Genomic DNA, 40,862 nt, shown 5'->3' with positions numbered 1-40,862 from the left:
CAAACAACAAAGTTTCCCAGCTCTATTAACAATCGCAGTCCGAATGTCGAGAGAAGCCTGAAAAGGAAGAGTCTCGACGAAAGAGGCTGTCAAATTTGCTACGCCACTTGCCTTGACTAGAAAGTCCAAGGGAATAGTTGACCAAATTCCAAACAGCATTAATTGTTCACTACTCCATGAATGCGCCTTGGCAAAAGCGGACAGCGTTCCGTGCGTATGTGCAGCGCCCCGAGGAATAATAGTGGGATAAAAGGTACGTACACCCGTTGTTGAAGCCATTAGTCGCCAACCGACACGAAATACGGAACGTGCTGGAATGATTTCGTCGTCGTACTTCCATGTCGTGTAGTCCCGGTCGTAGCGCTTTCTGTCGCCTTGGGGCTGGTAGCTGGTGCGCGGGATGAAATCGGCTGGCAGGGCCTCGAGGTCGATTTCGGTCCAGTCGAGGTTGTTCTTCATTGTGGGGTTGGGCTGCTTGGCGAACGGGTTGGCGACCGTGAAGTGGGGGCCTTGCAGAATGACGTCATCCCAGCTGTCGTTGACCTTCGAACCGACTTCGAAGTAGCCCTTCTTTCGGTCAGATGTCTCGTTCCAACCCGACGAATACTGAAGGCACAATTCACGGACCCGTGGCGCTTTGCTGAGCTTCTCCAAAACACGGGCACTTGCCTTATTCACCGGATACACCATCCGGGCATGCAAGGGAGACGTGCCGGGATCGTCGAGGATTTCTGCCCAAGTCTTCAACATGTCCATATCGACTGCAAGGATCCGCTCGGGGTGCGGGCGGGTGTCCCAGTTGCCGTCGGCATCCTTGAGGCCGGGCACCTCGGTGCCGCCCTCATGTCTAATCGATCGTTCAACGGTATCTGGATGATAGAGTGAGGCAGCCATTTGGAACGCTGGTACTTCTTGGCTGGCCCCATACACATGGACTCCGTAGGAAACGTGATGGTCAATTTCAAAGAGGACCAGTTCGTTGTTGAATTGCCAATGTCGACGGAGCCGTCGATATGTCGCGGCCCTAAGGTGCGTCGCCCGTTTCTCGGTGAAGTGTGACTCGGGATGAATCAGCGAAACGAAGCCACCCGGCGAGGAGTTGCTCCAGGTTCGTTCCATGAATGACCGGTAGAGGTCGGGCCGGAGACCAGCAACTATGGGATAGAGGTTCCTAGAGGTGAGGACCTTTCGCGTTGCGACGATGGAGCTGGCCATCGCCGACATGAACCAGGCCTGCTGCGGATCTCCCTTTGCGATCGCCTGTTTTTCCCGTTGAAGGGCTTGCGATTGCTTGTCGTTGAGCTGCCACCACGGATCAAATTCGGCATAGATGGCTTTCTCGTCCCAATCGGGCCTAACCCATGGCGGGTTGCCGACCTGCAGGTCGAAACCGCCGCGGCCGAAGACCGAAGCGAATTCTAGTTCCCAATGGAAGAACCCCTGTTCCGCGGCGATGTCTTCGCAGATGTTCAACCACGGATGCTCGGTCTTGAGTCCGTCGATGTCCTTCATCTCGGAGAGCGGACGGTCGAAGATCTCGAAGTCGTCCAGGTCATTCCAGCCAGCCGTCGACAGTACGCTCGTTTGGCCATGGGATTGCCCGTATTTGCGCGGCCCTTTTTTGGAATCGGCGATCGGCTTGCCGAGAATCCCTTCCGCTGCGTTCAGCCATTCTTCGAAGGACGGCGGCTCAGGGAATTCCTGTCCGTCGGGAACGACGGGCCAGAACCAGAGGGCGTTCCAGGCATCCATTACCCGCTTCAGGCGCTGGAACAGACCGTCCTGATCTCCCAGCTTCTTTTCGATCTCAGTCCTCGACACACCGCGTGACCCTTCGACGGTCTCGGGCTTGCCGAAGTAGTCGATGTCCCGCCGGGCTTCTGCCTCGGCAACCTGGAGGCGGCGCAGGGAAACCTGCCAGAGCGTCTCGACCCGACGCGAAAGGCGCATCAGGCGCTCAACGTCCTTGGCGGCAAGCTTTTTGATGATCTGTTTGCGCCAGTCCTTGAGCGACTTTTGCGCGTCGGCGGCGAGGTCCTTGACCTCCTTGGCCTGTGCCGCGGCGCCCCAGCCTTCGCCGGGTACCAGGAAGTGGTGGATTCGACCAAGGGTGGCGACATCATCGGTATCGCGTTCGAGGGCGTCGACGAGACCTGTCAGCGGGTTCGCCTGGGGTTCCTCCGCGAGGTATTTCTTCGCTAGTACCTGCTCGCGGGAGTAGGTGGCCCGGCGGGCGCCGATCAGGGAGTTGCCTCGTTTGAGCCTGAGTCCGAACCACGGGGCCTGCAGACCGCTGACCATGGTGTCCAACCAGAGGGAGACCTCGGCCAATTCGACAGCGGTGGCATTGAGGTCCACGCCGTGGACCCGGTGCAGGGCGATCTGGGCCTTGACCTTCTGAAGCTCGACCGGATATTCATCGGCCGGGATCTGGGTCTCGAGTTCGGTCTGTTTGCGCTTGAGGTACTCTTCGGCCAGCTGACGCACCGCCTCAATGGCGAAGGCCCCCGAGCCCAGCGCCGGCTCACAGACAGAAAGTTCCAGGATCCGATCCGCGGGGGTCTCATCGGTCAGCAGTTCCGCCAGCGCCTGGGAGACCACGAATCGGGTCAGTACCTCGGGGGTGTAGTAGGAGGCGGACTGTTGGCGCTCGCGTCCGGCGAGGCGGAACACGAAGGATCCGAGTTCGTGCAGGATGGGTTTCATTTCGCCGGTCAGCGCGTCGGCGGACCGGACGAAGTGCCGGGCCTCGATGTCCTGCGACTTCTCGACGGACACCACCCAGGAGCCCTTTTCGGCATTGCCGTCCTTGGCTACCTCATGCAGGTCCTCGGTGGCGATGAAGCCCGTGTAGGACATGAGGCCCTCATAAACGGCTCCGAGCTGGTTGATGCCCAGGTTGGCGTAGGAGACGAAGCCGCGGTCCTGGTTCTTCTTCTCGCCGGTCAACAGCAGGCGCAGCAGCACCTGCTGGAGGGCCTGATTGCCCAGCTGTGCGTCATTGATCAGGCCGGTGGCGGAGCGTTCAAACAGATCGGCCTTCAGCGGTTCGAAATCCAACCCCTGTTCGTCGTCCTGGGCGACACCAGCCGCCGGCGCATTCGTTGCTTGGGCTTGTTGAGTTGGGTGGTCACCGTTGACCAGTAGGAAAAGCTGGTTCAGCGATTCATACAGATGGGTTCCGTGCTGGGATTCGTGGCCGTTGAGTTCCACCAGGGCGAGTTCACGCAAACGTTCCAGTCCATAGCCGTCGTCGTACTCGGTGGCCCCGACCGGCAGGACCCCCATCTCCGGTGAGGCCTCGGCGTAGAGGAGGAACAGGATTCGGTAGAGGAAGCGCAAGGATTGCTTGGCCAGCACGTTGCCGTCAACGCCCTCGTTTGCCCTTCCGGCGGCGGTGCGCCGTTCCAGGACGTTGTTGGCAATGATTTCAATGGATTCACGGATGCCGTCGCGCAGGTCCTGGGACACGGAAACCGCGTGCTTGACGGAATCCTCCAGGATCCCGTCCCACCAGATGGTGCCGTCCTCCTGCGGTGCCAGCGAGGTCCGACCAAAGACGGCCAGGAAGCGGTCCACCTCTCCCCCGCGTTTATGGTCCTTACGGTCGGCGACGACGAGGGCATCCGCGGCCAGGTAGCGCCCTTCGGGCCAACGCTCGCGTTCGGTGAGCAGAACGAATCGTCCGGCGGTGACCGCGATGTACTTCGGGGCTGGTTCGCAGAGATACAGCTCGGAAATCAGCTTGGCGATTGGCCAATCAACCTGTTTGCCGTCCTGTTGCACCCCGCCCAGCACCCGTGCCGAGGAGATGACGTCGTCGATGGAGTCGGCCGGGGTGGCTTCGAGCCAGAGCAGGTCGTCCCCGAACTGGTTGTAGCCGCGTTCAACGACCAGGTCGCTACCACCGCGTTCGAAGGTCAGTGAGGCCAGCTCTCCTGGGAACCCGAGGACCGTGCGTAAGCGGGCGTAGACGGTGGCGGCGGCGCCCTGCCTTGCCTCGATGTCCGTGGCGGGTCCTGTCGACTCTCCCGTCCCGGTGTCTTCGCCCAGTTCGGCCAGGGCCACCTGCAGGTCGGCCCGGGCTGCCGAGAAGCGTTTCAGGACGGTGTCATGGCCCTCCTTGGCATCGGCATCCCACTCCTTGCGGAGCTTCAGGACATCGCCCTGGAAGGTTCCCTTGGTGGTGTCGGCAGTGAAATAGTGCTCGCTGATCCATTCTTCGGCCAGCGTGAAGGAGTCAAAGGCGGGCATCAGCGGCCTTCCGTTTCAGGGATGGTGGCGGCGGCCGTGGCCACCGGGGTGTCGCGCGGCACGATGGCCAGAAGAGGCCGGACCACCCGTTGGGCGGGGCGCATGGCCTCGGCGAGTTGGCGCTCCTCGGCGACGCGTTCGCGGCGTTGCCGGACATCGGCTCGTTGGGTCAGCGCATCGGATTCCTGGGACCAGGCGTCGGCGCGCTGCAGCCAGTCCTCCAACCGATCCTCGGCGTCGTTCTCCGCCGCGCCCATGGTCTGGTTCAGGTAGTGCTCCGCGGCGTTGACCGCACCGGGCAGGAGCTCCTGGATTCCGGCCAGGTCCACCGGGCCCGGGTTGGCGGATTTTGCGTTGAGCCCGATCTCTCGCAGGTATGCCCCCACGTCACCGACCGCCGTCGGTAGGGCGAAGTCAGGGGCCTCGACGTCGGGCATCTGCACGGCCATGAAAGCCCGGCTGACCAACTGCCCGCGTCGGTTCATCACGGTTCCCAGGACCAGGAAGGTGGGGTGGTCGACGTCGCCGCGCACCCCCAGCACCTCGTTGCGGGACATGGACGCCAGTGCCCGGTCGCTCGCCCAATCCAGCACGGGGTGCAGGGGACCCAGATAGTGCGCTGCCGGCCACATCATGTCGTCGGAGGAACGTGCGACGGTGAGCTGGTGCTCTCCCGCGGTGAGCGTCGTGGCCAATTTCAGGTTCTCAGTCACACGGCGTTCGGTGAGGTAGTCCTGCGGTAGGACCCCCATGCGTCGACGGAGATCCGCGGTGGGCTTCAGCTCGGCGATGCCGTGTTCGGGGTGGACTTTCCACTCCACCTTTTGTGCCGGATCGGTGAATGCCTCGGTCAGCGCCTCCTCCAGGAACGCCAGATCAGATGAGTAGAGATCCACCCGCTCCTCGAGTTCGACGACCACCTCTGCAGGACGTGACGCCGTAGATTCTGCGTGCTCTTCACTGCCCTGGACGTCGGCGGCAGGATCGTCGGGGGAATCCTCGTCGTTGAAGAGGGACTCGAATTCCGCCCACGGGTTGTCCAATACCGTGCCGGGTTCGGGTATCACGTCCTCGAGGTCGCGTTGCTTGATCAGGGCATCGCGGATGGCGTCTTCCTCTGCCTTGACCGAGCCGGCCCCCATGAGAGAGGCCACGTCGTTGAGGACCTGGTGGGCGGCGTGTTCCTTTTCCATGAGGCGGGCCAGCACGCTGATGTCACCGGAGAAGCGGGAATCATCGGGATCCAGAAGCAACGTGGTGATCTGGGGCGAATGCTTCTGCCCGTAACGGTCGATACGGCCGTTGCGCTGCTCGATGCGGATGAGACTCCACGGGATATCGAAGTGGATCAGGTGATGGCATTCTGCGTGCAGGTTCACCCCTTCCGAGGCAACATCTCCGGTGACCAGGACGCGCAGCTTCGAATTGCCGCGCTTGAACTGATCAACAACGTCTTGCTGTTCGACGTCGGTCAGGCCACCATGCAGGATCGCGATGTTCTCCGGCTTCAGGCCCAAGGATTCGGTGAGCTCTTCGCGCAGGTACTTCAGTGTCGCGACACGTTCGGCGAAGACCACGGCCCGCATGGGCTTGTTCTTGCCCACGCCGATGTCCTTCAGATGGGTCACCAGGGCGCCGAGTTTCGCCGAATCCGCCTCCAGGGCGACCAGCGTCAGCTCCCGGAGACGTTCCAAGGCGGCTGCTTCTCGGGCAGCGGGGGTTGCCGTGCCGTCAATGCCCTTACCAGCACCCCCGACCTTCTTGAGTCGTTCTTGTACCGAATCCAACAGGGCGGCCGGTGAGGAGAGGAAGGCCTTGGCCAACGTCCAGCCGAACAGTGCCGCCGTCGTCCCCGAATAGGGGCTCTTGCCCTCCGGGTAGAGCCACGTGCTCGCCAATTCGTCGGCGATGGCGTTCTCCGCGGGCGAGGCGGGCACGAGGCGATTATCCGGTTCGAGGCGTTCGGCCCAGTCGGCGCCGACTTCCCGGGCCACCTCGGGGCTATGCCGGTGGCGGCGGACGATCAGTTGGCGCACGGCCTGTTCATCGACTGTCCCGTCGGGGCGGACGACGGTGGGGTCCAGCAGGCGCAGCAGTTCGGCGAAGGATTCCTGCCGGCCATTATGCGGGGTGGCGCTGGCTAGGATCAGGGCGTCGGTTTTGGGGGCGAGGATGCGGGCGAGTTCGTTGTTCAGGGTCCCGGTGTTGGTGAGGTTATGGGATTCGTCGATGACCACGGCATCCCAACCGACCTTCTTCAAATGTTCGCGGTACCGCGGGGACTTCAGCGTGTCGATGGAGATGATGGCACGTTTGTAATAGGTGAACGGGTTGCGGGTGGCCGGCAGCTTCTGGCGGACTTTCTGGATGCCTGCCGAATCCAAACGGACGAATGGCAGGGCGAAGCGGCACCACATCTCGTGCTGCATCTGTTCCAAAACGTGGCGTGGTGTGACGATGAGGATGCGCTCGCCCCGTCCCCGGGCGACCAGCTCGGAGAGGATCATGCCGATTTCCAGCGTCTTGCCCAGGCCAACGGCGTCCGCGATCAGGATCCGGGGCCGGATGTTGTGCGGATCAAGGGCCGTGGCGACGGCTATCTGCTGGTACTTCAGTGTGGCCGCCAACATGCGGGTGGAAACACCCAGCCGATTACTGGTGGCCGGCACCGGGGTCTTGCGCAGGGTGGTTTCCAGGAAGAGACGTGCGCGGCGGTAGTGGGGAGTTCCATCGGCGGTGACCCTTGCTTGACGCGGATCGACCACCTCGATCGTGTCGAGGTCCGAGTAGAAGCTGGCGGTGGTGTCGCGGACCAGTTCGCTCAGGCCTTGGACCCTCACCAGGGTGCCTTGGGTGGTCGAGCTGGTCGAGGTGACCAGCCAATCCTCGTCCCGGACCCGGATCACCGAGCCGGGCGCGAGATTGATTTCCGCTGATTCCGCCGGACGCGCAGCGTCTGCCTCGGCATGGCCAACTACCACTGAACAAGCCCCCATGTTTCTTTGATGCGACCGGCAACCATGCCGGTCCTGGCCACTAGGAAAAGCTCCCCGATTGGCTCTTCCCACCCTAAGGGATGATCTCCGACATTTTGGGCAGATCGCGCCCGGTGGGTGCCGCTGCCATCCGCTGCGAAGAGCTGCTTCGTCGTCAGGATGCTGGCCTTTATGAACCTTTCGACCGAGGATGGCCTGAAGGTGTACAGACCATCCAAGGAGATGAACCAACATGAAAATGAAAGACCAAGCCGCGATCATTACCGGGGCCGCGAGCGGCATCGGGCGTGCTACGGCGCGACGGCTGGCTGAAGACGGCGCGAAGATGATCTTGGTCGACTACAACGAGAAAACGCTCCACGAGACGCTGGAACTGGTCAAGGGACAAGGTGCCGAAGCCCATGCCGTCGTCGTAGACGTCTCGGACTCCGGTTCCGTTCACGGCTACGTCCAGACGGCCATTGAGAGCTTCGGCCGAGTCGACCTGTTCCACAATAATGCCGGCATCTTGCAGGTCCCCGGCCCGCTCCACGAGTCCAGCATCGAAGACTTCGACCAGATCGTTGCGGTGAACCTGCGCGGGGCCTTCATGGGCATGAAATACGTCTTGGAGCAGATGATGCTCCAGGGCTCGGGGTCGATCGTGAACACGGCATCACATGCGGCCATCCGTGCCGAACCGACGATGGGGATGTATGCGGCGACCAAACACGCCCTGGCGGGGCTGACGGTGACGGCGGCCAGCGAATACGGCCCGCACGGGCTGCGCATCAACGCGGTGTGTCCCGGAGGAGTGAAGACCGCCATGACAGCAGGCATCCCCGAATCAGCGGATCTCTCGGGCTTCGGGCCCATGCAACGCATGGCCGAGCCGGAGGAAATAGCTGCCACGGTGGCTTTTTTACTCTCGGACGAGGCCTCCTACATCAACGGAGTCCTCCTGCCGGTTGACGGGGGGCTTGCCACCTAGGTCCGCGAGGCCTGGAAGAAACCCGCCCCGGCCGTTACTGGATACGCTGAAACCAAGAAGGCTTCCCCTCCCCGGGGAGCTGCGCGCTTCGGAGTGGATCCCGCGGCGTCTTGACGCGAGTCTGGCGGCACCATGAGCCGGGCGGGGCCAGTGGTTGGCTTGGTGGGAGCCGCCGTTTCCCACCGGCATTTTCCCGGCGTCCTGCGGGCAGAACACTATCGAGGTGGTGTCGCACAGGCGCTCGAGCAGCATGCCGCATCAGGCCCGGTGATGATGGCCTGACTTTTCGTGGATACCGCCATCATGCTCGTCTGGTTACCGCTGCGTGGCTTCCCTCACCCTGGTCACGAACTCGACTCCGATGGCCTTGTAGAACCGTCGCTGCCCTGCTCAACCGGAGCCGGATACGGCACCGGGGCCGCCGTGTCCACTTCGGGTTTGCTCCGCCACGGCCGCTGGCTGTGGAACTCCAGAAGCTGGGCGCCCAGACCAAAGAACACCATCGCCAGCCACACCGCGATGTTCAGCCACGGGATGTGCAACGCGATGATCAGGATCAGACCACCGACCAGCGACTTCACCACCGGGTGCCGATCGCCGCGGAAGAGGAGCCGCCCAATATAGAAGGCGCCATAGACGAACGTCGCAAGCGTGAGCGCGGTCCAGACGATGAAGCCAGCCAGTGCCAAGGGGGCACCGATGACCGTCACGAGAAGGGCTAGCAGTGCTGCAGGGACGGCGATGGATGCCAGGAAGCCGATGAGAAGCGCCTTCCAGGGTGACGGAACGAGGTGGTTGGTGACCCGCTGCAGCCACCGTGGGAAGAGCAGGCCGGAGAACAGGGTCACCAGGCTCAGGGCAATCAGGGCGTAGAGCAACCCGAGGGACCAGGCGAGGAACGAGGCGCCAGGTGAACGGTCCTCGGTTGTTGATTGCGGTGTTTGTATGCGTTTCACTTCGCCGTCGACGGCACCGTCAGCGATTTGCCCTTCGGTGTCACTGTAGTAGGTGGCGCTCCCGCCGACGGATCCGTCGATGCTGAGGCGCTCGACGCTGACCAGCAGGTCTCGGCCGACGTCGCCCTCGATGGTGAGATCGCTGGAGGCCCCCACCAGATCGTTGCCGAGCTTTCCACCGTCGGTGACGGTGATGCTGCCGGCGAAGACGGTTGCGCTGCGCGAGACGTCACCACTGATCTTGACGTTCTGTCCGGCAAGCCGCACGTTGCCGTCAATGGTGCCGGTGACGGTGATCGTCTGCGCCGCCGCGATCACGTCTCCGGTGATTTTGCCGCTGATGGTCACATCCTGCCCGGAAGCATACACATCCCCGTCGACCACACCTGAGACGTCGACCGATAGGTCGTTGTAGAACTGGGGGCCTTCGCTATCGCTCTGCGCCGAAGGATCGGGAGTCGGGGCGGCGACGGCGGCATTCGTCCCTGCGAAGAAGGCCAGCAAGCCAAGCAGTAGGACGGCCCCGATCGACCGATGGATGTATGACAGAACGCTCATTCCGGTACCCCCGGGCTTGGAAGACAGATCTCCAAAGTGAGGTCCATGAGAACGGCTCACGGTGGAAGCATGTCTCTCTAGTAAGGACGGCCCGTCGGGACGAACCTGGCCTGAGCTTATCAAGAGTAGTGATGGGAGGCAACGGTGGGCGCTGGTCTCTTCCCTCCGAGGAACGGCTCGTTGCGGACGGGCACACCCATGCATCATTGGCCCTCATCGTATTAATCCGCATCCACGGCAGTGCCACGTCATGTCGACAGGCACGGAGGAATCGAGGCATTCCCTGGAATGAGCGTTCAGGTTGGAGCAAGGTCTAGTTCTCTTTCGGATCCGGCTTACGGAGCCCGCGAACGAACTCGGCGCGACGCCTGGCTTCGCCGGTAGGCGCCGGCAGGAGATCCATCCGCCCGGTTGCTGGATGTCTACATCACACCCGGCGCGATTCATTTATCTTGGGGTGTTCAGAGAAGGTCAGGCATGACCTGGAATATCAGCCCGAAGTTGACGACGGCAATGAGTAGTGACGTCACTGCCAGGGTGTCTGCGAGAACCCATACCTTGGCACGATGCGTGGAGACACGGCAGCGTGTCATCGGTCCGCGGGCCCAGCTCTGGCACCGTTCTGGCGTTTCCGTCCACGCATTGCACCGGGCCATGAGACTGCCTGCGACGATCAAGGGAATCGCAACGCCGCAGACGGCGACGGTCAGGCCGTCCCGGGTGTTGTTTTCCACGAAAGAGAAGCTCATCAAGACCGCAAAAAATCCCAGCAGGGAAATTCCTTGCGTGGTCCAGATTTCCCTCCAGACTGCCCGCTGTTTGATCCTCCGCGCGGTATCCTCCCGTGCCGGCCGAGGGGCTTTGCTTCCCGTCGACACCGCACTGGGGGTGGCCTGTCCGAGCGTTTTCATCTGCGGGCAGGCTTCCATCGAGGAATGTTCTTCGATGTCGCAGCGTGGGTCGTACCGGCACATGAAAGGTCCTTTCAGGGCAGGCCAACTAGTGGTCAGAATCTCCGATGAACGATTCCACGGATCCGCGCTCCGTTGCGGGTCTGGGCTAGATGGCCGGCTGATACTTTCCGGATTCCCTTGGCAAGACCGAAGATCCCGACCCAAAAGGATTGAGGCCAGGAGAGGTGACCGCGACCCGGTCGAAGGAAAATTCATCTGTCGCGAGACGGCCATATGTGGCCCCACCGGCTCGCCCCGGGCTGGGCCGCGACTGGATATGCTTGAACTCATGAACGAATATCCTCCCCGGGGACCGCAGCTGCACGCAGCTGACCCGGCGGCCCCCACGACTCCTGCCTGGCCCCATCACGAGCCGGCGGAAAACCTGTTCCATCCGACCCGGCTGTCCCCGGTGGAACCGCCACGGCGCTATAGCCCTGGCTTGGTGATCGTGTTGGTGCTCAGCGGTCTCATCCTGCTCGGTGTTGCCCTCTGGTTGGGACTGGTCCTGGGCGCCGGAACCCTCTTCGTCGTGGGCTTGCTGGCCCTGTTTCCGCTCGGCGTCTGTCTGGCGGGCCTCGCCTGGGTGGACCGCTGGGATCCCGAGCCCAAGATGATTCTGATCAGCGCCTTCGTCTGGGGTGCCGGGGTCTCCGTGGTCGGGTCGCTGTTCTTCGGGGCTGCCTTCGAACGAGCCTTTGCCTCACTGGCCGCAGTGGCCGGGCCCGATCTATTCGGTGCGGTGGTGCAGGCCCCGGTGGTCGAGGAGACCATGAAGGGGCTGGGGGTGCTGTTGATCTTCTTCGTCGCTCGGAGGAACTTCGACGGCCCGGTCGACGGAATCGTCTACGGCGGGACGATTGCCGCCGGTTTCGCCTTCACCGAGAACATCCTCTACTTCTCCGACGCCTTTGCCGGGGCCGGGGCAGGAGCCATCCAGGTCTTCGTGCTGCGCGGCCTGTTCTCCCCCTTTGCCCACGTGCTGTTCACCGCGTGGACCGGATTCGCCTTGGGCCTGGCCGTCCAACGCGGGGCCCGACGGTACTGGCCCTTCTACTTCCTGGCCGGGTTGATCCCGGCGATGCTCGGGCACTTCCTCTGGAACGGCGGGGTGGGACTGATCTTCCACGACTTCTGGACCTTCTATGTGCTGCTGCAAGTCCCGTTGTTCATCTGCGCGATCGTTGCGGTGATCCTCCTGCGCCGGGCCGAACGCCGGCTGGTGGCCCAACGGCTGAACGATTATGCGCAGGCCGGCTGGTTCAGCCCGGAGGAGGTCGAAATGTTCGCCACCCGCAGGGGACGCCGCCAAGCCAATGGATGGGCTTCGGCCACCGGACGTCGGAAGGCCATGCGCGGTTTCACCCGGACGGCGATGCGTTTGGCAGCCACCCGGAACCGGATCATTGCCGGCTCCCACCGGCAGAAGGCACAACGCGACGAGGCCCGACTGCTGGCACTCATCCTCGACTACCGGCTGGCGCTGACCGGCAGCCCGCAGGCCCCGGGCGTCGCCTGAGGCGGCACAGACACCAACGGCGGGTGCCACCCCTTTCCCAGGGGTGGCACCCGCCGTCGTACACTGTTTTTTCCGGGAAGAGCCCGGCGCCGGCTAGGCCAGCAGCGTTGGCTTGAGTTGCTGGATGCGTCCGAGCAGGCCGTTGATGAATTCCGGGGAGTCATCGGTGGAGAAGACCTTCGCCGTGGCGACGGCTTCAGCCACCGCCACCGCGTCGGGAACGTCGTCGTTATAGAGCAGTTCCCAAGTCCCCAGCCGCAGCAGGGTGCGATCCACTGCCGGCATCCGTTCCAGTGTCCAGCCCTTGGCATAGGTGCTCAGGATCTCGTCGATCCTCTCCCCCTGGGCCATGACCCCTTCAATCAGCGTCAACGTGTATTCGTTGACCGTGATGTCGGTGGTCTCCCGACGCAGACGCATGGCCTCCAACGGGGAGACGGAACGCTGCTCGGCTTCGAACAGGACGTCCAGCGCCCTCCGCCGGGCTTTGGTGCGGGCACTCACTAGTTGACACGTCCCAGGTACTCGCCGGTGCGGGTGTCGACCTTGACCTTGGTGCCCTGCTCGAGGAAGAGCGGGACGTGGATCTCGTAGCCGGTTTCCACGGTGGCCGGCTTATTGCCGGCCGAGGAGCGGTCCCCTTGCAGGCCCGGCTCGGTGTAGGTGATCTCCAGGGTGACCGAAGGGGGCAGTTCCACGTACAGCACTGAGCCCTCATGCATGGCGATGGTGACCATCTGGGATTCGAGCATGAAGTTCGCTGCGTCCCCGACGACCTTGCCTTCGACGGTGAGCTGGTCGTAGTCGGAGGTGTCCATGAAGACGTAGTCGGCGCCGTCCTGGTACAGGTACTGGTAATCGCGGCGGTCCACGTTCGCGGTCTCGATCTTCAGACCGGCGTTGAAGGTCTTGTCAACGGTCTTGCCGGAGAGCACATTGCGCATCTTGGTGCGGACGAAGGCCCCACCCTTGCCGGGCTTCACATGCTGGAATTCGGTGATCGTCCACAGCTGGCCGTCGATCTTCAGCACGGTGCCGTTCTTGATGTCGTTAGTGGTAGCCACGAATACTCTCTCTGTTGATTCCCGCTCCGCGGTCAGTGCCCGCCCGGTCACGGGCAGGACTGCGGGTCGGGTCGCATTGTCAAAAAACCATAGCCATTCTAACGTACGGGCGAGGCCTTGGCCTGCGCGGCCGCCAGCGACCGCCGCGAGATCTCGATCCTGAACTCCTCGTCCCCGGCCTCCACGCGCAGGTCCAGCGCCAGCTTGAAGCGGGTCACCGCGGCATGGAAATCCCCCACCGTGTAGTAGAGGACCCCCAGCTGCTGCTGCAGTACCGACTCGTGCGGCAGGTCCTTATACTCCTCGATGAGGTTCCGCAGCCGGTTGATGGCCCGTTGCGGGTCGCCGTTGGCGCGGACGACATCGGCGTCGACCACGCGCATCGGGAAGTTCTGTGGCTCCACGAGCCGGGTCTCGGTGACCAGTTCCGCCGCGTCGGCGACATCACCGCGGGCGACGAGGATCATGACCTTCTCCACCGGGTTGGCCGTGGCGTAGGCCTGCCGTGCGGCCTCCTCGTCGACGACCTCGGCGAGCAGGGTTTCGGGGTCGATGGCCAGGCCCGGGATCCCGGTGCGGATCCAGTTCTCTGCGGTACTCATTGGGCGATTTCCTGGTAGGCGGCGAACAACAGGGACGTATCGGGGACCTCGAGCATCCCCGGTTTGGCCAGCCCGTCCAGGACCACGAAACGCAGCAGGTCCCCGCGGGCCTTCTTATCCCGGCGCATCCCGTCGAGCAGGGACTGCCAGCGGTCGCGGCGGTAGGACACCGGCAGGCCCAGGGACTCGAGGATGTTCCGGTGCCGGTCCGCCAGCTCGTCGCTGATCCGGCCCATCGAACGGGCCAGTTCGGCGGCGAAGACCAGGCCGATGGACACCGCTGCCCCGTGGCGCATCTGGTAGCGCTCGGCCAATTCGATGGAGTGGGCCAGGGTGTGTCCGTAGTTCAGGAACTCGCGCTGGCCTGCTTCGCGCAGGTCGCTGGACACGATCCGTGCCTTCACGGCGATGGTCCGTTCGATGATCTCGCGTAGCTGCTCGGTTCCGGCGGTGGAGGCGGCCTTCGGATCGGCCTCGATGATCTCCAGGATGCGCGGATCGGCGATGAAACCGCATTTAACCGCCTCGGCCAGTCCGGTGATCAGCTCGTTCGGCGGCAGGGTGGCCAGGGCATCCAGATCGACCAGGACCCCCGCCGGCGGGTGGAAGGAGCCCACGAGGTTCTTGCCCTCGGCCGTGTTGATGCCGGTCTTGCCACCGACCGCGGCGTCGACCATGCCCAACAGCGAGGTCGGGACGTGGATGACCTTGAGCCCGCGGAGCCAGGTGGCGGCGACGAATCCGGCCAGATCGCTCACCGCTCCACCACCGACCGAGACGATGGCATCGGAGCGGGTGTAGTCGTTCTGGCCCAGGACCTTCCAGCAGAAGGACGCGACCTCGATGTGCTTGCCCTCTTCGGCGTCCGGGATCTCTGCGGTCATCGCCGTGAGACCGGCGGCCTCCAGATCGGATTTGACGGTGTCACCGGTGGTGCGCAGGGCCCGCGGGTGGATGATCAGGACTTTGCGGACCCGCTCCCCCAGCAGACCCGGCAGTTCCCCGAGCAATTGCTCTCCCACGACGACGTCGTAGTTGTCCTCAGGGGCCGTACCCGTCACGCTGATGCGGGTCGAAGCGCTGCTCATGTGGTGATGCCTCCAGATGTTGATGCATGACGCCGGTAGGCGCCCTCGATGTCTTCTGCCAACCGCGCGACGGATCCCGTGCGCGCGTCGATGGTCAGGCTGGCGCAAGCACGATACAGGGACTCGCGCTCCGCAAGGATATCGGCCCAGCGCCGGATCGGGTCCCCGTCGAGCAGGGGCCGACCCGAATCGGCCTCGATCCGCGGGCGGACCGTGGCCAGATCGGTGTGCAGGTAGACCGTGAAGGAGCCGGCCAACAGGTCGCGGTTCCCCGGGTCCAGGACCACGCCGCCGCCGGTGGCGATCACGGACGGTTCCTCCCGTGAGGCCGCCCGGGCCAGGGTGGTGCTCTCCACGGTGCGGAAGGCCGCCTCTCCCCTCTTGGCGAAGAGTCCCGCGATGCTGCCATGCCCGGCGGTGATCTCCTCGTCGGTGTCCACGAAGCGGTATCCCAACCGGTCGGCCAGGGCCCGGCCCACGACCGATTTACCGCTGGCCATGGGCCCGATCAGGAAGATGTCCTGCACCATCAGTGGCGGACCGATCCCAGGGAATCGGGGATGGAATCCAGGTAGGAATCCAGGTTCCGGCGGGTTTCGGTCAACGAGTCGCCCCCGAACTTCTCCAACACCGCCTGGGCCAGTACCAGGGCGACCATGGCTTCGGCGACGACCCCGGCCGCCGGGACGGCACAGACATCGGAACGCTGGTGGTGGGCGGTGGTCTCCTCGCCGGTGGCCGTGTCGATGGTGCGCAGGGCCCGGGGCACGGTGGCGATGGGCTTCATGGCGGCCCTGACGCGCAGCGGATCCCCGATGCTCATGCCGCCTTCGATGCCTCCGGCGCGGTTGGAGGAGCGGCCGATGGTGCCGTCCTCCTCACGGACGATCTCGTCGTGGGCTGCCGAGCCGCGGCGGGCGGCGGTGAGGAAGCCATCTCCGACCTCGACCCCCTTGATGGCCTGGATGCCCATCAGGGCGGCGGCCAGGCGGCCGTCGAGGCGACGGTCCCAATGGACGTAGGAGCCCAGACCGGGAGGCAGGTTGTAGGCGATGACCTCCACGATGCCGCCGAGGGTCTCGCCGTCCTTATGGGCTCCATCGACCTCGGAAACCATGGCGTCTGAGGTATCCCGATCGAAGCAGCGCAACGGGTCGGCGTCCAGGGCGACGACGTCCTCGGGAAGGGGCAGGGCGGCGGTTTCGGGAACCGAGACGCTGCCCACGGCCACGGTGTGGCTGATCAGTTCGATGCCCAGTCCGGCCAGCAGGCGTGATGCTGCGGTTCCCAAGGCGACCCGGGCCGCGGTTTCGCGGGCGCTGGCGCGCTCGAGCACGGGGCGGGCGTCATCGAAGTCGTATTTCTGCATGCCGGTGAAGTCGGCATGTCCCGGACGTGGCCGGGTCAAGGGCGCATTACGCGCCAGGGAGGCCAATTCGGCGTCGTCCACCGGGTCGGCGTTCATCACCTTTTCCCATTTGGGCCATTCGGTGTTCGCGACCTCGATGGCCACCGGCCCACCCTGGGTGAGTCCATGGCGGACCCCACCGACGAAACTGACCTGGTCCTTCTCGAACTTCATCCGGGCGCCGCGCCCGTAGCCGAGCCGGCGCCGGGCCAGGGCATCCTGGACGTCGGTCGTGGTCAGGGGCACACCGGCAGGCAGGCCCTCCAGGATTCCTACGAGTGCGGGTCCGTGTGATTCGCCCGCCGTCAACCATCGCAACATGATCTCCATCCTGCCATGCCCATGGCTCAGTTCCGGGGGTGGGGCAGCCCCACTGCGTCACACATCACATTTGTGACTTGGCCCCAGTCGGCTTCGGTGACCCCGCTGAACATCTTCACCTGTTCAACCGCCTGGTGCAGGAGCATGGACAGTCCCCCGATCACGGTCCCGCCGGCGGCTTCCCAGGCCGAGGCCAGGGCACTGGGCCAGGGGTCGTACGCCACGTCAAGCAGCGCGGTCCCCGGGCGCAGGGTGGGCAGGTCCAGATCCTGGATCAGCCCGTCCGCGGCATGCGGGGGCAAGGTGGAGACCACCGCGTCGTAGCCTTCCAACCGCCGGGCCGCCGTCGCCACGTCAATGGCCTCGGCGGTACAACCCAGTGTCGTGGCCAGTTCGAGGACTCCTGCGGCCCGGGACCCGTCACGGACGACGTAGTCCACGCTCTGCGCGCCCATGCTCCGCAGGGCTTCGGTGGCCGCGCTCGCGGTGCCTCCCGCCCCGAGGACGGCCACGGCCCCCACCCGGTAGGCGCCGGCGTCGCCCAGGGCGCGGACGATCCCGTCGACGTCGGTGTTCTCCCCGCGCAGGTGGACCCGTCCCTCGGCCCGGCCGACCACGATGGTGTTCAGCACCCCCAGCCGCTGGACGCGTTCGGAGATGCTGTCCATCAAGGGCACCATGGCCTGTTTCAGGGGCATGGTCACCGAGGCACCCGTCCATCCGGGTTCCGTGCGCATCCTGGCGGTCAGTTCCCGGGCCTGCCCTGTGCCGGCCTCCACCCGTTGGTAGTCGATCGGGACCCGGAGTCGGGCGTAGGCGGCCTGGTGCAGGGACGGGGACTTCGAATGGGCGATCGGCTGTCCGAAGACCGCGGCCCGGGCTGGGTGGCTCACTTGCAGATGTCCTCGTTGTCGGAGCACCAGTCCCTGAACTCCTGCTGGTAGACCTTGTGCTGCTCATAGGTCTTGGCGAACTTCGTTTCACCGGTCTCGGTATTGACGGTCACCCAGTAGTAGTAGTCGTTCTTCTCGGGGTGGATGGCCGCGTCGATGGCCTTGTCGCCGGGCGAACCGATGGGCGTGGGGGGAAGGCCCCGGTGCTGGTACGAGTTGTACTTATTGCTCTTGTCCGCCTTCTCCTCCTTGCTCAGCTGCAGGGTGTAGCGGTCCAGGCCGTAGATGACGCTGGAGTCGACCTGCAGGAGCCCGTCGGTCTCCTTGTTGTCAGGCTTCAGCCGGTTGTCCAGTGCCCCGGAGACGATCTTGTAGTCCTTCGGGCTGGCCTCGGCCTGCAGGATGCTGGCGATCTTCAGGGCGCGGTACTGCTTGGTCGGATCCGTGACGCCCTGGCTGGTGAGCTCCTTGGTGGTGGCATCGACCATCTCCTGGAGCATGTCCTCGGCGGTGGCATCGAGCGGGAACCGGTATTCGCCCGGATGCAGGTACCCTTCGAGGTTCTTGACCGGCTTCTTGAGCCCGAACTTCTCGGGCTGGTCATTGAGGTCCTCGAGGTCACCGAGGGAAACACCGGTGTCCTCGGAGATCTTCTCGAACACCGCCTTGGTCCTGACGTTCTGCTTCACCGCCACATAGCTGACCTTGTCCGCGGCCTCGCCGATCAGGATGTCCGCGGCGTCCTGGGCTGCCATCTTGTATTTGAGCTGGTACTCCCCCGGATGGATTTCCTTGTTCTCGGCATCCGAGTCCTGGACGGCCTCGAGGAAGATCTTGCGGTCGGACACGATGTCCTTCTCGGTCAGGTGTCCGCCGATGACCGAGGGACCCCAGCCGGGTTCGACGGTGAAGGTCACTTCGCCTTCCCCGGGGCCCGGGTAGTCCTCGGTGGTCCACATGCCCAGGATGTTCTGGAGCAGCAGCACGGTGATGGCCAGGATGATGGCGAAGATGCCGATCACGATGGCCATGATCACGTTCCGACGCTTTCGGCGTCGCTTGCGGACCCCCGGGGTCGATTGGCTTCCGTTGAGCAGGGATTCGGTGGGGCTCTCCTCCTCGGCCTCCGGCTCGGGGTCGGCGAGCAGGAGATCCTCGGCCGCGGGCGCCTCGGAGGGGGCCTGGGCCGCGAGGGGTCCGGGGGTGTGTTCGGTGCCCACGTCGTCGGAATCAACCGGCGGGTGCGCCTGGAGCAACTCGGCCTGATGGTGATCACGCACCGGAAGGTCCTCGGGCGCCGGGTCCTCGACGGGTCCGCCGTCCTCCGTCACGGGGTCAGGAGTTCCGCCATCCCCGGTGTCGGCCGTCATTGCCGCGGGTGCGGTGGGTTCGGTATCCACGGGTTCGGGTTCGGTCGGGTCGGGATCGGCTGGTGCGGCGGCGTGCTGGGCCGCCGCCGGATGGGCCGGCTCCTCCCCGGGTGCGTGTTCATCCCAGGGGGCGGTCGGTGCCGCGCGGCGACGGCCCGAACGTAGACGACGGAACGGCGCGGGCGCCTCGGGCACCCCGGTGCCGTCGGCGCGCTCCTGAGGACCCCCGGGTTCGACGCCGGGGCCCTCGGATTGCTGCTCGTTCATCCTCTGATGTCCTTCACTGAAGATCGGTGCTGGCGGAACGCCCTCCGGAAATGACGGAGTCCCCCACATCGCGCTGTAGTGATTTTTGCATATCCAGCGCTTGTTGCAGAATATCCGCTGCGGCGACCTGGTCCACCACTTGACGGTGTTTCCTTCCGTCGAGCCCGGAATCATGCAGGGCCCGATGCGCCGAAACCGTGGTCAGACGCTCGTCGATCAGCCGCACAGACACCCCGGGAGCCTGCTCCTGGAGCCCTTCGGCCAGGAGCGAGGCGTAGTCGCGGGCCATCTGTGTCGAGCCTGTTTCATGACCGCGGAGGGACCGGGGCAACCCCACGAACACCTGGACTGCTGCGTGTTCGACCACGAGCTTCGCCAGGACGCGCAGATCGCTGTTCTTCTTCAGATCCCGTTTCAAGGTCTTCAGCGGTGTGGCCAGCACCCCGTCGGGGTCGCAGAGGGCCACCCCGACGCGTGCCATGCCCACGTCGACCCCAAATTTCACTCCGCGCGGAGGGCCCGGCGCGTCGGAGCCGCTCAGGATCGTTCCGCGATCTGGCGCAGGACCGCGGCCAGCGCATCGCCGGTCCGGGCGGGATCGGAGCCGCCGCCCTGGGCGACGTCGTCCTTCCCGCCGCCGCCGCCGCCGAGGATGCCGGCGGCTGTGCGCACCAGGGCCCCGGCCTTGACGCCGAGCCCGCGGGCGGCCTCATTGGTGGCCACCAGGACCAAAGGCCGTGAGTTGGCGACGCCGGTCAACGCCACGGCGGCCGGTTCGGAGCCCAACCGGTTGCGCAGGTCCAGGGCCAAGGCGCGCAGGTCATCCGCCGAGGCGACCGCCCCGGCATCGTGGGCCAGGACCCTCACCCCGGCCACCTCGCGGGCCTGGGAGAGCAGTGCGCCGGCCTGTGCGGAGCGCTGCTCGGCCCGCAACTTCTCGATTTCCTTCTCGGCGGCCTTCAACCGGGACAAGGTTGCATGGATGCGGTCGGTCAATTCCATCGACGGGACACGGAACAAATCGGTCAGTTCGTTGACCAGTGCCCGTTCCGCGGCTCCGTGGCGGAAGGCCTCCATCCCCACGAGTGCCTCGACCCGTCGGTTGCCCGAGCCCACCGACTGCTCCCCCAGCAGGGTCAGGCTGCCGATCTGGGAGGTGTTGGCCACATGGGTGCCACCACACAGTTCGCGCGACCAGGCCCCATCGATCTCCACGACGCGCACGGTGTTCCCGTACTTCTCGCCGAAAAGGCTCATGGCGCCCATGTCCTTGGCCTCATCCAAGCCCATGACGTTGGTCTGGACCTCGTAGCTGTTGCGGATGGCCAGGTTGGCGACTTCCTCGACCTCGGAGCGGGCGGCCTGCGACAAGGCCTCGGTCCAGCTGAAGTCGAAGCGCAGGTAGCCGGCCTTGTTGAACGAACCGGACTGGCTCGCCTCGGGACCGAGGATCTGGTGCAGGGCGGCATGGACCAGGTGGGTGGCCGAGTGGGCCTGTTCGCCGGACCGGCGGCGCTGTGCGTCGACTTCGGCGGTGACCAGGGCATCGGAGGGCAGTTCGCCTTCGCGTACGACGGCACGGTGCACCGACAGTCCGCGCACCGGGGACTGGACGTCCAGGACCTCCACGACGAAGCCGTCTCCGGTGATCAGTCCCACGTCGGCGGCCTGGCCGCCGGCTTCGGCATAGAACGGGGTCTCGTCCAGGACCAGTTCGATCTCCTGGCCCTGCTCGGCGTAGCGGACCAGTTCCCCGTCGCGGACGATGCCGCGCACCGAGGACCCGGTGGTCAATTCGTCGTAGCCGGTGAAGACGGTGTCCCCGGCGCCATGGAGTCCGCTGAAGACGGTCAGGTCCGCGTGTCCGGCCTTCTTGGCCTTCGCGTCCTTCTGCGCCCGCTGGCGCTGTTCGCTCATCAGGGCGCGGAAGGCCCCTTCGTCGACGGCCAGACCTGCTTCCGAGGCCATCTCCAAGGTCAGGTCGATGGGGAAGCCATAGGTGTCGTGCAGGGCGAAGGCCTCTTCCCCGGACAGGGAGGTCCCGGCGGCCTTGGACGCGGTGACTGCATGTTCCAGTCGCGCGGTGCCGCTGGCGATGGTGCGCAGGAAGGCCCGCTCCTCGGCATAGGCGATCCGTGAGATGCGGGCGAAGTCGGTTTCGACCTGCGGGTAGACGCCCTTCATGGTGTCCCGGGAGACCGGAAGCAGTTCGGGCAGGACCGGATCCTCGACCCCGAGCAGCCGCATGGCACGGACCGCACGGCGGATCAGGCGACGCAGGACGTAGCCGCGTCCTTCGTTGGAGGGGCTCACCCCGTCGCTGATGAGCATGAGCGAGGACCGGATGTGGTCCCCGACCACGCGCAGGCGCACGTCGTCGGTATGACGGGGGTCCTCCGGGTCCTCGGTGGAGGAGTATTCACGTCCGGCCAGCTCGGCGGCCCGATCCAGGACCGGACGGACCTGGTCGGTCTCATACATGTTCTCGACGCCCTGCAGGATCATGGCCAGACGTTCCAGACCCAGACCCGTGTCGATGTTCTTCTGCGGCAGTTCTCCGGCCACATCGAAATCGGTCTTCGAACGCACCGCGGAGAGCTGGTACTGCATGAACACCAGGTTCCAGATCTCCACGAACCGGGTTTCGTCCACCGCCGGGCCGCCGTCGAGCCCGTAGGCGGGGCCCCGGTCGTAGTAGATCTCGGAGCAGGGTCCACCGGGGCCGGGCTGGCCGGTGGTCCAGTAGTTGTCTTCCTTGCCGGTGCCCACGATGCGTTCGTCGGGAACGCCCATCTGGTCGCGCCAGATCGCGCGGGCTTCGTCGTCGCGCTCCTCGCCATCCTCGTAGACGGTGACCCAGAGGCGTTCGGGGTCCAGCCCGAAACAGCCGTCATCGACCGAACCGGTCAGCAGCTCCCAGGCGTAGGAGATGGCTTCGGCCTTGAAGTAGTCCCCGAAGGAGAAGTTCCCGCACATCTGGAAGAACGTGCCGTGGCGGGCGGTCTGGCCGACTTCTTCGATGTCCCCGGTGCGCAGGCATTTCTGGATGCTCACGGCACGCGGGTAGGGGGCCTCCTCCTGGGCGGTGAGGTAGGGAATGAAGGGGACCATGCCGGCGACGGTGAACAGCAAGGAGGGATCGTTGGAGATCAACGAGGCGCTGGGCACGACGGTGTGGCCCTTGGCTGCGAAGAATTCAACCCAACGGTTGGCGATTTCCTGCGATTTCATGAGTGCTGGCGATCCCTTCATGGAACGGTACTGCGGGGTGTGGTGGAGCCTGGTGTCAGCGGCGGTGCGTGGGGGCGTCGGCCTGCGGGTCGTCCAGTCCCAGGGCGGTCCGCAATTCGGCCTCGCGGCCGTGCATCCCGTCACGGAATGCTTCGGCGGACGTGGTCATCGCATCGGCCAGTCGTCCGACGGAACGGTTCAGTCCCTCGCGGCCCAACCCCTGTTTGACGGTGGCGACCTTACGGGCCGCCAGCACGCCGACGCCGACACCGATCCCGACCCAAAAGAGCTTCTTGATCATGCTGGCCTCCTAGCGGCTGCGGCGGCCGGTGCCGCCGGTGGGTGCATTGATGGCGCTACGGACGCCGTGGGTGAAAGCCGCGACCTTGATCAGCGGTCCGCCGAGCACGGAGGCGGCCAAGGACGAGAGCGCGGTGACATTGGCCGAGGCGTCGGAGACGTTGTTGGTGATGCCATCGACCTTCTGCAGTTGTGCGTTCGTGGAGGAGACCGTCGTGGTGACTTCCTCCAGTAGGGGGCTGGTCCCGTCCGAGAGCTCACGCACGGCCAGACGCAGTTCATCAAAGACCCTTCCGAGCTTGATCACGGGAACGGCCAACAGTGCCACCAGAATGGCGAAGACCCCTGCGGCGATGAGGCCGGCAATATCGGACCCGGTCATATGGAACTGCTCCTCCTGCTAGGTGCTAATCAACAAAGGACAACATTACCTTTTTCCGCCAGCGGTGGCGCAGTCGGCCCACCGGGCGCCGTGTTTTCCGTAAGAACCCGACGATCCTCGCCTCCGGGAGGGCCCACCCGAGCACGATCCGCCAGCCCCTGGGCCATTCATTCCCCCTGCGGCGGAGTGAGGAGGGTGAGCTCGTTGCCTTCGGGATCGGCAAAGGTGCGCCGGAGCCCGTTCTGTCCCGTCAGGGCCCGTCCCCCTGCTTCCAGTACCGCTTCGGTCTTCAGGCGGGCCGTCTCGGTGGAGACCTGCAGTTCGATATGCAACCGGTTGCGTGCCCGGCGCCGGTCCTCGTCCACCGGATCCATCTGCTGGAAGAAGAGGACCGGGTTGAGGCGGCGAGGATCAACGATGTCGGTCACCGAGGGGCGGGGATCCTGCGCATAGCCCAGCACCGAGGCCCAGAAGCCCCGGACGGCGTCCACGTCGATCGCGTCCACGCCGAATTGGACGAAGCGGGTACGCCCCCTCTCGGCCGTGAGTCCCAGGCCCCGGGCCGCCGCCTGGATCCGGCCGGCCAGGGCCACGAATGAGGAGCCATCGGAGCGTTCGGCGTCGTCCCACTGGTCTTTGCCGCTGTCGATCGTGACTCGCCCGGGACGCAGATCCACCAGAAGCGGGATCTTCGCCTCGTCGGCCAGCTCGGCCACCGCGGTGGCCAGGGATACGGCCACGGTGCCGGAGGCGGCCGGGTAGGAAGCGGTCGCCCCGAACGCGACGCTCCAATCGCTGGTGTCCGGTTCCGGTGAAAGCACGCCGCCCGGAACGAGGTCGACCTCGTTTCCATCGATGTCGGCCAGGGTGAGCCCGTTGGCTCCGAAAGGCTCCTGGCCGAGGGTGGAACGGACTGCCTCCACCTGGCCTGGTGGTCTGACGACGTCGACATGGATCCTGCCGCGGAGGTCGTTGTGCGCCGATGGACTGGCCCATGAGATGGCCGGGTCGCGCCCGGTGGGATCCTCCAGCCGGGCGGCGCCGTCGTGTTCGTACCCAAGCACCGTCTGCCAGAAGGTCCCCTGCGAGGAGGAGTCGGAGGCGTCGATCGCCAGCTGCATCACCTGCACAGTGTCCGGATCGGAAGCCATCCCCAGTTCTCGGGCGGCCGTGGAGATCGCCCGGGCCCGGGCCGCTTCCTCGTCACTGAACCGCCCCGGGGCGCCCGGGTCGAAGTGGATCCGCAGGCCGCTGGACCGTAGATCGATATCGGGCAGGGTCCCGCCCTGGAATACCTCGGCGATGCGACCTGCCAGAAGAGCGCTCCCGGCCAGCGAAGGGGCGTTGAACCACGCGCAGGCTCCGTCGCCGAGGAAACTCCAGTCCCCGGGCCCTGCATCGTTTGCGAACCCCGTGTAGTGGGGTGGCTGCATCATGAGGACACCTTCCATCAGTGGGCTCGCACCGCGACGGTGCTGCTCCCCGCTGGAGGGACATTCGTGGCCCCCGGGAAGGCGCCCGGTTTTCGTGCCGAGTCTAGAAGCCAGGATGGTCCCTGCCTAGGTCGGTTCGCCATCCCGGTCTTCGCCGAAGGTCCACTGGCCGTTGTCATCCCCAAGGAAAAAACATGGAGCCCATGACCAGCAGGTCATGGGCTCCATGGGTGACGCGCAGTACGCGTCGGGAATCAGCGGTGGCTGGTTCCTAGCGTGCGTAGTACTCGACGACGAGGTTCTCTTCGCAGGTCACGGGGACCTCCGAGCGCTTCGGGCGGCGCACGAGGCGGGCCTGAAGTGCTTCCATCTTGACGTCCAGGTAGGCCGGTGCGGCCGGCAGGACGTCGCGGTGCGCGCCGGTGGCGGCAATCTGGAACGGAACCATGGTCTCGGACCGCTCGTGGACGGCGACCAGCTGGCCTTCGCCTACGCGGTACGACGGACGGTCAACGCGCTGTCCATCAACCACGATGTGGCGGTGAACGACGAGCTGGCGGGCCTGGGCGATGGTGCGGGCGATGCCCGAACGCAGAACCAGGGCGTCCAGACGCATCTCGAGGAACTCCACCAGGTTTTCACCGGTGTCGCCAGCTGAGCGCTTGGCATCCTCGAAGTAGCGGGCCATCTGTGCTTCACGGATGCCGTACTGGGCGCGCAAACGCTGCTTTTCACGCAGACGCACTGCGTAGTCGGAATCCTGCTTCTTGCGGGCGCGTCCATGCTGGCCGGGGCCATAGGGACGACGCTCCATGTACTTCTCTGCCTTGGGGGTCAAGGCAAGGCCGAGGGAACGCGACAGGCGAACCTTACGGCGGGCACGGGTGTGATTAGCCACTGGTGTCCTTCTTCTTTTTATCGGCGACTGTGTGTCACTGGCCTCCCTGGCGGAGAGTTAAGGGAAGTCGCTCCCTTGGTACTACAACTCGATCTCCATCCGGGGCACCGGGGTGCCGCCTGAAAGGTCATGCGGATGTGATCGGCTTGCCAGCCAAGGAACCATCCTAACACCACCGATGGCCCGGTCCCGTGTACGGGTCCCGGGCCGGTCGTGGATCAGTTACCTTCGCTCCTCCCGGTCCTTCTGGTCCGCCGGGCCGAACACCGAGGCTGCCATGGCCGTGGGCGTCACCCGGGCCGAAAGTTCCGGATGGTGCAGATCCAGGGCAGGACGTTCGGAGCGGATCCGCGGCATCGAGTGGAAGTTGTGCCGCGGCGGCGGGCAGGAGGTCGCCCATTCCAGCGAAGCACCGAAGCCCCATGGATCATCGACCTCGACCCGTTTGGCCGACCGGGCGGTGATCCAGACGTTCCAGAAGAACGGGATCATCGACAGGCCCAGAACCATGGAGAAGACGGTGGAGAACTGGTTCATGGTGGTGAAGCCGTCTTCGGGCAGGTAATCCGCATACCGGCGCGGCATGCCGATCACGCCGAGCCAGTGCTGGATGAGGAACGTGCCGTGGAACCCGAAGAACAACATCCAGAAGTGGATCTTGCCCAGCCGTTCGTTGAGCATCCGGCCGGTCCATTTGGGCCACCAGAAGTAGAAGCCGGCGAACATGGCGAACACGACGGTCCCGAAGACCACGTAGTGGAAGTGGGCGACCACGAAGTAGGTATCCGAAACGTGGATGTCCAGCGTGGGTGCCGAGAGGATGATGCCGGTCAGTCCGCCGAAGAGGAAGGTCACCAGGAACCCGATGCTCCAGAGCATGGGTGTCTCGAAGGTGATGGATCCTCGCCACATCGTGCCGATCCAGTTGAAGAACTTCACCCCGGTGGGCACCGCGATCAGCATGGTCATGAATCCAAAGAACGGCAGGGCCACGGAGCCGGTGGCGTACATGTGGTGCGCCCACACCGAGATCGAGAGCGCGGCGATCGAGATCGTCGCGAAGATCAGGCCCTTATAGCCGAAGATCGGCTTGCGGGAAAAGACCGGGAAGATCTCCGAGACGATGCCGAAGAACGGCAGCGCAATGATGTAGACCTCGGGGTGGCCGAAGAACCAGAACAGGTGCTGCCATAAGATCGGTCCCCCGGCATCGGGGTCGTAGATATGGGCGCCGAAGCGCCGGTCCGCCCCCAGTGCGAACAGTGCGGCAGCCAGCGGCGGGAACGCCATCAGGATCATCAACGAGGTGATCAGGGCGTTCCAGGTGAAGATCGGCATCCGCCACATGGTCATACCCGGTGCACGCAGGCAGATGACCGTCGTGACGAAGTTGACCGCGCCCAGGATGGTGCCGAAGCCGGACAGGGCCAGGCCGAAGACCCAGAGGTCACCGCCGATCCCCGGACTGAACGTGGTGCTGGACAGCGGGGCATAGGCGAACCACCCGAACGCGGCGGCACCCTGCGGGGTGATATAGCCGGCCATGGCAATGGTGGAACCGAAGAGGAAGAACCAGAAGGCCAGTGCGTTCAGACGCGGGAACGCCACATCGGGGGCCCCGAGCTGCAGGGGCATGATGACGTTGGTGAAACCGGCGAACAACGGGGTGGCGAACATGAGCAGCATGATGGTGCCGTGCATGGTGAACAGCTGGTTGTACTGCTCCTTGGTCTGCATGATCTGCATGCCCGGTTCCCACAACTCCGAGCGCATGAGCAGGGCCATGATCCCGCCGATGCAGAAGAAGGTGAAGGAGGCGATCAGGTACATGTAGCCGATGATCTTATGGTCGGTGGAGGTGATCCAGTTGACGACGATGCGCCCCTTGGAGACCGGTACCACCCGGGGGGCGAGAACAGTTGTCTCGTCCGTAGCGTATTCGTAGGTAGCCAAGGGATCCTCCGATCGGCGCAAGCTCGATTCCGCCCGTCCCCCCGGCCGGCCAAGCGTCCTTGGGGCCAGTGTGGCACCTACTGGAGGGTAGGAGAAGGGTTCGGGCCGTAGAGGTTCCGTTGGCGGATTCAGCGACCGCGGATGATCCGTCGGATCCGCTGCAGCCGTTCACCGATGCCACGTTCGGCCCCATTGGCCGTCGGCGCGTAGTAATCGCGACCGACCAGATCGTCGGGGGCGTACTGCTGTTCGGCGATCGAATGCGGGGCGTCATGGGAGTAGAGGTACCCCTTGCCGTGGCCCAGTTGTCCGGCGCCGGGATAGTGGGCATCGCGTAGATGCGGGGGGATCCCCTCGCCTCGACCGCCCCTGACATCGGCGATGGCGGCGTTGATCGCCTGATAGGAGGCGTTGGACTTCGGGGCGGTCGCCAAGTGGACCACTGCCTGGCCCAGGATGATCCGGCCCTCGGGCATCCCGATCAGTTGCACTGCTTGTGCCGCGGCCACCGCACTCTGCAGGGCCGTCGGATCGGCCATGCCGATGTCCTCCGAGGCACTGATCATGATCCTGCGGGCAATGAACCGGGGGTCCTCCCCCGCCTCGATCATCTTCGCCAGATAGTGCAGTGACGCATCGACATCGGAGCCACGAATGGACTTGATGAACGCGCTGATCACGTCGTAGTGCTGGTCCCCGGCCCGGTCGTAGCGCTGGACGGCGGCATCCATGGCCCGCTCGGCATGGGAGGTGTTCACCGGGATCGGGACAGCAGCGTGTTCCTCGCCCTCGGCCGGGGCTTCGCCGTCGTTCCCTGGACTGGCTTCGACACCGTCAGATTCGCCCCAGGCGACCCCGGCGGCGGCTTCCAAGGCGGTCAGCGCGCGGCGGGCATCGCCTCCGCTGAGCCGGACCAGGTGATCCAATGCGGCAGGTTCCAGTGAAACGGTCCCGTCCAGTCCGCGGGGATCCTGAACGGCGCGGACCACCAGTCCACGGATGTCCTCCTCCTCCAGGGGCTGCAAGGTGAGCAGCAGGGAACGCGACAGCAGCGGCGAGATCACCGAGAAGGAAGGGTTCTCCGTGGTCGCGGCGATGAGCACCACCCACCGGTTCTCCACCCCCGGCAGCAGGGCGTCCTGTTGGGCCTTGGTGAAGCGGTGGATCTCGTCCAGGAAAAGCACCGTGGTGATCCGGTTCAGGTCCCGGTCCGTCAACGCCTGGTCCATGACCCGGCGGACATCCTTGACCCCGGCGGTGATGGCACTGAGTTCTACGAAACGCCGGCCGGGGGCCCGGGCGATGACATGGGCAATGGTCGTCTTGCCGGTTCCCGGCGGTCCCCAGAGGATGACACTGGCGGGTCCGGAGGGACCGGGCCCATCGACCCCGGCCAGTTGGCGCAACGGCGAGCCGGGTTTGAGCAGATGTTGCTGACCGACGAGTTCGGCCACCGTCTGCGGGCGCATGCGCACTGCCAGGGGCGGCCGGGGGCGGGAGGATCCGCGGGTGGGTTCGTCCTCGGAGTCGTCATCCAGCGGACTCAACAAATCGTTCACCCATCCAGCCTAGTGCCCGCACGGTGGTGCCGGGGCGTAGCGCTACGGTGGACGGGTGATGTCGTGCGAGCGAAGGGCCAGGGCATGAAGGCAGTAGTCCAACGGGTTTCGAAGGCCTCGGTCGAAGTCGAGGGGACGGTGGTCGGGCGTATCGACGAGCCGGGGCTCCTGGTGCTCTTGGGGGTCACCGGGACCGATACGGACGCCGAGGCCGCCACCTTGGCCGCGAAGATCTGGCGTCTGCGCCTGCTCGAGGCGGAGAAATCCTGCGCCGATCTCGGCGCCCCGTTGCTGGTGGTCAGCCAATTCACCCTCTACGGGGACGTGCGCAAGGGCCGGAGACCGGGATGGTCGGCCGCCGCACCGAGGGCGCTGAGCGAACCCTTGTATGAGGCGTTCATGGCCGCCCTTCGGGACCTCGGGGCACGAGTCGAGCACGGGGTCTTCGGCGGGCAGATGGATGTTTCCCTGGTCAACTCGGGGCCGTTCACCCTCATCGTCGATACGGCCGATCTCCCCGGCTGATCACCACGGGGATCCTGGCGGACCGAAGCACGCCTCGGGGACCGCTCATCGCTTCCCCGGCCGGCCACCACCCGCCGGACGAGGACCGGCCGATGGTGGCCGGCCGGGTCCCCGTCCAGGCGGAGTCGATGTGCTGGACAGCGGTGTGCCCCGGTGCGCTCTGCCGGGCCGCCGGTTCCAGCATGATCAGGCGTCGGCGGACGCCCCGTCCTGCTGGTCCGCCTTGGCGGCCTTCTTCGGTTCTGGCTTGGCGTCGACGCCGGCCTCCTTGCGCTGCTGCGCGGTGATTTCCGCGGGCGCCTGGGTCAGCGGATCGAAACCGCCACCGGTCTTCGGGAAGGCGATGACGTCGCGGATCGACTCGGTGCCGGTGAGCAGCTGCACCACACGGTCCCAACCGAAGGCGATGCCGCCATGCGGCGGGGCGCCGTACTTGAACCCGTCCAGCAGGAAGCCGAACTTCGACTGGGCGGATTCCTCATCCAGCCCCATCATCCTGAAGACCCGTTCCTGCACCTCGCGCTGGTGGATGCGGATGGAACCACCACCGAGCTCGTTGCCGTTGCACACGATGTCGTAGGCATAGGAGAGGGCGTTTTCCGGATCCGTGTCGAAGGTGTCCAGGAACTCCGGCTTCGGGGAGGTGAAGGCGTGGTGGACCGCGGTCCACTGCCCGGCACCGACGGCGACGTCGCCGGAGGCCACGGCGGCCGCCGAGGATTCGAACATGGGGGCGTCGACGATCCAGACGAAGGCCCAGTCCCCGTCCTTGATCAACCCGGTGCGGTGTCCGATCTCGACCCGGGCCGCGCCCAGCAGGGCTCGGGATTCGGAGGCCGAGCCGGCGGCGAAGAAGATGCAGTCCCCCGGGGTGGCGCCGACCGTGGTGGCCAGGTTCTCCCGCTCGAAGTCGGTGAGGTTCTTGGCCACGGGCCCGGTCAACGAACCGTCCTCCTGGACCAGGACGTAGGCCAGGCCCTTGGCTCCGCGCTGCTTGGCCCATTCCTGCCAGGCATCCAAGGTCCGCCGCGGCTGCGAAGCACCGCCGGGCATGACCACCGAGCCGACATAGGGGGCCTGGAAGACGCGGAAGGTGGTGTCCTTGAAGAAATCCTTCAGTTCGGTCAGTTCCAGACCGAAGCGCAGATCCGGCTTATCCGAGCCGTAGTTCTGCATGGCATCGGCGTAGGTCATCCGGGCGATGGGGGTCGGGACCTGCACGTCGATCAGGTTCCAGACGGCACTGACGATCTGCTCGCCCAGGGCGATGATGTCATCCTGCTCGACGAAGGAGGCCTCGATGTCCAGCTGCGTGAATTCCGGCTGGCGGTCCGCCCGGAAATCCTCGTCGCGGTAGCACCGGGCGATCTGGTAATACTTCTCGAATCCACCGACCTGCAGCAGCTGCTTGAACAACTGCGGCGACTGCGGCAGGGCGTACCAGGAGCCGGGGGCCAGACGGGCCGGCACCAGGAAGTCACGCGCGCCTTCGGGGGTGGAACGGGTCAGCGTCGGGGTCTCGATCTCGACGTAACCCTGGTCGTGCAGCAGTTCACGAGCCACCCGGTTGACCTCCGAGCGCAGGCGGATGTTCGCGTGCGGGCCTGGACGGCGCAGATCCAGGTAGCGGTGGCGCAGCCGCGCCTCCTCGCCGACCTCGACGTGCTCGTCGATCTGGAACGGCAGCGGTGCCGAGGTGTTCAGCACGACGACGGAGTCCGCCATCACCTCGATCTCGCCGCTGGCCAGGGCCGGGTTCTCGTTGCCATCGGGACGGCGTTCTACCGTGCCGACGATCTGCAACACGAATTCATTGCGCAGGGAGTGGAAGTCGGCTTCGTCGCGGACCACGATCTGGGCCACACCCGAGGCATCACGCAGATCCAGGAAGGCGACCCCTCCATGGTCCCGGCGGCGGGCTACCCAGCCGGCCAGGGTGACGGATTGTCCGATGTGTTCGGCCCTGAGCGTGCCCAAGTCGTGAGTGCGCAGCACTGAAGTCCTTTCGAGGGGTTCCTCGCGTGCTCCCGGGGGTTCCCCGGGCCCGGCACGCGTTGGTTCAATTATGGGTTTGGGTCGAGTTTACCGGCAGTGGTGGGCCCCCCGACAACCGGGGCGGCTCCCGGGGGGCCCGCCCCGGTCAGGAGGCGCTGATTCCCGGGTGCTGGTCCTCTGCCGGGGGCGTCCAGGCATGCGGGTCGGCCACCACCTGCTCGCCGGAACGGATGTCCTTGACCTCATGGGTGCCCTCGGCTGAGGTGAACCAGACGTAGGGGATCCCCCGGCGGTCGGCATAGCGGATCTGTTTGCCGAACTTCTCGGCCCGGGCCGCGACCTCCACGGCGATGCCGCGGGCACGCAGCGCCGCGGCGACGTCCTGGGCGGGGTACCAGGAGTCGTCGTCGTTCAGAGCGACCAATACGGCGCTGGGGACATCACGGCTGGCCTTCAGGCCGCCGTCGGACAGCATCCGGGAGACCAACCGGCTGACCCCGATGGACAGTCCGACGCCGGGGAAGACGCGGTTGCCCTTCGAGGCCAGGGATTCGTAACGGCCGCCCGAGCAGATGGACCCGAGCTTCTCGTGGCCCACCAGCACGGTTTCGTAGACGGTGCCGGTGTAGTAGTCCAGGCCGCGGGCGATCGAGAGGTCGGCCACGACCTGGCCGGGGGCCCGACGGGTGGCCACGTCGATGACTTCCGCCAGCTCGGTCAGGCCCGTCTCGAGCAGTTCATGCTCCACCCCCAGGGCCCTGACCTGTTCGACGAAGGAGGTGTCGGCGGTGCGGATCGAGGCCAGGGCCAGGGCGGCCCGGGCTTGTTCCTCGGTGGTGCCGATCTCGTTCACCAGCGCTTCGGCGACCCTCTCGGGGCCGATCTTCTCGAGTTTGTCGATGTTGCGTAGCACCCCGGCGGTGTCCTCGATCCCCAGTCCGAGGTAGAAGCCCTCGGCTAGTTTGCGGTTGTTCACCCGCACGGTGAAGTCGCCGATCGGCAGGGCGCTGAGCGCGTCGGCGATGACCAGGGCCAGTTCCACGTCGTAACGGAAGGGTAGGGCCCCATCACCGACGACGTCGATGTCGGCCTGGGTGAATTCGCGGAATCGGCCGTCCTGGGGTCGCTCCCCGCGCCAGACCTTCTGGATCTGGTAGCGGCGGAAGGGGAAGGCCAGGTGTCCGGCGTTCTCCACCACGTAGCGGGCGAAGGGAACGGTCAGATCGAAGTGCAGGGCCAGGGCGTGGGGGTCCGTCCCCGCCGCCTCACCGTCGTCGTTCTGCAGCCGTGAAAGCCCGTAGACCTCCTTGTCGATCTCCCCCTTGCGCAGCAGTTGGCCCACGGTTTCCACGGCCCGGGTCTCGATGTTGCTGAACCCGTGCAGTTCGAAGCTGCGCCGCAGGCTGTCCAGGACATGGAGCTCCACGAGGCGTTCGTTGGGTAGCCACTCGGGGAAACCTGACAATGAGGCCTTGCGTGCCATAGGGGTGAAGACTCCTTCGCGGGGATGGTGGGATGCTGCCGTTCCGGATGGCGTCGCGCCGGCGTGCCCGGGTCCGGGAGGTAACCGCACGATTCTATGTCGTTCGAGACCGCCATAGCGACCCGGCCCGCGGCAAACTACCTTGTTGCAGCACTGACTCGGTACAGTTACGGAGGAAACACAGGGTTCCGGGGAACTTCCGGACCGACTCCGAACGAAAGAGTTTTAGCGGTGAACAGCTCCACGCAATCCGACGACAACGCAGGCCAGCCCGACGAGTCCACCCAAGGTGCGCCCGTAGGCACCTCCGAGCAGCAGACCTCCCCGGCGCAGGCGGCCCCCGCCACGGAGTCAGAGACCCCCGCCACGCAGCAGGCTCCCGCCACGTCGCCCGAGCCGCAGACACCGGCCGCCGACGCCCCGGCCGCAGAGGCAGCGCCGAAGCCCGCCGACGCCCCGAAGCCCACGGCAGTTCCCAAGCCCTCGGCCACCCCGCGACCGACGCCCACCCCGGCGGCCATGCCCCGCCCGCAGGCGGGACCGAAGTCCAGCAAGCCGACCCCGGTGGTCCCCGCTCCCCCGGCCTACAGCAGCGACCTGGACGAGGCCGCGAAGTTCAGCCGCGTCACCGATGACGGCCACGTCTTCGTCCTCGTCGAGGGCGAGGAGTTCCCGGTCGGCCAATACCCGGACGCCACCCCCACCGAAGCGCTCGCCTATTTCGTGCGCAAGCACGACGACGTGGTCAGCCAGTTGCTGCTGCTCGAACAGCGCGTGGCCGCCCACGCCCCCTCCACGGACATGAACAAGACCCTGGACCACCTCCAGCAGCTGGTGACCGAACGGATCATGGTCGGTGACCTGAAGGCGTTGCAGGGCCGGTTGGACGCCGCCCGGCAGGAAGTTGCCGAACGGCAGAAGGCCGAACGCAAGACGCAGGAGGAAAACCGGGCCCGCGAACTGGCCGCCCGGGAGGCGATCGTCGTTGAAGCCGAGGAACTCGCCGCCCAGGATCCGGCCACCGTCCAGTGGAAACAGGGCAGCAACCGGATGAACGAACTGTTCGAGCTGTGGAAGTCGGCCCAGAAGAACGGTCCGCGTCTGGGCCGTTCCACCGAGGACGGCCTCTGGAAGCGGTTCCGTGGGGCCCGGACCACGTTCGACCGCCACCGTCGTGCCTTCTTCTCGCGGCTGGATGCCGATAATTCCGAGGCCAAGCGCGTCAAGGAGGATCTGATCGCGCGGGCCGAGGCCATGTCGGGGTCCACCGAATGGGGGCCGACGGCGGGCGAATACCGCCGGTTGATGGACGAGTGGAAGGCCTCCAAGCGGGCCTCCCGCAAGGACGACGACGCCCTGTGGGCCCGCTTCCGGGCCGCCCAGGACATCTTCTTCAATGCCCGCTCGCGGGCCAACGAGGAACTGGATCAGGAATTCGAGGAGAACCTCGCGGTGAAGGAGAAGATCCTCGCCGAGGCCAGGGCCCTGCTGCCGATCAAGGATCTGGCCGCGGCGAAGAAGGCCTTCGAGCCGATTCGCGACCGCTGGGAGGCTGCAGGGAAGGTGCCCCGCTCGGCCATGCAGCGCATGGAAGGCGGAATGCGCACCGTCGAGGACGCCCTGCGTGGTGCCGAAGACGAGAAGTGGCGTCGCTCCAACCCGGAGACCAAGGCCCGCTCGAACAGCATGCTTACGCAGCTCGAGGACACCATTGCGGAGTTGGAGACCGAACTCGAAACCGCGAAGGCCTCCGGCGACGAACGGCGGATCAAGCAGGCGGAGGAAGCCCTCTCGGCCCGCCGGGCCTGGTTCGAAACCCTCCAGGAGTCCGCCCAGGACTTCGAGTAGGCCTCTGCCGGCTCCTGCTCCCCAGTGACCGGTAACGGTCCGCGGAGCACCCGTGCCCGGCTCTGGAGGGCCGGTCACCAGTATCCACAGGCTGGTGGCCGGCCCTTTTGCCGCGACGCCCCCTTTGCCACAGTGGGTGCATGATGGATCCGATCGAGGCCACCGAGGTCACCGCGCTCCTGCAACCCGGGCGGCCCTTTGCCGCTCCGGAGCTGATGGTGCTGCGTGCCGAGGGGGTCCTGCGCCAGGTGCTGCCCGGGACGTTCGTGTGTTCGGCCGTCGAGGACGGCCCGGCGTTGCGCGCCGCGGCGGTGGCCACGGTGGCCGGCCCCCGGTTGCACGAATCGGCCGTCATCGGACGGCTGGCAGCGGCCTGGGTGCATGGCTTCCACCCGGCACCGGAGGTCCTTGAACTACTGGTTTCGCGGTTCCATCGCATCCCGTTGCAGCGCGGCCCCGTCCGGTTGGCGCTGCATGAATGCGTGCTGGAGCCCAGTGAGGTCCAGGGGCGCTTCGCGATGCCGGTGACGACCCCGGTCCGCACGGGCCTGGACGTCGCCTTCCATGGTGGCCCGGCCGTGGCGCGCCAGGTGCTCAGTCGTCTGACCGGTCCACGCAGCGGTGGGTGCAGCAGGCAGGAGCTGTTGTCCGCGATCGAGGCCACGGGCCGTCGACCGGGTAAACGGGCGGCCTGGGACCTGGTGGCGGGATTGCCGTCGCTGGCGGCCGTCCCCCGATGAGGTCCAGGGCCCCGAAGGCCGCTACGAGCGCCGGCGGCCCTCGGAAGTGCGGTACACGTCGTAGACCCCGTCGATCCGTCGCACCGCGTTCAGGACGTGGTTCAGGTATTTGGGATCGCCCATCTCGAAGGAGAAGCGGGAGGTCGCGACCCGGTCCTTACCGGTGACCACACTGGCCGAGAGGATGTTGACCTGATTGTCCGAGAGCACCTTGGTGACGTCGGAGAGCAGCGATTTGCGGTCCAACGCCTCCGCCTGGATCTCCACCAGGAACACACTGGACTGGGTGGGGGCCCATTGCACCTCGACCAGCCGTTCGGCCTGATCGCCCAGGGCCTGCAGGTTGGCGCAGTCGGCCCGGTGCACCGAGATCCCCGAACCCCGCGTGACGAAGCCGCGGATGGCATCCGGGGGCACCGGGGTGCAGCAGCGCGCCAGTTTGGCCATGACGTCCCCGGCCCCGGGGACGACCACCCCGGCGTCGTGGGTCTGGCGGGAGGTTCCGGGGGTGAAGGAGGGGGTCTCGTCGAAGTCGGCTTCATGCGGGTGGGTCGGGCCCACCAGCGCCTGGAGGTGTTCGATGACGTTCTGGGCGGAGGTGTGTCCGTCACCGACCGCGGCATACATGGCGGCGATATCCGAGTGGCGCAACTGCTGGGCGACGGCGGTGAGCGTATCGTGCGTCATCAGCTTCTGCAGCGGCAGGTTGTTCTTGCGCAGGGCCTTGGTGAGCTGGTCCTTGCCCTTGTCGATGGCCTCTTCGCGACGTTCCTTGGTGAACCACTGGCGGATCTTGTTCCGGGCCCGGGGGCTCTTGACGAACCCCTGCCAGTCCTGGCTGGGGCCGGCACCTTCGGCCTTGGAGGTGAAGACCTCCACCCAGTCCCCGTGGTGGAGTTCGCTGTTCAGCGGGACCAGTTTGCCGTTGACCCGGGCCCCGATGGTGCGGTGGCCGACCTCGGTATGGACCGCATAGGCGAAGTCCACGGGGGTCGACCCGGCGGGCAGGGCCATGACCTCGCCCTTGGGGGTGAAGACGAAGACCTCGGCCGCGTTGATCTCGAAACGCAGCGAATCAAGGAACTCGCCGGGGTCGCGGGTCTCCTGCTGCCAGTCCATGACACTGCGCAGCCAGTTCAGGTCCTGGCCGTCCTGGCCGACGGCCTTGGTCTTAGCCGCACCGGATTTGTACTTCCAGTGCGCGGCGATGCCGTATTCGGCACGCCGGTGCATATCGTGGGTGCGGATCTGGATCTCGACCGGTTTGCCGTCGGGGCCGACCACGGTGGTGTGCAGCGACTGGTACATGTTGTACTTCGGCATCGCGATGTAGTCCTTGAACCGCCCGGGCAGGGGGTTCCAGCGCGCATGCAGGGTCCCCAGGGTCGCATAGCATTCGCGGACGCTGTCCACGAGCACGCGCACGCCCATGAGGTCGTGGATGTCGTCGAATTCCTTCCCGCGCACCACCATCTTCTGGTAGATCGAATAATAGTGTTTGGGCCGGCCGGTGATGGTGGCCCGGATGCGCTGCTGGTGCAGGTCCTCGCCGATGAGGGTCCTGACCGTGGACAGGTATTTTTCGCGTTCGGGGGTCCGGTCCCCCACCATGCGGACGATTTCCTCGTAGACCTTGGGGTGCAGGGCCGCGAAGGAGAGGTCCTCCAGTTCCCATTTGATGGTGTTCATGCCCAGACGGTGGGCCAGCGGCGCGAAGATCTCCAGGGTTTCGCGGGCCTTCTTGGCACTGGATTCCGGGGAAACGTACCGCCAGGTCCTGGCGTTGTGCAGGCGGTCGGCGAGTTTGATCAGCAGGACCCGGATATCGCGGGCCATGGCAATGACCATCTTGCGGACGGTCTCGGCCTGGGCGGCGTCGCCGAACTGGACCTTGTCCAGCTTGGTCACCCCGTCGACGAGCATGGCGACCTCGTCGCCGAATTCCCGGGCGAGGTCCTCGAGCGAATAGTCGGTGTCCTCGACCGTGTCATGCAGCAGCGCCGCGGCCAGCGTGCTTCCGGTCATGCCCATCTCGGCCAGGATGGTCGCCACCGCCACCGGGTGGGTGATGTAGGGATCGCCGCTTTTGCGCTTCTGGTTTTCGTGGCACCGCTCCGCCACGGTGAAGGCGCGGGTGATCAGATCAAGGTCCTCGCGCGGGCTGTTCGCCCTTACGGTGCGCAGCAGCGGTTCGAGGATCGGGGGCTGTCCGGAGGTGCTGCGCCCGGCGAAACGGGCCAGTCGGGACATGGTCCCGCCGCGGCGTCGGGCTGCCGGCGGTGGTGACGCCGGCTTGGCCGGCTGGTCGGCCGCGCCGTTCGCTGCCCGGGCTGTGGGTTCCGCCATGGCAGGTCCTCTCGCTGTACCCGGTTCGCACTACGCTTCCGGGGCCTGGGTGACGGGGAGGCCACGAGCGGCTAACCGCCCGTGGCCCCTCCGTTCCTCAAGGTTATAGCACCCCCGGGGCTCTGCGGTCACTTCCGCTGCCCGGGTGTGACGGCTCAGCCGGCAGTGGCCGCCTGGGAGTGCAGATCGGCCCCGCGCTTGGCTAGGACCTTCTTGTTGTGTTCGCGCACATCGGCCTCGCCGTGGCGCAGCACCGCGTAGAGCGGTGCCTGGATGAAGACGGTGCACAAGGTGCCCACGATGATGCCCACGAACAGGGCCAGCGACAGGTCCTTCAACGTGCCCGCACCCAACAGGTAGGACCCGATGAACAGGATCGAGCCCACCGGAAGCACGGCGACCACCGAGGTGTTGATCGAGCGGACCAGTGTCTGGTTCACGGCCAGGTTGATGTGCTCGATATAGGTCCGATCCGTCTGTTCGAACGTATGGGCCGTGTTCTCGCGGATCTTGTCGAAGACCACCACGGTGTCATAGAGCGAATAGCTCAGGATCGTCAGGAACCCGATGATCGCACTGGGGGTGACTTCGAAACCCGAGAGCGCGTAGATGCCTGCGGTGATGATCACGACCGTGAACAGGCCGATGATCGCTGCCAGCGACATCTTCCAGGTGCGGAAGTAGACGGCCATCAGCAGGGCCACCAACACGACGAACGCGATCAGGCCCAGGAGGGCCTGCTGCGAGACATCCGCGCCCCAGGAGGGACCCACGAAGGAGGAGGTGACCTCGTCGTCGGAGACGCCGTAGGCGTCGGCCAGGGCGTCACCGGCCTTCAGGGTCTGATCGTTGGTCAACCGTTCGGTCTGCACGCGCATGGTGTTGGCCGCGATGTTGGTGACCGTCGGGGCGTGGTCGGGGGCGATGGCCTTGATGGCGTCCTCCCCGACCTTGACGTCGGTGTGCTTGACATCGGAGATGGTGAATTCGGAACCACCACTGAACTCGATGCCCAGGTTGAAGCCGCCCTTGGCGATCGGCAGGATGATCGAGGCCAGGACCAGCACCGCGGCGATGGAGAACCACAGCTTGCGTTTGGCGATGAACGGGTAGGAACGCTTTCCCGTATAGAGCTCGTTGCCCCAGGTGGCGAGATTAGGCATTATCGTCTTCCTTCGTCGCGACCGACTGGGATTCCGCGGACCCTCGTTCGGCTTGTTTGCGTTCGGCGATCGTCTGCCGCCGGGCGGCTTCCTTCGAGGCGCCGGAATGGCGTTTGGAGGTGTCGACCGTCGGGCGGAAGTCGCGGATCCGTCCGGCCCCCTTATAGAGGGGTTCGGCGCCCAACAGCGAGGGGTCCAGCCCCGAGAGGCGGTGGCCTTCGCCGAAGAACCGGGTCTGGGCCAGGATCTGCAGCATGGGGTGGGTGAACAGGAACACGACGATGAGGTCGGCGATCGCCGTCAGCCCCAAGGTGAACGCGAAGCCCTTCACATTGCCCACCGCCACGACGTACAGCACGACGGCGGCCAACAGGTTCACCGCCTTGGAGGCGATGACCGTCTGCTTGGCCCGCTTCCAGCCGGTTTCCACGGCCGAGGGCAGGGATCTCCCGTCACGAAGTTCGTCACGGACCCGTTCGAAGTACACGATGAACGAGTCCGCCGTCAGTCCGATGGCGACGATGATGCCGGCGATGCCGGCCAAGGAGAGCCGATAGTTTTGCGCCCACCCCAGCAACACGATGGCCAGATAGGTCAACACCCCTGCCACCAGCAGCGAGACGATGGTGACCAGGCCGAGCAGCCGGTATTGGAAGAAGGAGTACACGGCGACCAGGGCCAGCCCGATGATGCCGGCGATCATGCCCATGCGCAGCTGATCCGAACCCAGGGTCGCCGAGATCTGTTGGTCCGACTGGATCTCGAAGCTGATCGGCAGGGCGCCGTACTTCAGCTTCTCGGCCAGGGCCTTGGCGGATTCCTCGGTGAAGTTGCCGCTGATCTCCGCCTTGCCGTTGCCGATCTGTGCGTTGGCGGTCGGGGCGGTGAGGACCTTGCCGTCCAGGACGACCGCGAACTGGTGCTGCGGGCCCTGCATGGAGACCAGGCGCTTGGTGACTTCACCGAACTTCTTGGCGCCCTCGGAGTTGAACTCCAAGTTGACGACCCATTTGCCGGTGTTGAATCCCTGGTCCGAGGTCGACATGCCCGAGGTGGCATCGGCGATGTCCGTCCCGGGGATGGCGACGGGGCCCAAGATGTATTTGGCCTGCTGGTTGGGATCGCAGGAGATCATCGGAACGTCGGGATCGCCGTTCTCGATATTGGACTTCGCGCTTTCGTCCGCGCAGTCATAGGCCTCGAACTTCTTCAGCAGCTTGCCGTCGATCCAGTTCTCGTCCGAACCGTTCTTCGGCTTCGCCGTCGGCTTGGGCAGGTCGGCCTTCTTGGTGCGCTCCGCCTTGGGGGTCGCTTCCCAGGTCCCGGCAGCGATGACGGGACGGAACTCCATGTTCGCCGAGGCCTGGATCAGTTCGCGGGTCTTCTCATCCGGGGAACCCGGCATGGAGACCACGACGTTGCGGCCTGACTGGGTGGTGATCTCCGCTTCGGAGACACCGGAACCGTCGACACGCTGGCGGATGATCTTCACCGCTTGTTCCAGCTGTTCCTGGTTGATTTCCTGGTCGCCTTGGACCTTCGGGGACAGGATCATCTGCGTGCCGCCCTCCAGGTCCAGGGCCAGCTTGGGGGCGAAGGTCGATTGCTGGGTTGCGACGCCACTGATCAACACCGCCGAAAGGGCGAGGATCATCACGCCGAGCCACAACAGCGCGCGGCGCGCGTGTTTGATCGGGCCTGTCTTGTTCATTATGGGACTTCCTGCTCAAGACGCCTCTGAAGGACGTCGGAGTACGGCAGAACGCGGCGTGGGGCCCCGGGAAGGG

30 protein-coding genes are annotated in these 40,862 nt (G+C 65.5%); 5 read left to right on the top strand and 25 right to left on the bottom strand.

Annotation, left to right across the window (positions count from 1 at the left end; genetic code table 11):
- Together ACT3S2_RS14065 and ACT3S2_RS14060 are read right to left on the bottom strand one after the other, a co-directional pair.
- A partial coding sequence (locus tag ACT3S2_RS14065) for an Eco57I restriction-modification methylase domain-containing protein (RefSeq protein WP_444561809.1) occupies positions 1-4,068 on the bottom strand: 4,068 nt, incomplete at its 3' end.
- A 185-nt stretch (positions 4,069-4,253) separates the two neighbouring features.
- Positions 4,254-7,235 carry a helicase-related protein gene (locus ACT3S2_RS14060; RefSeq protein ID WP_443349111.1) on the bottom strand — a complete coding sequence of 994 codons (2,982 nt, stop codon included), beginning with the start codon at positions 7,233-7,235 and terminating at the stop codon, positions 4,254-4,256.
- A gap of 247 nt (positions 7,236-7,482) precedes the next feature.
- On the opposite strand from ACT3S2_RS14060, the gene ACT3S2_RS14055 reads away from it, so the two are divergent.
- Positions 7,483-8,220 (top strand): SDR family NAD(P)-dependent oxidoreductase, encoded by a 738-nt coding sequence (locus tag ACT3S2_RS14055; protein ID WP_443349109.1) that lies wholly within the window; start codon positions 7,483-7,485, stop codon positions 8,218-8,220.
- A gap of 344 nt (positions 8,221-8,564) precedes the next feature.
- Here ACT3S2_RS14055 and ACT3S2_RS14050 read toward each other — a convergent pair whose 3' ends face one another.
- Positions 8,565-9,734: a hypothetical protein gene (locus ACT3S2_RS14050; protein WP_443349107.1), complete on the bottom strand. Its 1,170-nt coding sequence runs from the start codon at positions 9,732-9,734 to the stop codon at positions 8,565-8,567.
- Positions 9,735-10,195: 461 nt separating this feature from the next.
- The gene (locus tag ACT3S2_RS14045; protein ID WP_443349105.1) at positions 10,196-10,708 is read right to left on the bottom strand and encodes a hypothetical protein; all 513 of its coding nucleotides are present in this window, start codon (positions 10,706-10,708) and stop codon (positions 10,196-10,198) included.
- 268 nt (positions 10,709-10,976) lie between these two features.
- Between ACT3S2_RS14045 and ACT3S2_RS14040 the strand changes: the two genes are divergently transcribed.
- Positions 10,977-12,206: a PrsW family intramembrane metalloprotease gene (locus tag ACT3S2_RS14040; protein ID WP_443349102.1), complete on the top strand. Its 1,230-nt coding sequence runs from the start codon at positions 10,977-10,979 to the stop codon at positions 12,204-12,206.
- A 93-nt stretch (positions 12,207-12,299) separates the two neighbouring features.
- On the opposite strand, the gene nusB is transcribed toward ACT3S2_RS14040, so the two are convergent.
- From nusB to ACT3S2_RS13960, 16 genes are all read right to left on the bottom strand, one after another.
- Positions 12,300-12,710 carry a transcription antitermination factor NusB gene (gene nusB, locus ACT3S2_RS14035; RefSeq protein ID WP_443349100.1) on the bottom strand — a complete coding sequence of 137 codons (411 nt, stop codon included), beginning with the start codon at positions 12,708-12,710 and terminating at the stop codon, positions 12,300-12,302.
- Entirely contained in the window at positions 12,710-13,270 is a 561-nt protein-coding gene (gene efp / locus ACT3S2_RS14030; protein ID WP_087000690.1) for an elongation factor P, read from the bottom strand. Before efp ends, nusB begins: the two co-directional genes overlap by 1 nt.
- A gap of 98 nt (positions 13,271-13,368) precedes the next feature.
- A complete protein-coding gene (locus tag ACT3S2_RS14025) occupies positions 13,369-13,872 on the bottom strand; it encodes a DUF6584 family protein (protein ID WP_443381849.1) in 504 nt (167 codons plus the stop codon).
- Positions 13,869-14,960: a 3-dehydroquinate synthase gene (gene aroB / locus ACT3S2_RS14020; protein WP_444555523.1), complete on the bottom strand. Its 1,092-nt coding sequence runs from the start codon at positions 14,958-14,960 to the stop codon at positions 13,869-13,871. The genes ACT3S2_RS14025 and aroB overlap by 4 nt, the downstream gene beginning before the upstream one ends.
- Positions 14,957-15,490 carry a shikimate kinase gene (locus ACT3S2_RS14015; protein ID WP_444555524.1) on the bottom strand — a complete coding sequence of 178 codons (534 nt, stop codon included), beginning with the start codon at positions 15,488-15,490 and terminating at the stop codon, positions 14,957-14,959. The genes aroB and ACT3S2_RS14015 overlap by 4 nt, the downstream gene beginning before the upstream one ends.
- Positions 15,490-16,689 (bottom strand): chorismate synthase, encoded by a 1,200-nt coding sequence (aroC, locus tag ACT3S2_RS14010; protein ID WP_444555525.1) that lies wholly within the window; start codon positions 16,687-16,689, stop codon positions 15,490-15,492. Before aroC ends, ACT3S2_RS14015 begins: the two co-directional genes overlap by 1 nt.
- 26 nt (positions 16,690-16,715) lie before the next feature.
- Positions 16,716-17,582 carry a shikimate dehydrogenase family protein gene (locus ACT3S2_RS14005; RefSeq protein ID WP_444555526.1) on the bottom strand — a complete coding sequence of 289 codons (867 nt, stop codon included), beginning with the start codon at positions 17,580-17,582 and terminating at the stop codon, positions 16,716-16,718.
- Entirely contained in the window at positions 17,579-19,219 is a 1,641-nt protein-coding gene (mltG, locus tag ACT3S2_RS14000; protein WP_444561808.1) for an endolytic transglycosylase MltG, read from the bottom strand. The genes ACT3S2_RS14005 and mltG overlap by 4 nt, the downstream gene beginning before the upstream one ends.
- Before the next feature lie 13 nt (positions 19,220-19,232).
- Positions 19,233-19,706: a Holliday junction resolvase RuvX gene (gene ruvX, locus ACT3S2_RS13995; protein WP_444555528.1), complete on the bottom strand. Its 474-nt coding sequence runs from the start codon at positions 19,704-19,706 to the stop codon at positions 19,233-19,235.
- A gap of 50 nt (positions 19,707-19,756) precedes the next feature.
- The gene (gene alaS, locus ACT3S2_RS13990; RefSeq protein ID WP_444555529.1) at positions 19,757-22,450 is read right to left on the bottom strand and encodes an alanine--tRNA ligase; all 2,694 of its coding nucleotides are present in this window, start codon (positions 22,448-22,450) and stop codon (positions 19,757-19,759) included.
- A 55-nt stretch (positions 22,451-22,505) separates the two neighbouring features.
- Positions 22,506-22,751 carry a hypothetical protein gene (locus ACT3S2_RS13985; RefSeq protein ID WP_444555530.1) on the bottom strand — a complete coding sequence of 82 codons (246 nt, stop codon included), beginning with the start codon at positions 22,749-22,751 and terminating at the stop codon, positions 22,506-22,508.
- 9 nt (positions 22,752-22,760) lie between these two features.
- Positions 22,761-23,132, bottom strand: a complete 372-nt coding sequence (locus ACT3S2_RS13980; RefSeq protein ID WP_444555531.1) for a DUF948 domain-containing protein — start codon at positions 23,130-23,132, stop codon at positions 22,761-22,763.
- A gap of 167 nt (positions 23,133-23,299) precedes the next feature.
- Entirely contained in the window at positions 23,300-24,568 is a 1,269-nt protein-coding gene (locus ACT3S2_RS13975; RefSeq protein ID WP_444555532.1) for a VOC family protein, read from the bottom strand.
- Positions 24,569-24,836: 268 nt separating this feature from the next.
- Positions 24,837-25,463, bottom strand: coding sequence for a 30S ribosomal protein S4 (rpsD, locus tag ACT3S2_RS13970; protein ID WP_444555533.1), 627 nt, complete (start codon positions 25,461-25,463; stop codon positions 24,837-24,839).
- A 222-nt stretch (positions 25,464-25,685) separates the two neighbouring features.
- Positions 25,686-27,416, bottom strand: a complete 1,731-nt coding sequence (ctaD, locus tag ACT3S2_RS13965; RefSeq protein ID WP_444561807.1) for an aa3-type cytochrome oxidase subunit I — start codon at positions 27,414-27,416, stop codon at positions 25,686-25,688.
- Between the two features lie 128 nt (positions 27,417-27,544).
- Positions 27,545-28,975 carry a replication-associated recombination protein A gene (locus ACT3S2_RS13960; protein ID WP_444555682.1) on the bottom strand — a complete coding sequence of 477 codons (1,431 nt, stop codon included), beginning with the start codon at positions 28,973-28,975 and terminating at the stop codon, positions 27,545-27,547.
- An 84-nt stretch (positions 28,976-29,059) separates the two neighbouring features.
- On the opposite strand from ACT3S2_RS13960, the gene dtd reads away from it, so the two are divergent.
- The gene (gene dtd / locus ACT3S2_RS13955; RefSeq protein WP_444555683.1) at positions 29,060-29,500 is read left to right on the top strand and encodes a D-aminoacyl-tRNA deacylase; all 441 of its coding nucleotides are present in this window, start codon (positions 29,060-29,062) and stop codon (positions 29,498-29,500) included.
- 186 nt (positions 29,501-29,686) lie between these two features.
- Here dtd and aspS read toward each other — a convergent pair whose 3' ends face one another.
- Together aspS and hisS are read right to left on the bottom strand one after the other, a co-directional pair.
- The gene (gene aspS / locus ACT3S2_RS13950; RefSeq protein ID WP_444555684.1) at positions 29,687-31,495 is read right to left on the bottom strand and encodes an aspartate--tRNA ligase; all 1,809 of its coding nucleotides are present in this window, start codon (positions 31,493-31,495) and stop codon (positions 29,687-29,689) included.
- A gap of 145 nt (positions 31,496-31,640) precedes the next feature.
- Positions 31,641-32,978, bottom strand: coding sequence for a histidine--tRNA ligase (hisS, locus tag ACT3S2_RS13945; protein WP_444555685.1), 1,338 nt, complete (start codon positions 32,976-32,978; stop codon positions 31,641-31,643).
- A 231-nt stretch (positions 32,979-33,209) separates the two neighbouring features.
- Here hisS and ACT3S2_RS13940 point away from each other — a divergent pair, with 231 nt between their 5' ends.
- Together ACT3S2_RS13940 and ACT3S2_RS13935 are read left to right on the top strand one after the other, a co-directional pair.
- A complete protein-coding gene (locus ACT3S2_RS13940) occupies positions 33,210-34,826 on the top strand; it encodes a DUF349 domain-containing protein (RefSeq protein WP_444555686.1) in 1,617 nt (538 codons plus the stop codon).
- A gap of 140 nt (positions 34,827-34,966) precedes the next feature.
- Positions 34,967-35,566: a hypothetical protein gene (locus ACT3S2_RS13935; RefSeq protein WP_444555687.1), complete on the top strand. Its 600-nt coding sequence runs from the start codon at positions 34,967-34,969 to the stop codon at positions 35,564-35,566.
- A gap of 21 nt (positions 35,567-35,587) precedes the next feature.
- Here ACT3S2_RS13935 and ACT3S2_RS13930 read toward each other — a convergent pair whose 3' ends face one another.
- The 3 genes from ACT3S2_RS13930 to secD all read right to left on the bottom strand — a co-directional run bounded on the left by ACT3S2_RS13930 (position 35,588) and on the right by secD (position 40,786).
- Positions 35,588-37,816, bottom strand: a complete 2,229-nt coding sequence (locus ACT3S2_RS13930; RefSeq protein WP_444555690.1) for a RelA/SpoT family protein — start codon at positions 37,814-37,816, stop codon at positions 35,588-35,590.
- Between the two features lie 251 nt (positions 37,817-38,067).
- On the bottom strand, positions 38,068-39,075 hold the full coding sequence (gene secF / locus ACT3S2_RS13925) for a protein translocase subunit SecF (RefSeq protein ID WP_444555688.1): 1,008 nt from the start codon (positions 39,073-39,075) through the stop codon (positions 38,068-38,070).
- A complete protein-coding gene (gene secD, locus ACT3S2_RS13920) occupies positions 39,068-40,786 on the bottom strand; it encodes a protein translocase subunit SecD (protein ID WP_444555689.1) in 1,719 nt (572 codons plus the stop codon). Before secD ends, secF begins: the two co-directional genes overlap by 8 nt.
- Positions 40,787-40,862: the final 76 nt, after the last annotated feature.

The sequence above is a fragment of the Arthrobacter sp. AOP36-A1-22 genome (genome assembly GCF_052377615.1).
Taxonomy (GTDB): Bacteria; Actinomycetota; Actinomycetes; order Actinomycetales; family Micrococcaceae; genus Arthrobacter_H.
This window is presented reverse-complemented; position numbering and strand designations above follow the sequence as displayed.

What these genes read in the sequence shown, in the direction of transcription:
- ACT3S2_RS14015 (WP_444555524.1), bottom strand. Translation starts at nt 15,490, where the DNA reads ATGGTGCAGGACATCTTCCTGATCGGGCCCATGGCCAGCGGTAAATCG.
- secD (WP_444555689.1), bottom strand. Translation starts at nt 40,786, where the DNA reads ATGAACAAGACAGGCCCGATCAAACACGCGCGCCGCGCGCTGTTGTGG.
- ACT3S2_RS13935 (WP_444555687.1), top strand. Translation starts at nt 34,967, where the DNA reads ATGATGGATCCGATCGAGGCCACCGAGGTCACCGCGCTCCTGCAACCC.
- hisS (WP_444555685.1), bottom strand. Translation starts at nt 32,978, where the DNA reads ATGGCACGCAAGGCCTCATTGTCAGGTTTCCCCGAGTGGCTACCCAAC.
- ACT3S2_RS14055 (WP_443349109.1), top strand. Translation starts at nt 7,483, where the DNA reads ATGAAAATGAAAGACCAAGCCGCGATCATTACCGGGGCCGCGAGCGGC.
- ACT3S2_RS14025 (WP_443381849.1), bottom strand. Translation starts at nt 13,872, where the DNA reads ATGAGTACCGCAGAGAACTGGATCCGCACCGGGATCCCGGGCCTGGCC.
- alaS (WP_444555529.1), bottom strand. Translation starts at nt 22,450, where the DNA reads ATGAAATCGCAGGAAATCGCCAACCGTTGGGTTGAATTCTTCGCAGCC.
- dtd (WP_444555683.1), top strand. Translation starts at nt 29,060, where the DNA reads ATGAAGGCAGTAGTCCAACGGGTTTCGAAGGCCTCGGTCGAAGTCGAG.
- ACT3S2_RS14040 (WP_443349102.1), top strand. Translation starts at nt 10,977, where the DNA reads ATGAACGAATATCCTCCCCGGGGACCGCAGCTGCACGCAGCTGACCCG.
- aroC (WP_444555525.1), bottom strand. Translation starts at nt 16,689, where the DNA reads ATGTTGCGATGGTTGACGGCGGGCGAATCACACGGACCCGCACTCGTA.
- ACT3S2_RS13980 (WP_444555531.1), bottom strand. Translation starts at nt 23,132, where the DNA reads ATGACCGGGTCCGATATTGCCGGCCTCATCGCCGCAGGGGTCTTCGCC.
- secF (WP_444555688.1), bottom strand. Translation starts at nt 39,075, where the DNA reads ATGCCTAATCTCGCCACCTGGGGCAACGAGCTCTATACGGGAAAGCGT.
- ACT3S2_RS13975 (WP_444555532.1), bottom strand. Translation starts at nt 24,568, where the DNA reads ATGATGCAGCCACCCCACTACACGGGGTTCGCAAACGATGCAGGGCCC.
- aroB (WP_444555523.1), bottom strand. Translation starts at nt 14,960, where the DNA reads ATGAGCAGCGCTTCGACCCGCATCAGCGTGACGGGTACGGCCCCTGAG.
- ACT3S2_RS13930 (WP_444555690.1), bottom strand. Translation starts at nt 37,816, where the DNA reads ATGTCCCGACTGGCCCGTTTCGCCGGGCGCAGCACCTCCGGACAGCCC.
- ACT3S2_RS13985 (WP_444555530.1), bottom strand. Translation starts at nt 22,751, where the DNA reads ATGATCAAGAAGCTCTTTTGGGTCGGGATCGGTGTCGGCGTCGGCGTG.
- ACT3S2_RS14045 (WP_443349105.1), bottom strand. Translation starts at nt 10,708, where the DNA reads ATGTGCCGGTACGACCCACGCTGCGACATCGAAGAACATTCCTCGATG.
- ACT3S2_RS14050 (WP_443349107.1), bottom strand. Translation starts at nt 9,734, where the DNA reads ATGAGCGTTCTGTCATACATCCATCGGTCGATCGGGGCCGTCCTACTG.
- mltG (WP_444561808.1), bottom strand. Translation starts at nt 19,219, where the DNA reads ATGAACGAGCAGCAATCCGAGGGCCCCGGCGTCGAACCCGGGGGTCCT.